This is a genomic window from Actinoplanes sp. GCM10030250 (genome assembly GCF_042666575.1).
Taxonomy (GTDB): Bacteria; Actinomycetota; Actinomycetes; order Mycobacteriales; family Micromonosporaceae; genus Actinoplanes.
Genome location: NZ_JBHTDO010000001.1, coordinates 353,850 through 411,520, shown reverse-complemented (window position 1 = coordinate 411,520; position 57,671 = coordinate 353,850). Strand labels below are relative to the sequence as shown.

44 protein-coding genes, 1 pseudogene and 1 riboswitch (1 of these 46 only partly in view) are annotated in these 57,671 nt (G+C 70.8%); of the genes and pseudogenes, 18 read left to right on the top strand and 27 right to left on the bottom strand.

Features of this window, described 5'->3' with window-relative positions; translation table 11 throughout:
* Positions 1–2,760 carry the 5' portion of a cobaltochelatase subunit CobN gene (gene cobN, locus ACFQV6_RS01875; RefSeq protein WP_378025502.1) on the bottom strand. 771 nt of this gene lie to the left of the window's left edge, so only the first 2,760 of its 3,531 coding nucleotides appear in the window; it begins with the start codon at positions 2,758–2,760; its stop codon lies off the left edge, out of view.
* Positions 2,761–2,791: 31 nt separating this feature from the next.
* Positions 2,792–2,914, bottom strand: a riboswitch (cobalamin riboswitch).
* A gap of 88 nt (positions 2,915–3,002) precedes the next feature.
* Between cobN and ACFQV6_RS01870 the strand changes: the two genes are divergently transcribed.
* From ACFQV6_RS01870 to ACFQV6_RS01855, 4 genes are all read left to right on the top strand, one after another.
* Positions 3,003–4,316 carry a precorrin-3B synthase gene (locus ACFQV6_RS01870; RefSeq protein ID WP_378025501.1) on the top strand — a complete coding sequence of 438 codons (1,314 nt, stop codon included), beginning with the start codon at positions 3,003–3,005 and terminating at the stop codon, positions 4,314–4,316.
* Positions 4,313–4,933 (top strand): precorrin-8X methylmutase, encoded by a 621-nt coding sequence (locus tag ACFQV6_RS01865; RefSeq protein WP_378025767.1) that lies wholly within the window; start codon positions 4,313–4,315, stop codon positions 4,931–4,933. Before ACFQV6_RS01870 ends, ACFQV6_RS01865 begins: the two co-directional genes overlap by 4 nt.
* Before the next feature lie 14 nt (positions 4,934–4,947).
* Complete coding sequence (locus tag ACFQV6_RS01860) at positions 4,948–6,576, top strand: precorrin-2 C(20)-methyltransferase (RefSeq protein ID WP_378025500.1); 1,629 nt, start codon at positions 4,948–4,950, stop codon at positions 6,574–6,576.
* A 155-nt stretch (positions 6,577–6,731) separates the two neighbouring features.
* The gene (locus tag ACFQV6_RS01855) at positions 6,732–8,315 is read left to right on the top strand and encodes a glycosyl hydrolase (protein WP_378025499.1); all 1,584 of its coding nucleotides are present in this window, start codon (positions 6,732–6,734) and stop codon (positions 8,313–8,315) included.
* Here ACFQV6_RS01855 and ACFQV6_RS01850 read toward each other — a convergent pair.
* The 11 genes from ACFQV6_RS01850 to ACFQV6_RS01800 all read right to left on the bottom strand — a co-directional run bounded on the left by ACFQV6_RS01850 (position 8,249) and on the right by ACFQV6_RS01800 (position 21,965).
* A complete protein-coding gene (locus tag ACFQV6_RS01850) occupies positions 8,249–9,463 on the bottom strand; it encodes a glycosyltransferase (protein WP_378025498.1) in 1,215 nt (404 codons plus the stop codon). The genes ACFQV6_RS01855 and ACFQV6_RS01850 overlap by 67 nt on opposite strands.
* Before the next feature lie 61 nt (positions 9,464–9,524).
* Positions 9,525–10,784, bottom strand: a complete 1,260-nt coding sequence (locus ACFQV6_RS01845; RefSeq protein WP_378025497.1) for a glycosyltransferase family 4 protein — start codon at positions 10,782–10,784, stop codon at positions 9,525–9,527.
* Positions 10,781–12,418, bottom strand: a complete 1,638-nt coding sequence (locus tag ACFQV6_RS01840) for a lipopolysaccharide biosynthesis protein (RefSeq protein ID WP_378025496.1) — start codon at positions 12,416–12,418, stop codon at positions 10,781–10,783. The genes ACFQV6_RS01845 and ACFQV6_RS01840 overlap by 4 nt, the downstream gene beginning before the upstream one ends.
* 20 nt (positions 12,419–12,438) lie before the next feature.
* Positions 12,439–13,350: a hypothetical protein gene (locus ACFQV6_RS01835; RefSeq protein ID WP_378025495.1), complete on the bottom strand. Its 912-nt coding sequence runs from the start codon at positions 13,348–13,350 to the stop codon at positions 12,439–12,441.
* Positions 13,347–15,302, bottom strand: coding sequence for a DUF6541 family protein (locus ACFQV6_RS01830; protein ID WP_378025494.1), 1,956 nt, complete (start codon positions 15,300–15,302; stop codon positions 13,347–13,349). Before ACFQV6_RS01830 ends, ACFQV6_RS01835 begins: the two co-directional genes overlap by 4 nt.
* Positions 15,299–16,393, bottom strand: coding sequence for a glycosyltransferase family 4 protein (locus ACFQV6_RS01825; RefSeq protein WP_378025493.1), 1,095 nt, complete (start codon positions 16,391–16,393; stop codon positions 15,299–15,301). The genes ACFQV6_RS01830 and ACFQV6_RS01825 overlap by 4 nt, the downstream gene beginning before the upstream one ends.
* Positions 16,390–17,283 carry a glycosyltransferase family 2 protein gene (locus ACFQV6_RS01820; protein ID WP_378025492.1) on the bottom strand — a complete coding sequence of 298 codons (894 nt, stop codon included), beginning with the start codon at positions 17,281–17,283 and terminating at the stop codon, positions 16,390–16,392. Before ACFQV6_RS01820 ends, ACFQV6_RS01825 begins: the two co-directional genes overlap by 4 nt.
* A gap of 137 nt (positions 17,284–17,420) precedes the next feature.
* The gene (locus ACFQV6_RS01815) at positions 17,421–18,188 is read right to left on the bottom strand and encodes an L-type lectin-domain containing protein (protein WP_378025491.1); all 768 of its coding nucleotides are present in this window, start codon (positions 18,186–18,188) and stop codon (positions 17,421–17,423) included.
* A 116-nt stretch (positions 18,189–18,304) separates the two neighbouring features.
* Positions 18,305–19,447 carry an N-methyl-L-tryptophan oxidase gene (gene solA, locus ACFQV6_RS01810; RefSeq protein ID WP_378025490.1) on the bottom strand — a complete coding sequence of 381 codons (1,143 nt, stop codon included), beginning with the start codon at positions 19,445–19,447 and terminating at the stop codon, positions 18,305–18,307.
* 11 nt (positions 19,448–19,458) lie between these two features.
* Positions 19,459–21,795, bottom strand: coding sequence for an FAD-dependent oxidoreductase (locus ACFQV6_RS01805; RefSeq protein ID WP_378025489.1), 2,337 nt, complete (start codon positions 21,793–21,795; stop codon positions 19,459–19,461).
* Positions 21,796–21,812: 17 nt separating this feature from the next.
* Positions 21,813–21,965 (bottom strand): hypothetical protein, encoded by a 153-nt coding sequence (locus ACFQV6_RS01800; protein ID WP_378025488.1) that lies wholly within the window; start codon positions 21,963–21,965, stop codon positions 21,813–21,815.
* Between the two features lie 115 nt (positions 21,966–22,080).
* Here ACFQV6_RS01800 and ACFQV6_RS01795 point away from each other — a divergent pair, with 115 nt between their 5' ends.
* The 5 genes and pseudogenes from ACFQV6_RS01795 to ACFQV6_RS01775 all read left to right on the top strand — a co-directional run bounded on the left by ACFQV6_RS01795 (position 22,081) and on the right by ACFQV6_RS01775 (position 28,066).
* Positions 22,081–22,842 carry a glycerophosphodiester phosphodiesterase gene (locus tag ACFQV6_RS01795; protein WP_378025487.1) on the top strand — a complete coding sequence of 254 codons (762 nt, stop codon included), beginning with the start codon at positions 22,081–22,083 and terminating at the stop codon, positions 22,840–22,842.
* Between the two features lie 411 nt (positions 22,843–23,253).
* A pseudogene (locus tag ACFQV6_RS01790) lies at positions 23,254–23,799 on the top strand (Pecanex-like protein 1); the annotation flags it as partial.
* Between the two features lie 1,094 nt (positions 23,800–24,893).
* Positions 24,894–25,733: a siderophore-interacting protein gene (locus ACFQV6_RS01785; protein WP_378025486.1), complete on the top strand. Its 840-nt coding sequence runs from the start codon at positions 24,894–24,896 to the stop codon at positions 25,731–25,733.
* Between the two features lie 71 nt (positions 25,734–25,804).
* On the top strand, positions 25,805–26,995 hold the full coding sequence (locus ACFQV6_RS01780; RefSeq protein WP_378025485.1) for a CynX/NimT family MFS transporter: 1,191 nt from the start codon (positions 25,805–25,807) through the stop codon (positions 26,993–26,995).
* 303 nt (positions 26,996–27,298) lie between these two features.
* Positions 27,299–28,066 (top strand): class I SAM-dependent methyltransferase, encoded by a 768-nt coding sequence (locus tag ACFQV6_RS01775; protein ID WP_378025484.1) that lies wholly within the window; start codon positions 27,299–27,301, stop codon positions 28,064–28,066.
* 79 nt (positions 28,067–28,145) lie between these two features.
* Here ACFQV6_RS01775 and ACFQV6_RS01770 read toward each other — a convergent pair whose 3' ends face one another.
* Genes ACFQV6_RS01770 through ACFQV6_RS01760 form a run of 3 tightly spaced genes read right to left on the bottom strand, consistent with a single transcriptional unit; the run spans position 28,146 to position 30,552 of the window.
* Positions 28,146–28,985, bottom strand: coding sequence for an LLM class flavin-dependent oxidoreductase (locus ACFQV6_RS01770; RefSeq protein WP_378025483.1), 840 nt, complete (start codon positions 28,983–28,985; stop codon positions 28,146–28,148).
* Between the two features lie 34 nt (positions 28,986–29,019).
* On the bottom strand, positions 29,020–29,718 hold the full coding sequence (locus ACFQV6_RS01765; RefSeq protein WP_378025482.1) for a 4'-phosphopantetheinyl transferase: 699 nt from the start codon (positions 29,716–29,718) through the stop codon (positions 29,020–29,022).
* Between the two features lie 18 nt (positions 29,719–29,736).
* Positions 29,737–30,552 (bottom strand): class I SAM-dependent methyltransferase, encoded by an 816-nt coding sequence (locus ACFQV6_RS01760; RefSeq protein ID WP_378025481.1) that lies wholly within the window; start codon positions 30,550–30,552, stop codon positions 29,737–29,739.
* Between the two features lie 96 nt (positions 30,553–30,648).
* Between ACFQV6_RS01760 and ACFQV6_RS01755 the strand changes: the two genes are divergently transcribed.
* Both ACFQV6_RS01755 and ACFQV6_RS01750 read left to right on the top strand, forming a co-directional pair.
* A complete protein-coding gene (locus ACFQV6_RS01755; protein ID WP_378025480.1) occupies positions 30,649–33,405 on the top strand; it encodes an ATP-binding protein in 2,757 nt (918 codons plus the stop codon).
* Between the two features lie 132 nt (positions 33,406–33,537).
* Positions 33,538–35,985 (top strand): glycogen/starch/alpha-glucan phosphorylase, encoded by a 2,448-nt coding sequence (locus tag ACFQV6_RS01750; protein WP_378025479.1) that lies wholly within the window; start codon positions 33,538–33,540, stop codon positions 35,983–35,985.
* Between the two features lie 436 nt (positions 35,986–36,421).
* On the opposite strand, the gene ACFQV6_RS01745 is transcribed toward ACFQV6_RS01750, so the two are convergent.
* Both ACFQV6_RS01745 and ACFQV6_RS01740 read right to left on the bottom strand, forming a co-directional pair.
* Complete coding sequence (locus ACFQV6_RS01745; RefSeq protein WP_378025478.1) at positions 36,422–37,204, bottom strand: TSUP family transporter; 783 nt, start codon at positions 37,202–37,204, stop codon at positions 36,422–36,424.
* Positions 37,205–37,214: 10 nt separating this feature from the next.
* Positions 37,215–38,447, bottom strand: coding sequence for a hypothetical protein (locus tag ACFQV6_RS01740; protein WP_378025477.1), 1,233 nt, complete (start codon positions 38,445–38,447; stop codon positions 37,215–37,217).
* 221 nt (positions 38,448–38,668) lie between these two features.
* Here ACFQV6_RS01740 and ACFQV6_RS01735 point away from each other — a divergent pair, with 221 nt between their 5' ends.
* Entirely contained in the window at positions 38,669–39,175 is a 507-nt protein-coding gene (locus ACFQV6_RS01735; protein ID WP_378025476.1) for a SigE family RNA polymerase sigma factor, read from the top strand.
* Positions 39,172–40,029 (top strand): hypothetical protein, encoded by an 858-nt coding sequence (locus ACFQV6_RS01730; RefSeq protein WP_378025475.1) that lies wholly within the window; start codon positions 39,172–39,174, stop codon positions 40,027–40,029. The genes ACFQV6_RS01735 and ACFQV6_RS01730 overlap by 4 nt, the downstream gene beginning before the upstream one ends.
* A gap of 137 nt (positions 40,030–40,166) precedes the next feature.
* Here ACFQV6_RS01730 and ACFQV6_RS01725 read toward each other — a convergent pair whose 3' ends face one another.
* From ACFQV6_RS01725 to ACFQV6_RS01705, 5 genes are all read right to left on the bottom strand, one after another.
* Positions 40,167–41,075: a DUF6282 family protein gene (locus tag ACFQV6_RS01725; RefSeq protein ID WP_378025474.1), complete on the bottom strand. Its 909-nt coding sequence runs from the start codon at positions 41,073–41,075 to the stop codon at positions 40,167–40,169.
* An 8-nt stretch (positions 41,076–41,083) separates the two neighbouring features.
* Entirely contained in the window at positions 41,084–42,688 is a 1,605-nt protein-coding gene (locus ACFQV6_RS01720) for a ricin-type beta-trefoil lectin domain protein (protein ID WP_378025473.1), read from the bottom strand.
* Positions 42,685–43,308, bottom strand: coding sequence for a prepilin-type N-terminal cleavage/methylation domain-containing protein (locus ACFQV6_RS01715; protein WP_378025472.1), 624 nt, complete (start codon positions 43,306–43,308; stop codon positions 42,685–42,687). The genes ACFQV6_RS01720 and ACFQV6_RS01715 overlap by 4 nt, the downstream gene beginning before the upstream one ends.
* A complete protein-coding gene (locus ACFQV6_RS01710) occupies positions 43,308–44,789 on the bottom strand; it encodes a putative Ig domain-containing protein (protein WP_378025471.1) in 1,482 nt (493 codons plus the stop codon). Before ACFQV6_RS01710 ends, ACFQV6_RS01715 begins: the two co-directional genes overlap by 1 nt.
* Positions 44,790–44,875: 86 nt before the next feature.
* Positions 44,876–45,685 (bottom strand): MEDS domain-containing protein, encoded by an 810-nt coding sequence (locus tag ACFQV6_RS01705; RefSeq protein ID WP_378025470.1) that lies wholly within the window; start codon positions 45,683–45,685, stop codon positions 44,876–44,878.
* A gap of 146 nt (positions 45,686–45,831) precedes the next feature.
* Between ACFQV6_RS01705 and ACFQV6_RS01700 the strand changes: the two genes are divergently transcribed.
* On the top strand, positions 45,832–46,998 hold the full coding sequence (locus ACFQV6_RS01700; RefSeq protein WP_378025469.1) for an acyl-CoA dehydrogenase family protein: 1,167 nt from the start codon (positions 45,832–45,834) through the stop codon (positions 46,996–46,998).
* Between the two features lie 11 nt (positions 46,999–47,009).
* On the opposite strand, the gene ACFQV6_RS01695 is transcribed toward ACFQV6_RS01700, so the two are convergent.
* The gene (locus tag ACFQV6_RS01695) at positions 47,010–47,678 is read right to left on the bottom strand and encodes a PilZ domain-containing protein (protein ID WP_378025468.1); all 669 of its coding nucleotides are present in this window, start codon (positions 47,676–47,678) and stop codon (positions 47,010–47,012) included.
* A 334-nt stretch (positions 47,679–48,012) separates the two neighbouring features.
* Between ACFQV6_RS01695 and ACFQV6_RS01690 the strand changes: the two genes are divergently transcribed.
* Complete coding sequence (locus tag ACFQV6_RS01690; RefSeq protein WP_378025467.1) at positions 48,013–49,293, top strand: VWA domain-containing protein; 1,281 nt, start codon at positions 48,013–48,015, stop codon at positions 49,291–49,293.
* A complete protein-coding gene (locus ACFQV6_RS01685) occupies positions 49,293–50,090 on the top strand; it encodes a peptidase (RefSeq protein WP_378025766.1) in 798 nt (265 codons plus the stop codon). Before ACFQV6_RS01690 ends, ACFQV6_RS01685 begins: the two co-directional genes overlap by 1 nt.
* Before the next feature lie 145 nt (positions 50,091–50,235).
* Here the strand turns inward: ACFQV6_RS01685 and ACFQV6_RS01680 are convergent, their stop codons facing one another.
* Positions 50,236–52,143: a DUF6596 domain-containing protein gene (locus tag ACFQV6_RS01680; RefSeq protein WP_378025466.1), complete on the bottom strand. Its 1,908-nt coding sequence runs from the start codon at positions 52,141–52,143 to the stop codon at positions 50,236–50,238.
* A 7-nt stretch (positions 52,144–52,150) separates the two neighbouring features.
* Positions 52,151–52,474 carry a YciI family protein gene (locus ACFQV6_RS01675; protein WP_378025465.1) on the bottom strand — a complete coding sequence of 108 codons (324 nt, stop codon included), beginning with the start codon at positions 52,472–52,474 and terminating at the stop codon, positions 52,151–52,153.
* A gap of 130 nt (positions 52,475–52,604) precedes the next feature.
* On the opposite strand from ACFQV6_RS01675, the gene ACFQV6_RS01670 reads away from it, so the two are divergent.
* The gene (locus ACFQV6_RS01670; protein WP_378025464.1) at positions 52,605–53,216 is read left to right on the top strand and encodes a DUF998 domain-containing protein; all 612 of its coding nucleotides are present in this window, start codon (positions 52,605–52,607) and stop codon (positions 53,214–53,216) included.
* Between the two features lie 43 nt (positions 53,217–53,259).
* Here ACFQV6_RS01670 and ACFQV6_RS01665 read toward each other — a convergent pair whose 3' ends face one another.
* Positions 53,260–54,663 (bottom strand): Nramp family divalent metal transporter, encoded by a 1,404-nt coding sequence (locus tag ACFQV6_RS01665; RefSeq protein WP_378025463.1) that lies wholly within the window; start codon positions 54,661–54,663, stop codon positions 53,260–53,262.
* Positions 54,664–54,691: 28 nt separating this feature from the next.
* The gene (locus ACFQV6_RS01660; protein ID WP_378025462.1) at positions 54,692–55,543 is read right to left on the bottom strand and encodes a shikimate dehydrogenase; all 852 of its coding nucleotides are present in this window, start codon (positions 55,541–55,543) and stop codon (positions 54,692–54,694) included.
* Between the two features lie 121 nt (positions 55,544–55,664).
* Between ACFQV6_RS01660 and ACFQV6_RS01655 the strand changes: the two genes are divergently transcribed.
* On the top strand, positions 55,665–57,494 hold the full coding sequence (locus ACFQV6_RS01655) for a bifunctional sugar phosphate isomerase/epimerase/4-hydroxyphenylpyruvate dioxygenase family protein (protein WP_378025461.1): 1,830 nt from the start codon (positions 55,665–55,667) through the stop codon (positions 57,492–57,494).
* Positions 57,495–57,671 lie beyond the last annotated feature (177 nt).

Genomic DNA, 57,671 nt, shown 5'->3' with positions numbered 1-57,671 from the left:
GTGCTCGCGCACGTAGTTCTCCGGTTCGTCGAGGGCGGCGACCAGCGTAAAAGCGTCGTCGAGCATCGCCACCACGTGCGGGAACGCGTCCCGGAAGAACCCGGAGATGCGAACCGTGACGTCGATACGCGGCCGGCCCAGCTCTTCCCGGGAGATGGGTTCCAGGCCGGTGACCCGGCGAGAGGCGGGGTCCCAGATCGGGCGTACGCCGATCAGCGCCAGAATCTCGGCGATGTCGTCACCGGCCGTGCGCATGGCACTGGTCCCCCACGCGGAGAGTCCCACCGAGCGCGGCCAGTCGCCGTAGTCGGCCCGGTAGCGGTTGAGCAGCGACTCGGCCATCGCCTGCCCGGTCTCCCAGGCGAGGGAGCTGGGGATGGCCTTCGGGTCGACCGAGTAGAAGTTGCGGCCGGTGGGGAGCACGTTGATCAGGCCACGCAGCGGGGAGCCGCTCGGCCCGGCCGGCACGTAACCGCCGTCCAGGGCGTGCAGGACGTTCGTCAGCTCGTCCGTGGTCCGGGCGAGGCGCGGCACCACCTCTGCGGCAGCGAATTCCAGCACACGCCGTACATCTGCATTGTCTGAAATATCCGGGACGGCAGTGGGCCATCCGCGTTCCTCCATCGCGGTGACGAGTGCCCGGGCCTCGGCTTCGATCTCGTCGACGCGGGTGAGCGGAGCGTCCTCGGCCAGGCCCAGCGCCTCACGCAGACCGGGCAGCGCGGCCACCTTCCCCGCCCACATCTGTCGCGCCCGCAGCATCGCCAGCACCAGGTTGATCCGCGCCTCACCCTCCGGCGCCGCACCGAGGACGTGCAGGCCGTCCCGGATCTGCACGTCCTTGACCTCACACAGCCATCCGTCGATGTGCATGATGAAGTCGTCGAACTCCTCGTCACCGGGGCGGTGCGCCAGGCCGAGGTCGTGGTCCATCTTGGCGGCCTGGATCAGGGTCCAGATCTGCGCCCGGATCGCCGGCAGCTTCGCCGGGTCGAGGGCGGCGATGTTCGCGTGCTCGTCGAGCAGCTGTTCCAGGCGGGCGATGTCACCGTACGACTCGGCGCGCGCCATCGGCGGGATCAGGTGGTCGACGAGTGTGGCGTGCGCGCGCCGCTTGGCCTGTGTCCCCTCGCCCGGGTCGTTCACCAGGAACGGGTAGATCAGCGGCAGGTCGCCGAGCGCCGCGTCGGTGCCGTCCGAGGCGGACATGCCGACGTTCTTGCCGGGCAGCCACTCCAGGTTTCCGTGCTTGCCGACGTGCACCACGGCGTGCGCGCCGAAGTCGTCGGCCAGCCACCGGTACGCGGCCAGGTAGTGGTGGCTCGGCGGCAGGTCCGGGTCGTGGTAGATCGCCACCGGGTTCGCCCCGAACCCGCGGGGCGGCTGCACCATCACCACGACGTTCTCGTCGCGCAGTGCCGCGAGCACGATGTCGCCGTCGTCCACGTACAGCGAGCCGGGCGCGGCGCCCCAGTGCTGCTCGACGCGTTCCCGGAAGTCGGCGGGCAGCGAGGAGAACCACTGGGCGTAACGGTCGCCGGGGATGCGTACCGGGTTGACGGCGAGTTGCTCCTCGGTCAGCCAGTCCGGGTCCTGGCCGCCCGCGGCGATGAGGGTGTGGATCAGGCCGTCGCCGTCGAACGAGCCGAAGTCGCCGATGCGATAGCCGCGGTCAGCGAGAGCGGCCAGCAGAGCAACGGTCGACGCCGGAGTGTCCAGCCCGACAGCGTTCCCGATCCGGGAGTGCTTGGTCGGGTAGGCCGACAGCATCAGGGCGACACGGCGGTCGGAAGGCGGCACGTGCCGGAGCCGGGCGTGCGCCATCGCGATACCGGCGACCCGCGAGGCCCGCTCCGGATCGGCCACGTAGACCGACAGCCCGTCCGGGTCGATCTCCTTGAACGAGAACGGCACCGTGATGATCCGGCCGTCGAACTCCGGGATCGCCACCTGCGTCGCGGCGTCCAGCGGCGACAGCCCGTCGTCGCTGGCCTCCCAGGCCGCCCGCGAACTGGTCAGGCACAGCCCCTGCAGGATCGGCACGTCCAGGTCGGCGAGCACCCCGACGTCCCACGCCTCGTCGTCACCGCCGGCCGAGGCCGTCGCCGGCTTCGTCCCGCCCGCCGCCAGCACGGTCACCACCAGGGCGTCCGCCTTGCGCAGTTCGGCGAGCAGGTCGGGCGGCGCGGTCCGCAGCGAAGCCGTGAAGATCGGCAGCGCCCGGCCGCCCTTGGCCTCGATCGCCTGGCAGAGCGCCTCGACGAACGCCGTGTTCCCGGCCATGTGGTGTGCGCGGTAGTACAGCACCGCGACCGAGATGCCGGAATCCACAGTGGCGCGGGGAAGCAACCCCCACTCCGGTGCGGCGACCGCCGGGGCGAACCCCTTGCCGGTCAGCAGCACGGTGTCGGAGAGGAAGTCGTGCAGCGAGGCCAGGTTGCCGGCCCCGCCCTGCGCCAGATAGACGTGCGCGTCGGCCGCCACACCGGCCGGGACCGTGGAGAGCTTCATCAGGTCGGCGTCCGGCGCCTGCTCGCCGCCGAGCACCACGACGGGGACATCACCGGCGAGCAGCGTGTCGAGACCCTCTTCCCAGGCCCGGCGCCCGCCGAGGATGCGCACCACGACCAGGGAGACCCCGTCGAGCAGGGCGGGTAGGTCGGCCACCGCGGTCCGGGCCGGGTTCGCCAGGCGCCAGGCCGAGCCGCCGGCCCGGGCGCTGAGCAGATCGGTGTCGGACGTCGACAGCAGCAGAAACACGCGTGCGCTCCCCCTCGGGGTCCGCGCCCCGGGTAGTAGAGATCACGGCGACCGGAGTTCCTGGCTCCCGGACCGAAAACGCCCGGTGACAGTGGCGGGACCGCGCCGGACTCGCACCGGCTTCCTCCGCGGCGTCGCCGCTATTTCCCCACCACGCTACAAGACATCCAAGGGAGCCGGTTCTGTGACGCTGCCGACCCGAGGCTGCGGCCGTGACGGTGACCGGCCGTAGTATCCGGGCGGTGATCCCCCGGTCCTCCGACACCGACGCCTGCCCCGGCGCGCTGCGGCTGCATGCCGCGGCCGACGGCTTGCTGGCGCGCGTCCGGCTGCCCGGGGGCATGCTGACCGGCGGCCGCCTGCGTGCCCTGCGTGCGCTCGCCGAGGAGTTCGGCGACGGCCACCTGGAACTCACCTCGCGTGCGAACCTGCAGATCAGAGCCTTGCAGGCGAGAGACGCCGAGACCTTGGCGACCCGCTTGCGCGACGCGGGCCTGCTGCCTTCGACAACCCATGATTCCGTACGGAACATCGCGTCGCCGCCGCTCGCGGGGCAACCGCTCCGGGAGCTGGTCTCCGACCTGGACAGAGCGATCATCAGCGATCCGGCCCTGTCCCGCCTGCCCGGAAAGTTCCTCTTCGCGATCGGTCACGTCCCGCTCGCCTCCGACGTCGCGGCGGTCCCGGCCGGTGACCTTTTCGCGATCCGGTTCGCCGGTCACGACACCGGCCTGCGGGTTCCCGCCGAGCGGGTGGTGACCGTGATGACCGCTACCGCCCACGCGTTCCTCGCCGAACGGGCGGCGCAGCGCGGGGACGGCCCGGCGGCCTGGCGCCTGCGTGAACTCACCGGCGGCCCGGCCCGGGTCTCCCGGCGGGTCGCCGAGGCGCTCAGCCTCACCGCGACCGGCGTGGAGACGGCGGCGCCGGTCGAGCCCGTGGAGACCGGCGACCTCCTCGGTGTCGTGGAGCAGCCCGACGGACTCCGCGCGGTGGGTGCCCTGGTTCCCCTGGGCCGGCTGAGTCCCGTACCGATGAAGGTGTTGGAATTGGCCGATCGGCTGCTGATCACGCCCTGGCGTGGGGTGATCGTGGCCGACCTGCCAGAAGACGCCGCGGCAGGCTGGACCGATCGCCTGATCGCGGCCGGGCTGCCGGTCGCGGCAGACTCCCGGTGGGTCGGTGTGACCTCGTGCGCGGGCCGCCCGGGCTGCGCGAAGTCCCTGGCCGATGTCCGCGCCGATGCCGCCGCGGCGTCCCGTCACGTCGACGGCCTGCCGGTGCACTGGGTGGGCTGCGACCGCGCCTGCGGCAGCCCGGCCGGCCGGCACGTCCTGGCCCGCGCCACCACCGGCGGTTACCTGGTCACCCGATTGAGCAATTTTCAACCTGGCATCGGGCCCGAAGCTGCCGGGCCGTTGTCCGGCGCTGGCGGCCGAGGCCCTCGCCACGTTGAAAAAGGCTCATCCCCCAGCCCCGACGATGTCTCCGCCGCATCCTCCCCCGTCGCGCCGGCCGCGCTGGGGGACGTGGTGGCGGCGGCGAGGAGACCCTGATGGATTACGTGCGCGACGGCGCGGAGATCTACCGGCGTTCGTTCGCCACGATCCGGGCGGAGGCCGACCTGTCCGGGCTGCCCGACGACGTCGCCCGGGTGGTGGTCCGGATGATCCACGCCTGCGGGATGGTCGACCTGGTGGACGACGTCCGGTTCAGCCCGGGTGTGGTCACGGCGGCCCGCAAGGCGCTGCTCGCCGGCGCACCGGTCCTCTGCGACGCGCAGATGGTCGCGTCCGGGGTGACCCGCAGCCGGCTGCCCGCGTCCAACCAGGTGATCTGCACCCTGCGCGACCCGGCCGTGCCCGCGCTGGCCCAGCGGATCGGCAACACCCGCAGCGCCGCCGCCCTCGACCTCTGGCGCAACCGCCTGGGCGGTGCCGTGGTGGCGATCGGCAACGCGCCGACGGCGCTGTTCCGGCTGCTGGAGATGGTCGAGGCGGGTGCGCCCCGGCCGGCCGCGGTGCTCGGCATCCCGGTCGGTTTCATCGGCGCGGCCGAGTCGAAGGAGGCCCTCGCCGAGTCCGGCCTGGAGTACCTGATCGTGCGTGGCCGCCGCGGTGGCAGCGCCATGACCGCGGCCGCGGTGAACGCCCTGGCCTCGGAAGCGGAATGAGGGAAAGCGGAGTCATGACGAACCAGACCCGGACCGGCAGGCTCTACGGCGTCGGGCTCGGCCCCGGCGACCCGGAGCTGGTCACGGTGAAGGCGGCCCGGCTGATCGCGGCGGCCGACGTGGTGGCCTACCACGCCGCGCGCCACGGCCGCAGCAACGCCCGGGCGATCGCCGCCGGCTATCTGCGGGACGGTCAGATCGAGGAACCGCTGATCTACCCGGTGACCACGGAGACGACCGATCACCCGGGCGGCTATCAGGGCGCGATCGACGAGTTCTACACCGTCTCCGCGGCCCGGCTCGCCGCCCACCTGGACGCCGGCCGCGACGTCGTCGTGCTGGCCGAGGGTGACCCGTTCTTCTACGGCTCCTACATGCACATGCACAAACGGCTCGCCGGCCGGTACGAGGCGACGGTCGTACCCGGTGTCACCTCGGTCAGCGCCGCGGCCGCCGTCCTCGGCCGGCCGTTGATGGAACGCGACGAGGTGCTCACCGTGCTGCCCGGCACGCTCACCACCGACGAGCTGACCCGCTGGCTGGAGCGGACCGACTCGGCCGCCGTGATGAAGCTGGGCCGCACCTTTACCGGTGTCCGCGAGGCCCTGGACCGGGCCGGGCGCCTCGACGACGCCTGGTACGTGGAACGCGCCACCACCGACCGGGAACGCTCCGTCCCGCTCAAGGACGTGGACCCGGACTCCGTGCCGTATTTCTCGCTCGCCCTGCTGCCCAGCCCCGCGGCCACGGCGTTCTCCGCCGGAACCGCCGAGGACCACAGCACCGAGTTCGTCAGCACGAAAGCGCTGCGCACCGAGCCCGCCGGACCGGCCGACCTGGTCAGCCTGGAGGGCGCGGACGCCGCCGCCCTGAGCGCCGCGCACCCGGTCAACGGGATCGGCAGCGTGACGGTGGTCGGGCTCGGCCCCGGTTCCCGCGACTGGCTGACCCCGGAGGCGCAGGCCGCCCTCGCCTCCGCCGACGACCTGGTCGGCTACGGCCCGTACGTGGACCGGGTCCCGCCGAACGCCCGGCAGCGCCGGCACTCGTCGGACAACCGGGTCGAGGCCGAGCGGGCCGCGTTCGCGCTGGACCTGGCGAAGAACGGACGGCGGGTGGCGGTCGTGTCATCCGGCGACCCCGGTGTCTTCGCGATGGCCGCTGCCGTGCTGGAGGTGGCCGAGGACCCGCAGTGGAAGGACGTCCCGGTCCGGATCGTGCCGGGCCTGACCGCGGCGCAGGCGGTGGCGAGCCGGGCCGGCGCACCGCTCGGTCACGACTTCTGCATCCTCTCGCTCTCCGACCGGCTCAAGCCGTGGCCGGTCATCGAGACGCGGCTGGCGGGTGCGGCCGCCGCCGACCTGGTTATCGCGATCTACAACCCGGCCTCGAAGAGCCGCAAGGAGCAGCTGGTCCGGGCCCTGGAGCTGCTGCGCGAGCACCGGGCCGGGCACACACCGGTGGTGGTCGGCCGGGACGTCGGCGGTGCGGGCGAGTCGGTACGGGTCACCACCCTCGCCGGCCTCGACCCGGCGACCGTCGACATGCGCACCCTGCTGATCATCGGTTCGTCGCAGACCCGGGCGGTCACCCGGGGCGACGGCACCACAGCGGTCTACACGCCCCGCCACTACCCGGGCTGACGCCCACCATCGGCCACCGCACCGGAAACGTAACGGGTGTCCCGGACCACACCCGCACCGCAACCTCACTGCCTCGAGGCGAACCCTGACGGCCAACCGCCGATCAACCGAATGGAGGGGCCACTGAAAAGCAACTTGTAAAGGGCTGAACACCCATGAATAGCTCACGCACCCGGGCCGCCATCCTGGCCTCCTCCTTACTTCTCGCCGTCGCGCTTCCGGCCACCGAGACCCTGGCCGCGCCGAAGCCGGCCCCCAAGCCGAAAGCCACCGCGCCGAAGACCCCCGCTCCCAAGAAGACCACTCCCGTGCCGAGGAAGACGACTGCGGCACCCGCGCCGGTCGCCACGGTGAACAATGAGGTCGTGGCGACGATGGAGAGCCGGTTGGACGCGGTCCTCCGGGCCAAGACGATCAACTACTACCCGTCGAACGCCGGGTGGTCGGCGATGTGGACCGGCTTCGACGCCACGAAGATCGACGCCGACATGGCGAAGGCCGCGGGAATCGGCGCCGACAACGTCCGCGTCATCGTGTTCCCCCAGGCGTTCGGCTTCCCGAAACCGAAGGCCGAGTACACCGAGCGGCTCCGCAAGTTCGTCAGCATCGCCGACGCGCACGGGATGACCGTCAAGCTGACCCTTTTCGACTGGTGGTCCGGCTACTCCGACGCCGCCGGCAGCGCCGCGTGGGCCAAGACGGTGCTCGCGCCGTACGCGGACGACCCGCGGGTGCTCTCGGTCGAGCTGAAGAACGAGTTCCAGCCGGGTGACACGGCCGCCGTCGCGTGGGTGCGCAAGCTGATCCCCGCGGTCCGCGAGGTCGTACCGGCCATGCCGCTGACCCTCTCGGTCGACGGCGGCAGCGGCGCCCCGGGCATGACCAGGATCAAGGCACAGCTGGCCGGCACCCCGCTCGACTACTACGACTACCACTTCTACGGCGCGTCGGAGCGGGCACTCGCCGAGATCCGCCGGGCGCAGGCCGCCGTCAGCCCGGACCCGATCGTGATCGGCGAGACCGGCCTGAGCACCGCCACCAGCAGCGAGGGCGAGCAGTCCGCGTTCCTGGCCCGGGTCTTCCAGGCGGCGCGGGCGGCCGGCGTGAGCTCGGTGGCGCCGTGGACGCTGTACGACTTCGCCAACGGCGCGATCCCCGGCAACTCCCAGGTCTCCAGGGTTCCCGCGCAGTACCGGTTCGGCCTGCACCGGGCGGACGGCACCGCCAAGCCCGGCGCGGCCGTGGTGCGTACGGCATGGGCCGGCGGAAAGCTGGAGAACAGCATCCTGGACTTCGGCTTCGAGTCCAGCGCGGGCAGTTCGCCGTGGCGGCCGTACCTGTCCGACGCGGGGATCGCGGTCCGCACCGACGACGCGGCGCACGGCGGCAACTGGTCGGTGCGGTTCTCCGGGACCGGGCGTACCAGCGGCGGCGTGCCGTCGGTGCGCACCTCGCCGATCGTGCCGGTGTCGGGCGGTCAGAGGTGGCACGCCGAGGCCTGGGCCAAGGGCGTGAAGGTGACGGGCACCAACGAGATCGCGCTGAGCTGGTTCGACATCAACGACAGGTGGCTCGGCCAGAACTCGTCCAAGGCGGTCGCCAAGGGCACCAGCGACTGGACCAAGCTCACCATCGACGCGGTCGCCCCGGCCGGTGCGACAAGCGTCCAGCTTCACCTCAAGTCGGGCGACAACAAGGGCTCGGTCTGGTACGACGACGTGACGCTCGCGCTGTCCTGACCACTGCCCCGAACCTTGATCCTGCTCAGCAGGCGGTCGTACGCAGCGACCGTACGATCCCAGGACGACGGATCAGCGTGCCGCCGGCCGGCGAGGCCGGCGGCACGCTCGATCGCGGCACCCAGCTCACCCGGCGCCCCCGCCTGCACGAACACCGCACCGGAGTACGCCTCCGCCGCCTCGACCAGCCCGCCGACCGCGGTGAGCACCACCGGCAGGCCGTGGCTCATCGCGATGTGCAGCGGCCCGCTCGCCGAACTGCGCCGGTACGGCAGCACCACCACGTCGGCGGCCGCGAAATACTCGTTGACCTCGGCATCGGCGACATAGCGGTTGACGAACGCGATCCGGTCCCGGACCGGTGATCCGGCGATCATCTCGCCCGGCAGCGTCCAGCCCTCCCAGGTCTCGCCCACCACCGTCAGGTGATAACCCGGCCCGAGCGCGGCGAACGCCTCGACCAGATCCTCGAGCCCCTTGTACGGCCGGATCGTCCCGAAGAACAGCAGCCGGCAGACCCCGTCGCCGCCCGCCCGCCGCACCGCCGGCTCGTGATGGTCGAACGGCCCGTGCAGCGCCACCTCGGCCGGCACGTCACCCAGCTCGTACGCCGCGGCCAGCGCCGCCCGGTCGAACCGCGAGTGCACGATCACCCCGTCGGTACGGCGCAGCAGCGGGCGGATGCACGACCGCACGTACTTCGCCGCCCACCGGTGCCGCAGCTCCGCGGTGTCCTGCACCTCGTGGAACTCGACCACCACCCGGATGCCCAGGGACCGCGCGGCCAGGCACAACACCAGGTACGAGTGGAGCACGGCGCCCGTCCACCACTGGAGGACGAGGACGTCCGGCTGGAACTCACGCAGGAACGCGACGGCCCGGGCGAGGCTCGGTACTCCCCACCAATCGATGCCGTCGAACACCCGTACCCCATCGTCGTAACGCAGATCGGCAAGAGAGTGACCGACCCGCGCACGCCCGGGATAGAGCCTGGCCGGTAGCAACCGGCGCATCAGGATCGTGCCCACCTCGAAGCGCTCGGAGAGCGCGTTGCTCAGCCGGCAGGTGTAATAGCTGATCCCGGAGAGGAACCGCCAGCCCGAACCCACCACCAGGATCCGGGTCTTGCTCCCATCGCCGGGCGGCACTGAGCCTTTTTCAACGTGGCGAGGGCCTCGGTCGCCGGCGCCGCACAACGGCCCGGCAGCTTCAGACCCGATGCCGGGTTGAAAATTGCTCACTGATGCAGGCACGGTAGACCTCCTCGATCTGCGGTACGACACGGGCGGCGGTGAAGTCGAGCCCGCGCTCGTGACCGGCCGCGCGCAGCCGCGCGGCCAGGTCCCGGTCGGTGAGAACGCGCAGCAGCGCGGAGTGCAGCCGATCCGGATCGCGGGGCGGCACCAGCAGCCCGTTCACCTCGTCCTGCACGACGTCGAGCAGCCCGCCCGAGGCGGAGGCCACCAGCGGGGCACCGGCCAGCATCGCCTCGACCGCCACCTGCCCCATCCCCTCCAGCAGCGACGGCACCACCCCCGCGGCGGCGCCTCGCCAGGCCGCCATCACCTGCGGGTGCGGCACGTCGTGCCGCACCACCACACCCGGCGGGATCGGCGGGGTGTCGTCGCGCTGAGCGCCGAGACAGACGAGCGCCGGCGGCTCACCCGGACCCGCCCACCCGGCCGACAACCGCCGGAACACGGTGAACAGCACGTCGATGCCCTTGTGCGGGCCGAGCTGCCCGACGAACAGCAGATAGGGCCGGTCCGGCAGCCACTCCGGCCGCGGCGTGACCCGGGCCAGCTCGTCCAGGCCGTCCGGCACCAGGCTGGAGAGGACCCGGACCGGCAGGTCACCGGGAAGCCGGGCCAGGTCGAGGGCGGAGGCGACCGACGACGAGATGGCGGTGAGAGAATCGATGCCGCGGTGCCGCTGGGCGCGCAGGCCGGCGGTGAGGACCGCCGCGCGCGGCCGGCCGTACTGCGAGGACGCGCAGGGCATGCAGCGGGTCAGGCTGGGACCCGCGCACCGGCGACCGTTCTGGGAGAAAGTCTTGCGTACGCAGGTGAGCCCGAAATCGTGTGCGGTGTGCACGTGCGGCAGGCCGACGGGACTCGAGTGCAGCGGGAGGTAGCTGTACATCAGCCAGTCGTGGCTGTGCACCAGATCGAAGCGGTTCGCGCGCAGCACCCGGGCGATGGCCAGGGTGGTCAGCGGGTCGGCGAGGGTCGGGTGGAACGGCTTCCGTGCGTCCCGGTTCAGGCCGGGGAGCAGGGTGTTGGCGACGCTGCGGACCCGGAGTACGCGTACGCCGTTGATGTCCTCGTCGTGGGGGGCGGCGGGGGTGGCCAGGGTGAGGACTGTTACGTCGTGTCCGCGGCGGACCATCTCCTCGCCGCTGGTGGCGATGCTGCGTTCGAGGCCGCCGATGACGGGCGCGTAGAGGTTGGACAGGTGCAGGATTCTCATCGGACCCTCCGGTTCCGGACTGTTCCGCCGGCCCCCCGCCCACCCAGGTCCCCCCAGCTGGCTCCCAGAGGGGTGTCGGCGGCGTTTTGTCCCCCCTCAGAGCCAGCCGCGGTTGTCTGGCTGGCTCCCAGCGCTGCCTCACGCTCGGCCGGCTTCGCCCGGCTGGCTCCCAGGGGGGTGTCGGCGGCGATTTGTCCCCTCCCAGAGCCAGCTGGGGTTGTCCGGCTGGCTTCCAGAGGCGCCTCACGCTCGGCTGGGGTTGTCCGGCTGGCTTCCAGGGGGGTGTCGGGGGCGATTTGTGCCCGCTCAGGGCCAGCTGGGGGTTTTAGGCCGCAGAGGCAGGGCGGGCGGCGGGCGGCGGGAGAGGCGGGTTCGAGGCAGCAGCGGGCGCCGGTTGAGGGGCGGTCCAGGAGAGCTACGAGGGCCACCAGCAGGGCACTCGCCGTTTGACCGGCCAGCCAGGCCACCCCGGCACCGGTCACCCCGGAGCCGGGCAGGAGAAGCCAGGTCAGGATCAGGCACGTCCCGGCCCGTACCGCGTTGAGCCGCCGGCACCGCCGGAACTCCCCCCGCGACCGCCAGTGCGCGACCGCCAGGTTGGTGATCGCGTCCGGAAGCGCGGCGACCACCAGGATCTTGAGGAGCGGACCACCGCCGTCGGCGTAACCCGCGCTGAACAGGCCGAGGATGCGGTCACCGGCGATCAGGAGTACGGCGGCCGGCAACCCGACGACCGCCGCCACCACGGCAGCGGCACGGCTCACGCTGACCCGGGCGGCGTTGGTGCGCTCGGCGTACAGGGCGGACGCGACCGCCGGCGAGACCATGAAGAGCATCGACGCGGTCATCCACGCCAGGTAGAAGTGCGCGTTGGCGTCCGGCCCGAGGCGGCCCGTGACCAGTACGGGAAGCAGCGCCGCCGGCCCCGCCTGAGTCAGGTTGATCAGGTGGTGACCGGTCAGCGCGGTACGAAGATGCGGCAGCTCGGTGGTGATCCCGCCCGGGCGCAGCCGTGCACCGGGCCGCAGCCGGCGCGGCGCGGTCACCATCGACACCGCGCTGACCAGCAGGATCGGCAGCGTCCAGGAGATCAGCACGGCCTCGGTCCCGAGCGATCCCCCGGGAGCCGTCCCGGCCGCGAGCACGGCGAGAGTGACGATCTTCCCGGCGGCGAGGGCGAGGTTGCGCAGCAGCATCCCCTGCCCGGCGCGGTGCGCGACGTAGACGTTGTCCAGCAGCGTCGTCAGGGTGATCGCCACCGCGGCGCAGATCAGCGCCGCCGCCCCGCCGAACCCGGCCAGGAATCCGAAGTTCTCCGCCACCGCGGGTGCCACCAGCGCCACGACGGTGGCCGCGGCTCCGGTGGCCGCGGCTCCGAGGATCAGCCCGCCGCTGACGATCCGCGCCCAGCTGCCGGTGTCGCTGCCCGGCAGCCGCTGGATGAACATGTGCCCGGCGCCGAGGTTCGCGATCATGCTGACCGCTGTCGCGGCCGAGATCAGCGCGGTCGCCATGCCCACCGCGGACTGCGGCACGGACCGGGCGGCCATCATCCAGTAGCCGTAGCCGAGACCGCCATTGATCACCGTGGTAGCCATGATCAGCAGGCTGTTGCGAGCGAGGGAGTCTCGCATCAGGCGACGGGCGGCGGTGATCAGCACGTCGTGCGCCCCCGAAATGCGCCAGCCACAGCAGCCGGACGCGCGGCAGCAGGGCGCACAGCAGCGGGGCGCACAGCAGCGGGGCGCACAGCAGCAGGGCGCGCGGCGACCGGCCCGCGGGCGTAGAAGCCGGTGCTCGTCGTACCAACGCTGATGCTGACGGCGTGCAGACACCCGTCCGCCGGCAGCGCGGGCACACGCACGGACATCGACTGGACGGTATCGGCGGCCACCGTCACCGGGCGCGTGGCCACCACCAGGCCCCCGATCCGCAGGCTCAGCCGGGTTCTGGTGGTGTCGATCCCCGCGCTGGTCACCCGCACCGGAACGATCAAGCCGCGAGCGGGCACGGTGACCGGCCGGTCGATCTGAGCCGCCCAGCCGTTGAGCGCCACGCTGAGATAGCCCGGCTCAGCGGGACGCGGCGACGCCAGGTAGGCACGAACCGCAACCCCACCGACAGCGAGCACCAGCACAGCGGGCACGGTCACCGCCACAGCGGTCCGGGCATGCCCGGAAAGCCCACCCGAATCGCCGTCATCCTGCGCGGGCAGACGAAGGCGGGCGCGGAAGAAGGCCGCCGCACCCAGCATCGTCACCGTGACCGCGCCACCAAGGGTGAGCGGGAGGAGGCGTACAGGTGCGCCGGCCGCATGCAATCCGAGGGCCACCAGAGGCAGCGTGGCCAGCCCGGCAACCGCGGCGAAGCCAAGCCGGGCGATCGGGATGCCGCGCTCAAGAAGTGGGCCAGGAAGGACGGGCGGGCCGGACAGGGCGCGCAGCCAGAGCTCGCCGACGGCGAGCAGCGCGATCATGCAGAAAGGCAGGGCGAGCCAGGCGCGTCCGTCGGCTGCCAGGACAACACCCAGGCAGGTGTACGCAGAAAGCACCACCCGGAGAGTCATCGCCGCTCCCCATGAACCCGCTGCCCGAGGCTGCCGAAATCGAACCGGTAGATCGCAATGTGCGGACCGTCGTACATTTTGATCAGCCAGGGCAGAGCGTCGAACTTGGTCAGCTGTGCCCGGCTGAAGGCCGGCCTGCCATCGTGCGGGATCGGCTCGTTCGTCTCGAAGTAGATCTTGATGTCGGGCACCTGCTCGGCCATCCGGCGGTCCACGACGAGAAACTCGAACCGCCACTCCCGGAGCTGGTTCAGCAGTGCCGCGGGCGCCGGACGGCCGGGCTGCGTCAGGTACAGCTCGTAGGCCGGGAACGTCGCGGATCCGGTGGTCGGTTCTTGTTCGCCGTACGAGCCGAAGATCAGGCCGGAGTAGCGGTCGGCGACCAGCCGGGTCTCCCGCCCCTGAGTCTCGCGCAGCCACCGCGCGGCGGCCATCACCTCGGGGGTGACCGCCCGGGTGTCCGAGCCGAACACCGGCGGGCCGGGGAACCGGTACGACGGGTTCATCCCGGCCGCGTTGTTACCGACCAGCAGAAGCGCGCACACCGCCAGCAGCAGCGCGCCGGCCGACACGGAGCGGATCCGCCCGGCGAGTCCGATCGGGCGGCTCGCGCGGTCCAGCAGGGCGACGATCAACGGGGCGACCACCACCGCGATGCCGAGGTAGCTGAACGCCCAGGAACGCCGGGCGCCCTCGGCACCGGCGGGCGTGAGGATCAGCAGCGTCGCCGGGAAGTAAAGCGCGCCGACCAGCAGCATCGCGGCCGAGGCGGCCCGGGTCAGCGGCTCGGTGCGGTTCCGGCGGCGCCACCAGAGCAGCGTGGCACCGGTCATGGCGAGGAACGCGACGCCCGGCGCCACGAACGCCGACTGCTGCTCCCACCACGGTGCGATCGACTGGCTGAACAGGGTCCGGCCGCCCGACTCGCCGCCCGCCAGACCGCTGAACTGGTCCAGGGCGCGGCCGAGGTAGGGGTCGAGGTAGCTGGTGGTGCGGGGTGCCACCGTACCCATCCAGATCATGACGACCACGCCGACGCCCGCCGTCAGGGTCCAGGCGACGCGGGCCGGGGTGACGAGTGTCCGGTCGCGCAGCGAGCGGACCGTGCAGGTGAGCGCCAGCAGGGCGAGGATGCCGATCAGCCAGAGGGCGGTGAGGTGGTGGGTGGCCGTGATCGCCACGGCGAGCACCAGGGTCAGCGCGACCCAGCCGACCCGGGCGCCGCGCGGAGCGGTACGGACCGCGCGGAGCCCCGCGACCAGGGCCCAGACCATCACGCTGATCGCGAGGGACTCGTAGCCGAGCTGGGTGTCGAAGAAGAGGAACGAGCTGTTCAGGCTGTAGACGACGGCAGCCGCCGCACCGATGCGGGGGTCCGGCCAGAGCTGTCCGGCGAGAGCCGCGACGCCGAGGGCCATGAGCACGTGGGCGAGGATCAGGATGAGCAGCGCGGCGTGCCAGACGGTGAGCCCGGTCAGCGCGGCGAACGAGGCGACGGTGGCGTGCAGCCCGGGGTAGTCACCGATCACCCGGACGATCGGGTTCTGCTCGAAGAGCCGGCCGTCGAGGAGGATGTCGTGGCTCTGGCCCCAGTGCGCGTACTCGTCGTGGTAGAGCGGGCCGGTCGGATTGCGGAGCAGCTTGGGCAGGTAGGTGAAGCAGGCGTATCCGACGAGCACCGCGAGGCGCAGCCGTACCGGGGTGGTCCGGCGTACCGCCCAGAAGGCCGCCGGAATCGTGCAGACCAGCATGCCCGCCCAGAACCAGCCGAACTGGCCGCCCTCGCCCCACTCGGCCCGCCGGTAGGCCACGACCAGCGCGGCGGCCCCGGCAGCCGCGGCGGCGGTGAGCGTGATCGCGCACCCCGCCGTCGCGACCCAGGCCCGGCCCGCCGGTTCGGTGCGCTCCTCGGAGAGCCGTCCGGTGGCGGGCCCGGCCGTCGTGGCTGTCATCGACCGACGGCCCCCGCGGGTACCGGCCGGCCGGCCACCGCGGCGTAGAGCTCCCGCGTGGCACCGACCACGTCGCCCCAGCTCGGCAGCGTCGCCGGGCAGGTCCGGGCGGTCGCCGCGGCCTCGCTCAGCGCGGCCGCCAGCGCGGTCTCGTCCTCGGGGTCGGTGAAGCGCAGCCAGATGCCGTCGCCGGCGAGCCGGGCCACCTCGCGGTGCGCCGGAATCGGTGCGGCGACGGTGGGCAGGCCGGCCGCCAGCGCGTCGGCCACCGTCATCCCGAAGGCCTCGTGCGCCGAGGCGGAGACGGCCGCGGAGGCCTGGGCGAGGCAGGCGGTGAAGGCGGCGTCGTCGAGGCGCCCGTGGAACACCACCTGGCCGGCGAGCCCGAGGCGGGCGGCGAGCTGGCGCAGCTGCGCGGCGGCCGGTCCGGTACCGACCACGTCGAGCCGGTGATCGGGCCCGAGGTGGGCCATCGCGCGGATCACCCGGTCGACGCGCTTGTAGTGCTCGAGCCGGCCGACGCAGAGGATGCGGCGCACCGGTGACGGCACGGGTGAGGCCGACGGCCGCGGGTCGGTCCCGTTGGGGATGACCACGGCGCGGTCGCCCACCATGGGGAAGTCCCGCAGGACCAGGTCGCGTTCGGCGCCGGTCACGCAGACGACAGCACCGGCCCGGGTCATGATGGTCCGCCCGAGCGGCCGGTAGAGCGGGTGCAGCGCGGCCCGGAACCGGCTGTGCCCGGTGCCGTGGTAGTGCGGGGTGAAGACCAGCGGGGCGCGGTTGCCCAGCGCGGCGCAGAGCGCGGCCAGCGCGTGGTAGCTGTGCGCGTGCAGGATGTCGTACTCCTCGGCGTGCGCGCTCAGCCATCGCCAGAGCGGCACCGAGAGCCGGAAGTTGCCCGCCGGTACGGTCAGCGGGAAGCGCCGGACCAGCACCCCGTCGACGGAGTCCACCGACCGGGTCGCGCCCTGGGTGATCACCTCGACGTCGTCGCCGGCCGCGGTCAGCCCGGCGCAGAGGCGGCGGACATGCGTCTCCACGCCACCGATGTCCGGGTGGTACGCGTTCGCGACGAGGGCGATCCTCACCGGACCTGCCGTTCCGCCGCCCGGTGCGCCTCGGCCCCGCGCGACCGCCACTCGCGGGCGATCGTCCGCAGCACCCGCATCCCGTCGGTGAGGGCGTTGAGGTTGCTCACGCCGTGGATGCGGGAGTGCTCGAAGCTGGGCACCTCGACGATCGTCAGCCGGGCACGCGCGGCACGCAGGTTCAGCAGGGTCTCGATCTCGAAGCCGTCGCCCCAGAGCCGCCCGTCGGGGGTCTCCGGCGCGGGTGAGGTGCTGTCCAGGTTGAAAACGTCCAGGTGCCGGGACCAGAAGGCGTTGTAGCCGTAGCAGAGGTCGCTGTATCGGGTGCCGAAGAGCACGTTCACCAGCACGCTCAGGCACTTGTTGCCGGCCCGGCGCAGGCGGGTGATGTCGGCGCTGCCGCCGGCCGGCCGGAACCGTGAGCCCTTCGCGAAGTCGGCGCCGGAGCGCAGCGTCTCGATGAAGCTCGGGATCTCCAGCGGGTCGGTCGACCCGTCAGCGTCGATCATAACGATGATGTCGCCGGTGGCCTCGGCGAAACCGCAGGCCAAGGCGTTGCCCTTACCGCGGCGGTTCTGGCGCACGACGCGGATGTCCGGGCGCAGGTGGAGGGCGACCGCCACGGTGTCGTCGGTGGACCCCCCGTCGACGAGCACGACCTCGTCCACCTTGGGCAGCCGCGAGAAGACGTGCGGCAGGTTCCGTGCCTCGTTCAGCGCCGGGACGATGACGCTGACGGTGGGTTCCGCTCCGGCGGGGCCCGGCGGCTCGGCGGTGGTCCGCTCGGCGCCGGTGCCGCCGGAAAGATCGCGGGTCTCGCTGGAAAGCGTGCCGGTGTCGCCGGGAAGCGTGCCGGTCTCGCCGGGAAGCACACGGTCGACCGTGGGCATGTCTCTCTCCGATCGGGCAGGGTGGAGCCGGCCCGGTCCGGGCCGAGGCATGGGTTCGGGATCTTTCGGTACGGGATCCGTCGCACGGACCCCACCGGAGGGGGTCGGCCGGTGCCTGGGCGGTGGCACCGGATCGCTCACGCCAGCGGCGCGTCGACCGTCCAGTCGTAGACGTCCTGGCGCGCGGTGACCTCGCCGGTGGACGCGGTGAAGCCGATCCAGCCGCTCTTGGTGCCGGCACCCTCGGCCAGGTCCGTGGTCTGGTTCAGCAGCAGCTGCTCGGTGGCGCCCGCCGACAGCGAGCGGACGTACACCTTGAGGTGGTGACCCTCGGCGTCGTAGCGCACGCGGGCCTGGAACGGCTTGCCGAACAGCGGGATCGACGACTCGGCGACCGCGGCGTGCTTGTCCGGGTTGCCACTGAGCACCACGGCGAGGTGGTTGCTGCTCGGGTCCGGCGTGTTCTGGTAGGTGTCGAACTCGACAGCGACGCTCTTGCGGATGCCGCGGTAGCCGAGGCCGCCGCCCCAGCCGCCGAGCGCGCGCGGCCCGGCACCCTGAGCGAGAAACGCGATGCCGTCGGCACCGGGCTTGCCGTGGTGCAGGTAGGCCGTGAAGGACGTCTCGAAGGACTCGGTGAGGTCGACCTTCGCCGTGGACCAGGCGGAGCCTGCCTGCTTGTAGCTGCCGCTGGTCAGCTCGATCTTGCGCTTGTCACCCCGGTCCGAGGTCACCGCGGCGGTGCCGTTGAGCGCGAGCGAGGTCGCGTAACCGGCGTCGATGGGCCGCAGCGTCTCGGTGTCACCGGGTGCGGCGGCGGCGCCACCGGCGGCTTGCACCGTGGCGAGTATGGAGAGCAGGGCGGAGGCCAGGAGGCCGCCCCGCGCCAGTCTGGAAGAACGCACGACATGCTCCGTTTCAGTGGGTTTGCCCGACTAAGACCTGGCCAAAGGTAGGGCAGACCGTGGAGCCGCGTGCGGGAGTCTCGGTTATTTACCCCCGACGGTTTTGTCTCCCGGCGTCACCGCGCGAACCGCCGGGGATGGAACAGGCCGATCTCGTGAGCCGTGGTTCCGGTGGTGGCCAGGTCCGCGAGGATCTCGCCCACGACGGGTACGAACTTGAACCCGTGCCCGGAGAAACCGCAGGCCACGGTCACCGACTCGTGCGCCGGGTGCCTGCTGATCACGAAGTGCTCGTCGGGCGACGTGCTGTAGAGGCAGGGCTCGCCACGCAGCCACTCACCGGGCAGGTCCGGCAGGATCCGCGCGGCGCCCCGGGCCATCTCCTCGATCTCCGCCGGATGCACGCCGGTGTCCAGCGACTCCGGGGCGGTCTCCGTACCGCGCCGGAAGAACGCGATCTTCGCGCCGCCGTCCGGCCCGTCGATCGCCGGGAAGCCGTACATCTGGGTGCTGCCGGCGGGCTCCCAGATGTAGATCGGGTGCCGGTCCGGCAGGAACGACCGCACACCGCCGCGCGGCGTGAACCAGTGCTGCACCTGCCGCTCGATCCGGATCGGTACGCCCAGGTCGGCCAGCAGCCGCGGCGCCCATGGGCCCGGCGTGATCACGAGTTGCCCGGCCGTGTACTCCCCCGCCGCGGTACGGACCCGCACGCCGCCGCCGGCGACCGGCTCCCAGGACTCCATCGGCTCGTGGAACCGCAGGTCGGCGCCGTGCCGAGTGGCCAGGTCGAGCTGCGCCAGCACGGTGCGCTCCGGCCGCACGAAGCCCGCGTTCCTCTCGTAGAGCGCGACCTCGTCCGGCTCGGGCGCCATCGTCGGGAACCGCCGGCGCAGCTCACCGGCGTCGAGAAGCTCGTGCTCCAGCCCCCACTGCCGTGCGCTCGCCAGGGCACCCGAGACGGTACGGCTCTCCGGCCGCCCCACCATCACGCCGCCGGTCCGCGTGATCACATCCCGGCCGGAATCCGCCGCCAGCCGGTCGAAAAGGTCGTAGGCCCGCAGGAGCAACGGCACGTACTCCGGGCCCTCGAAGTAGGACTGGCGGGTGATCCGGGAGCCGCCGTGGCTCGCCCCGCGGTCGTGGCCGGGGCCGAACCGCTCCAGCCCGAGCACCCGGTGCCCGCGGGCGGCGAGGTGATGGACGGTGGCACTACCCATGCCCCCGAGACCGACAACGATCACATCGAACGAGGGCACGGCTGTACTCCCTACCGCCGGAGGCGCTCCTGGGTCAGATCGGACAGCGGCTCGGCCGTCACGGTGGCGAGCAACCGGCGGTCGAAATATCCGATCTCCACCTGAGTGCCCGGGACGCTGAGGGCGGTGGGCAGCCACGCGTACGCGATCGGGGCGGCGACAGTGTGACCGTACCCCGCGCTGGTGACGTGACCCACCGCGAAGCCGCCGGCGTACACCGGCTCGTGTCCCATCGGAACGTCACCGGTCTCCGCCACCACCAGGCAGGTCAGCTGCCGCTCCGGCGGCGTGGCCGGCCGGGGCCGGTCGCCCGCCGCGAAGCCCAGCCCCGATTGGAACGGGTCGTCCTCGGTGGTCATGTCCGTGCCCGCGATCCGGAAGCCGCGCTCCAGGCGCAGGCTGTCGTACGCGATGCGCCCGGCCGCGATCAGGCCCGTCTCCGGACCGGCCTGCCAGAGCGTGTCCCACAACCGCGGGCCGTATTCGGCCGCTGTGCGGATCTCCCAGCCCGCCTCGCCGACACCGGGAACGCGCAGCATGGTGACCGGGACCATGCCGAGATAGCCCTGCCGGGCCTGAAGGGGCCCGAACACGTCGGCGGCGAGGTCGATGCCGGTGAGCGGGGCGACCAGTTCCGGCGCGCGCGGCCCCCAGACGCCGAGAGCGCAGGTGCCGCCGGTGACGTCGCGGACCGTGACACCGGCTGGGGCGTGGCGCAGCAGCCAGTCCAGATCGAGCGGGCCGTGCGCACCGATCTCGAACCGGTCCGCGCCGAGCCGCGCCATCGTGATGTCGCTGCGGACGCCGCCCGCCGGGTCGAGCAGCAGGGCGGGGACCACGGTGCCGACCGGAACGTCGGCGTCGCTGCCGGTCAGCGCGGTGAGGAAGGCGGCCGGGCCGATCACCTCGAGCCGGGTCAGCGAGGTGGTGTCGAAGAGCGCGACGCGGCGCCGGGTGAGCCGCGCCTCGGTCTCGGAGATCGGGGACCAGTGCCGCGACGACCACTCGTCGCGGGGCCGGAGCTCCTCGGGCGGCGGGTTCGACCCGTACCAGAGAGGTTTCTCCCAGCCACCCGCCTCGCCGAACACCGCACCCAGCTCGGCCTGACGCTGGTGAAAGGGGCTGAGCCGCAGGTTGCGCACCGCCGGCGGGTCCTGCGGGTGAACGATGCCGTACGCCTCGGCGAAGCCCCGCATCGCCCGCTTCCGCACGTAGGCCGGCGCCAGCTGGGCCCTGTCGAACCGGTTGAGATCACACTCGTGCAGGTCGATACCGGTGCGCCCGTCGATCAGCCACTCGGCGAGAGCCTTGGCCGCACCCGCCGCATGGGTCACCCGGACCGCCTCGGCGACCCAGAGCCCGCGCGGCTCCAAAGCCTCGCCGAGCAGCGGAAAACCGTCCGCGGTGACCGCGAGGACACCGTCGAAGGCGTCGTCGAACGCGGTACCGCGCAGCGCCGGAAGCAGCTCGGTGGCCGCCGACCAGGACTGCTTGAAGGCGGCCGGGGTGAACGGCAGCATCGCCGGGTGCGCGTCGCCGGGCAGGTCGGCCAGCTCCACCGGCATCGGATCGTGCGGGTGGGAGCCGACACCGAGGCGGTCGCCGTGCGCCCGGAAGGACAGGCCGCGGTCCGGGTGGCGCAGGATCGGCAGGTCGTCGGTGCCACCGGCTGGTGTGGTCCGGACGTACTGATGGGCCATCGGCAGGAGCGGAATTCCTACGCCGGCCAGCTCACCGATCGCCGGGCCCCAGAAGCCGGCACAGCTCACGACGACGTCCGCGGCGTAGTCGTCGTCGGCGGTGCTCACCCCGGTCACCCGGCCGTTCACGGTCGCGACCTTGACGACCCGCGAGTTACCCACGAACCGGGCGCCGCGGCTCTCCGCCCGCGCGGCCTGCACCTCGACCGCCCGGGTCGCCGAGATCAGCCCGTCGCCGGGAACATGCAGCCCGCCGAGCACGACCGAGGGGTCCAGCAGGGGAAAGAGCGAGACGCAGTCCGCCGGGTCCACGATCGACGACGGGACACCCCACGACTGGCCGAACCCGAACCGGCGGTGCAGCTCGGCGAGCCGCTCCGGAGTGGTCGCCACCTCGAGGCTGCCGACCGGGGAGAAACATCCGAGTTCCGCGTACTTCATGGTCGTGTACCGGGCGAGCCGGGTCATTGTCCGCGAAGGATCAGTCTGGAAGACCAGGCCGGGCGAGTGCGAACTGGAACCGCCGGTCACCGGGAGCGGGCCCTGGTCGAGCACCGTGACGTTGGTCCACCCGCGCCCGGTCAGCTCGTCGGCCAGGGCGCAGCCGACCACACCCGCACCGATGATCACGACTCTGGGTCCGGCCATCCGGCTGCCGCCTCCCGTTACGCGGTCGCCTGCCGTCGCCGGCTGGGGCACCTCGGCACGATCCGCAGCAGTGCGCTGCGGCGCGAACCGAACCGGCGGGTCGCCAGCCGCCGGTTGACCGTGTTGCGCCGCACCGAGCCGTGCAGCAATCCGATCGCCTGATCAGTCATCTCCGTGTCCCCGCCTCCGCCAAGCCGTGGGAACAGGATCTTCAGGTCGATGGCGAGGGTCAATGGGCCGTTCCGCCTTTTACCTCTGCGCAACAAACCCCGGCATACTGCTGGCGTGGATCACCCGTACCTGGACGCGCCGCAACCGCTGGCCTTCGCCCACCGGGGCGGCGCCGCGGCCGGCGACGAGAACACCGCCGCGGCCTTCGAGCGGGCGATCAAGCTGGGTTACCGGTACGTGGAGACCGATGTGCACGCCACGTCGGACGGCGTACCGGTCGTGATCCACGATCCCGCTCTGGACCGGGTGGCCGGGCGGCCGGGCCGGATCGCGTCGCTGACCTGGGCGGACCTGTCGACCGTACGGGTCGCGGGCGCGGCGGCGGTGCCACGGCTCGACGAGGTTCTCGACGCCTGGCCGGAGATCCGGTTCAACGTGGACGTGAAGGACGACCGGGTTGTCGATCCGGCTGTGGCGACGGTACGGCGTACCGGCTCCGAGGACCGGGTGCTGCTCGCCTCGTTCAGCGACACGCGGCTCAGCCGGGTCCGCGAGCTGGCCGGCCCGCGGGTCGCCACCTCGCTGGGCATGCGCGCGGTCACCCGGCTGTGGCTGGCCGCGCTCGCCGGGGTACCGCTGCGGCTGCCGCCGTCGGTGGTCGCGGCCCAGATTCCGGTCCGGCATGGCAGGCTCACCGTGCTAACTCCGCGATTCCTCGCCTATCTGCACCGGTTGGGTCTGGCGGTACACGTCTGGACGATAGACGATCCGAATGAAATGAATAGGCTTCTCGACACAGGCGTGGACGGCATAATGACGGACCGTGTCGAAATCCTTCGAGATGTTTATTCGGCACGCGGCCTCTGGCCGGCCTGAACACCTACCTCTGAGGTAGGTGTTCAGAAAAGTCCCTGGTCAGGGAAATTTGTGCCGGATCGCTTGAACTACGGACATCATCCGTTCGGATGATGCCGAGGGTTCAGTAAAGAACCCATATTTTTTCCTTAAGTTCGGCATAAGAATTCAACAAAACTCGTCCCGGAATTGCTTTCTGTGAGACGGCCTCTTAACGTCTGGGCGATCGGTGCGCCGACCGGCAACCGAAGTCCTGGAATTCGGGGAAAAGAAGGTCACGTCATGCGAAGCTCGGGTCACCGCCGAACCCGGCTCTTGGCCGCCGGCGCCGTCGTCACCGCGGTGGGCGCCGTCATCGGATTCACCCAGTTCGCTCAGGCCGCCGACACCAGCACCAAGGCCGCCACCGAGAGCGGAGCGGGCAAGGTCGTCGGCAACAACCTGACGATCCTCACGGACACCTGCATCGACAGCCAGCTCGAAGCGCACGACGGCTTCCAGAAGGGCAGCCGGTGCGTCTCCACAGAGTTCGGTGAAGTCGGCGTGGCCGCCAACAACCCGACGCTGCTGATCACGCAGGCCCCGCGCACCGTCACCGTCGGTACCCCGTTCACCCTCCAGGTCAGCACGCGCAACCTGATCCGGGACCGCTTCCTCGCGGCCGGGCAGGGCGGCTACTACGTGGAGAGCAGCGTTCTGCAGAACGGCCTGGTCCGCGGCCACTTCCACAGCGCGTGCCGGATGCTGACCAGCACGAACGAGGCGCCGGACCCCGCGCCCGTTCCGGCCTTCTTCGTGGCCACCGAGGACCGTCAGGGCAGCGCCACCCCGGACACGGTCGCCATCCAGGTGCCCGGCCTGCCGCAGGAGGGCACCGCGCAGTGCTCCTCGTGGGCCGGTGACGGCTCGCACCGGATCCCGATGATGGAGCGCGCCAACCAGACGCCGGCCATCGACTCCGTCCGCATCACCGTCAACGCCGCCGGGAACAACGGCGGCGGCAACAACGGTGGTGGGAACAACGGCGGCGGCAACAACGGCGGCAACAACGGCGGTGGCGGGAACAACAACGGCGGCGGCAACAACGGCGGCGGCGGCAACAACAACGGTGGGAACAACGGCGGCGGTAACAACAACGGCGGTGGCAACAACGCCGGCGGTGGAAACAACGGTGGGAACAACACCAACACCGGTGGTGTCAAGCCGACCAAGCCGGCCGCGACCAGCCCCGCGGCCCAGCCCTCCGCCACGACCAAGACGACCACCAAGGCAACGCCCCGGGCCACCACCGCGACCCCGCGGACCAACTCGACGACGACCGGATCCGGCACCTCGAACGAGGACGACGAGCAGGCCAACAGCAGCAACAACGGCAACTCGAACGGGTCCTCCAACGAGTCGGACGAGTCCACCAGCGAATCCTCGAACTCCTCGAACGGCAACGAATCGGCTGAGGAGCCCGAGGAGACGAAAGAGCCCGCCCCGGCCAAGACCAAGAAGGCCACCCAGCCCGAGGCTGACGAGACCGATGGTCCCGACCTGGCCGGCGGCACCGACAACGGCGCTCCCGACGACTACCAGTACGACAGCGGCGACAGCACCACCGGCAAGACCCTGGCCGAACCGCCCGCCGAGCAGAGCGGACCGCTCTCCCTGGTGAGCAACAACCTGGTCTGGGTCGGCGGCGGCGCCGTCTTCCTCCTGGTCATCCTGATCGCGGCCGCCTTCATGCGGAACCGCCCCCGCAACAACTGGCGCTGACCCGCCGGCGGAGCACCGAAACACCGCAGCACTGAAGCACGCAACGGGCAGGACCTCAGCGGAGGCCCTGCCCGTTCGCGTTGCGGCAAAGCCCGGCCGGCACCCCCGCGGACGCCCCGCACGTTCGCGCTGCGGCAAAGCCCGGCCGGGCACCCCCGCGGACGCCCCGCACGTTCGCGTTGCGCGCAAAGCCCGGCCGGGCACCTCAGCGAGTGGCACAATCTTGCGAGATTCGGGGTCCGAGGCGGTTGATCGCCGAAATGAAGGGTAGCCTTACCTGCCGATACGTCCCACGGCAGTGAGGTGCAGTCATGGCGAACCGCCCGGCGCGACCCGCCCACGAGGGCGTGGTCACCCGAGTCGAGCAGCTGACCCCGCACATGGTGCGCGTGGTGATCGGCGGGGAAGGCCTCAGCCGGATCGAGGCCGGGGAGTACACCGACCACTACATCAAGGTGCTCTTCACGCCGCCCGGCGTCGACTATCCGGTCCCGTTCGACATGGGCGTGATCCGGGAGACCATGCCCCGCGAGACGTGGCCCCTCGTGCGGACCTACACGGTGCGCAAATGGCTCCCCGAGCTAGCCGAGATGTGGGTCGACTTCGTGGTGCACGGCGACGCCGGCATCGCCGGGCCGTGGGCGGCCCACGCCAAGCCTGGTGACGTCTTCCGGTTCATGGGTCCCGGCGGTGGCTACACACCGGCCGCCGACGCCGACTGGCACCTGCTCGCCGGCGACGAGAGCTGCCTGCCGGCGATCGGGGCCGCGCTGGAGCGGATGCCCGAGGGCAAGCCGGTCCGGGTGTTCCTCGAGGTCTCGGGCCCCGAGGAGGAGCAGAAGCTGGAGTCACCCGCCGGCGCCGAGATCACCTGGCTGCACCGGGGCGCGCGACCTGTCGGCGAGCTGCTGGTCGAGGCGGTGCGCGGTACGCCGTTCCCGGCCGGCCGGGTGCAGGCCTTCGTGCACGGCGAGGCGACGTTCGTCCGCGACCTGCGCCGATACCTGCGACTCGACCGCGGCTGCTCGCTCGACCAGCTCTCCGTCTCCGGCTACTGGCGTCGCGGGATGAACGAGGACGGCTGGCAGTCCAGCAAGCGCGAGTGGAACGAGCAGATCGAGCGTGAGCAGGAGACCACCGCCGCGGTGTAAGTGGTGGTCGTCGCCTGTGACCGTACCCACCTCGGCGTGTGGGCGGCTCCCGGCAGGACCATGATGGTGCCGTGGCGATCCGGGAGAAACAGGCGGTCAGCCGCCGCCAGGGACAGCTCTTCACGCTTGTCGCGCTGCTCCTGGCCGCGGTGAACCTGCGGCTCGCCGTGACAAGCGTCGGGCCGGTCCTCACCGAGATCAGGGCCGGGCTCGGCATGAGCGCCGCGGCCGCCGGGTTGCTCACCTCCGTACCGGTGCTGTGCTTTGCCTCGATCGGTCTGGCCGCGCCCCGCCTGGCCCGGCGTTTCGGCGCCGCGCGAGTGATCGCCGGTGGGCTCGCGCTGCTCACCGCGGGTCTGGCGGTGCGGCCCTTCGCCGGCGGGACAGTTTCGTTCCTGCTGCTCAGCGCGGTCGCGCTGGCCGGAATCGCCCTGGTCAACGTGCTGCTGCCGTCGATCGTGAAGGACCGTTTCCCGGATCGGGTCGGCAGCGTCACCGGCCTCTACTCGATCGCGCTCAACATCGGCGCGACCACGGCCGCGGCGGCGACGGTGCCGCTGACCGGCACGTTCGGCGACGACTGGCGCCTCGGCCTGGCCTGCTGGGCGCTGGCCGCGATCATCGCGCTTCCACCGTGGTTCCTCATGGCGCGCGAGCGCGACGTCGCGGGTGGTCCCTCTTCCGACCAGGCTCCGGTACGGGTGAGCCGGCACCCGGTCGCGTGGGCGCTCGCCGTGTACTTCGGCATGCAGTCCACCTCGGCGTACGTGATCATCGGCTGGCTCCCCCAGATCTACCGCGACGCGGGCGTCTCCGCCGAGATGGCCGGCGTGCTCTTCGCCGTCACCTCGTTCCTCGGTGTCCCGCTGACGTTCCTGCTCTCCGCGCTGGTCGGCCGGTTCCGCAGCCAGAGCGCCATCGCCCTGGTCCTCGGCCTGTTCGGCATCGCCGGCTGGGCGGGCCTGTGGGCCTCTCCCGCCGCCGCTCCGCTGCTGTGGGCGATCCTGCTGGGCGTGGTCAACACAGCGTTCCCGCTGGTCCTGACGATGATCGCGCTCCGCGGCCGGAACCCGTCGACGGTCGTGCGGCTGTCGGCGTTCGCACAGGGCGTCGGGTACCTGATCGCCATCCCGGGACCGATCCTGATCGGCGTACTCCATGAGGCGACCGGTGGATGGCGCGTACCCCTGGCCCTGATGGCCCTCCTCATGATCCCCCAGATCCTCGCCGGCATGGCCGCCGGCCGCGACCGCCAAATCTGACCCCCGCTCCCGCTCCCGCTCCCGCCCAGCTGGCACTCAGCGGGGTGTTCGCGCGCGAAAGACACCCCTCACGCCCAGCCCAACCGCCCGGCTGGCCTCCAGCGGGGTGTTCGCCCACGAAAGACACCCCTCACGCCCAGCCCGACCGCCCGGCTGGCCTCCAGCGGGGTGTTCGCCCACGAAAGACACCCCTCACGGCCAGCCCGACCGCCCGGCTGGCGTCCAGCGGGGTGTTCAGGCGCCAAAGGCACCGCTCACGGCCAGCCGGGTCTGTTCGCCGAGGCGGAGACGTAAGGTACGTCGATGGGGCAGGTCGTGTGGCAGTCCGGCGAGGCTTACGAGGCGTATGTCGGCAGGTGGAGCCGCCGGGTGGCGGAGACCTTCGTGTCCTGGCTCGACGTCCCGGCGGGCCGCCGCTGGCTGGACGTCGGCTGCGGGACCGGAGCGCTGACCGCCCGGATCCGCACCACCGCCGCACCGCGCGAGGTCGTCGGCGTCGACCGCTCCACCGGTTTCCTGGCTTCCGCCCGCACCGAGGGCGTACCCCTCTGCGCGGGTGACGCCGCCGCCCTGCCCCTGGCGAACGACACGTTCGACGTCGTGGTCAGCGGTCTGGCCCTCAACTTCGTCGGCGATCCACCATCCGCGGTCCACGAGTTCGCCCGGGTCGCGGCTCCGGGCGGGACTGTCGCCGCCTACGTCTGGGACTACGCGGACGGCATGGAGATGATGCAGCACTTCTGGACCGCCGCCCTCGAACTCGATCCCGCCGTGATCCGCGGCGACAGCTTCCCGATCTGTCACGAGGACGCCCTGGCGAACGCCTGGACCGCCGCCGGCCTGCGCGACGTGACAACCCGGCGGATCGAGATACCCACCGTGTTCGCCGGCTTCGACGACTACTGGCAGCCGTTCCTCGGCGGACAGGGCCCGGCACCCAGCTACGTCGCCACCCGTCCGGAACCCGATCGCGAGGCCCTCCGCAGCCTGCTGCAATCCCGCCTCCCGATCGCCCCCGACGGCTCGATCCCCCTCACCGCCGCCGCCTGGGCCGTCCGCGGCACCCCCTGACTCAGCTGGCCGCAGTGCTGCTTCGCACGCCGCGAAACAGCACCCACAACCAGCCGCCCGCCGCCGGGCCGCCGCCGGCTCAGGTGGCGGTCGGGGTGAGGGCGCGCAGGCGCAGGAGGATCGGCTCGAACTGGTCCATGAAGAGGCTGTTGATGGCAACGAATGAAAAGCCGTCACCGCGCCGCCGCACCAGCTCCTCCGCGATCTCGTCCGGCGACCCGATCAGGAAACTCGCCCCACCAGCCGCGGCCATCGCCCGCGCATCGCCTCCGACCTGGCGTGACAGCCAGTACGGCAGTGCGTCCACGCTGGGCGCCACCGCCGCCGCGTTGAACTGCAACTCGACCTCCCCCGCCCGGTCACCAGCCATCTCACGGAACCGCACAGCCGTCCGGGCCAGCTCCGCATACGGCGTAGCCGGCGGCAACCCGAACGTCACGATGTCAGCCTGCGCCGCCGCCAGCCGCAGCATGCCCGGCTTGGACGCGGCGATCAGAATCGGCGGCGGCTCGGGCAGCTCGCGGACGGCCCCGATGGTGTCAGCCACCCGGCGCAGCCGCTCCCCCGGTGTCCCGAACGCACCCGCCAGCGCGATCGCGTCCCGCTCACCACCCGGCCGCCCGCCGCCGAGGCCGAGTTCCAGGCGGCCGTCGCTCAGCGTCTGCAGGCTCTTCGCCTCCCACGCCACCTGGGCCGGGGTCCGGTTGGGTGCGCTCAGCACGTAGGTGCCGAGGCGCAGGCGTGTGGTGATGGTGGCGGCCGCGGCGAGCGCCGCGAAGGGGGGCAGCGTGAACAGGGTGTCCGGTACGAGCAGCACGTCGTACCCGAGATCTTCGGCCCGCCGTGCGGTGCGGGCCCAGTCGGCGCCGGAGTGGGCCTGCCCGGCGACGACGCCGAATCGGAACGCACGCTCAGTCATTCCGCCAGCCTGGCGGCTGAGGGAGCGTTCCGCGTCAGCCCGGGGGCGGCATCTCTCGTACGCCCGATGTCGTATCCGCGGCCACCCAGACTGCCGTGACCACCAGGTCCCGCGAGATCAGACAGCGGCCGTGCAGGGTGGTGAGCGGCTCCCCACCGTCGATCCTGGTGCCGTCGATCCCCAGCTCAGCGGTGAAGGTGTGGGTGGCCGGGTCGATGGCCAACCGAGCGTCGGTGAAGCCCAGCCAGCGCCGGGTCAGCGGGAACCACGCCTTGTAGACGGCCTCTTTTGCGCTGAACAGCACCCGGTCCCAGTGCACGGAGGGATCGGCACGGGTGAGCTCGGCCAGGTGCTCGACGTCGCCGGGAGCGGTCACCGCGCCGATCACCCGGGGCGGCAGCGGTGCGTGCGGTTCGGCGTCGATGCCGAGGCTGACCACATCATCGGTACGGGCAATCGCCGCACCCCGATACCCGGAACAGTGCGTGATACTCCCCGCCACCCCGTCGGGCCACACCGGTTCGCGTCGCGGTCCGGACCTGATCGCCACCGGCGGGTGCCCCAGCGAAGCCAGTGCCTCACGGGCGCACCGCCGAGCGGTGACGAACTCGTTCCGCCGGCCCGGGGCCGCGGTCGCGACCAGGTCCTCCTCGCCCGGGAAGCACTGCTCACCGGCCTCGTCGGCGAACGCCTCAGCGGTGACGACCGACGACGGCAGCAGGGCTTCGAGCACCCGCCGAGTGTGCCATCCTCACCGTTCCCGCCGTTTGCGCACTCCGACCAGCAGCGGCCACATGGCGGTGGCGTCGCCGTCGTCGACGATGCTGCGCTCGACGTCGGACAACCACTGGTCCCGCTGCGACTCCGTGACGATGCCGAGGGAGACCGCGGCCGGCGCCACACTGCGATAGGTGGCGGCGAGCATCCCGCCGGAGGCCCGCATCGGCTCCATCCGCCCGGTCACCTCGATCCCGTCCGGCGCTCCGATGCCGGCCCGGGCGAACAGGGACGGCAGCCGGAACCCGAGCCGGACGTCCTTGCCGGCGGCGGTGAAGGTGCCGAGGAAGACCCGGCGCCATTCCTGCACGACGGGCAGCAACGGGTCGCAGTTCACCGTGTCCATGTCGTAGTCCTGCACCACGAGACAGCCGCCCGGCGCCGTCCACTCCCACAACCGGCGCAGCATCGCCACCGGGTCGGCCATGTGGATCAGCAGCAGCCGTGCGAACACCAGGTCGAACCGGCCCCGCACCTCGTGGGTGGAGGCGTCACCGGCCTGGAACGAACACTGCCGGTGCCCCGCCGCGTGCAGCATGTCGACTGCCGCCGCACCGATACCGGCGTCCACGTCCAGCCCGACCACGGCACCGTCCGGGCCGACCCGCTCGGCCATCAGCCGCATCGTCTCGCCCGGACCGCAGCCCACGTCCAGGCAGCGTGCGCCGGCACCGAGCCCGGCCTGGTCGAGCTGCACCACCGTCGCGGGTTCCCAGATCCTCGCCTGCAACCGCAGGCGCTCGTACTCCGCGCTGGTACGCCCCAGCACGTACCCCTCGGTGGTGGTCATCGTCGCCTCCCGGCTGTCGTGTTGTGTCGCCAGGCTGGCGCGCGGGGGCCGGTGGGCTCATCGTGGAACGACTACTGAGGTTTCACCGGAGCGACGATGACGCGGGGACACGAGACGGAACTGTCGCTGCTGGCCGAGGGCCTGGCAGCGGCGGCATCCGGCAACGGCCGACTGCTGGCCGTCGAGGGACCGGCCGGCATCGGCAAGACGACACTGCTCGACGCCGTTGCGACGGAGGCGGCCGGTCTCGGCATGACCGTGCTGCGTGCCCGCGGCAATCCCCTCGAGCAGGACTTCGCCTTCGGCATCGCCCGTCAGGTGTTCGCGCCGGTGCGCTCCACCGCCGCCTGGCCGGAGATCTGCCGGGGCGCCGCCGCGCCCGCCGACCGGGTGCTCACCGCGGATCCGCCACCGCCCGGCCACGGCGTCGAGACGATGTACGCCGCCGCGCACGGCCTGTTCTGGCTCACCGCACACCACGCCGGCCGTTCTCCGGCGGTGCTCTGCGTGGACGACGTGCACTGGGCCGACTCACCGTCGCTGCGCTGGCTGGTCGGCCTGGCCCGGCGCATCGACGAGCTGCCGATCACCATGGTCCTGGCGACCCGCACCGGTGAGCCGGTCGCCGATCCGCGCATCCTCGGTGAGCTGCTCGCGGGCGCGGCGCCGGTGCGGCCGGGCCCGCTGGATCCGGCCACGACAGCCGCGCTGGTCCGGGCGGGCCTGCCGGATGCGACGCCGGGCTTCGCCCGGGCATGCCACGAGACCACCGGCGGCAATCCGTTTCTGCTTTCAGTGCTGATTTCAGAGGTACGGGCTAAGCGCACCCCTCTCGACGAGAACTCGGTGCGGGCGGCACCCGATCGTGTCAACCGCTGGGTGGAGCAGAACCTGCGGCGGCTGCCCGCCGGCGCCGAGGACCTGGCCCGGGCGCTCGCCGTCCTCGGACCGGCCGCCACCGTCCGGCACGCGGCCGAGCTGGCCGGGGTCTCCCCGGAGCGGGCCGCCGCCCTGACCGACGCGATGCGCACCTCGGGCCTGCTGTCACCAGGGCCGGCCCCGGTCCTCGCGCACCCGATCGTCGCGGCCGCCCTCTACGACGGGACCGGCCCGGGCGTCCGCGGTCTCCTGCACGCCCGCGCCGCCCGCCTGCTGGCCACCGGCCGGGGTGATCCGGAGCGGGCCGCGCTGCACCTGCTGCACACCGAGCCGGGCAGCGTTTCCGAGGCGGCCGGGCAGCTGCGGGCGGCCGCCCGGCACGCCACCGCCCGCGGCGCCCCGGAGGTCGCCGCCACCTTCCTGCAGCGGGCTCTCATCGAGCCGCCGGATGATCCGGCTGCCGAGACCGCGATCCGGCTCGACCTGGCTCTCGCCCTCGCCGCCGGTCCGAAGGCCGGGGCGACCGAGCTGGGCCGTGCCGTGGTGGCCGGCATCGAGGCACCGGCGGACCGGGCGGACGCCGCTCTCCGTTGTGGCCGCGCCTTCGCCATCAACGGCGAGCAGCACGCCGCGATGGGGCTGTACCGGCTGGTTCTCGACCGGCCGGACGGCGTACCGGGAAGCACGCTCGCCCGGATCGAGGCCGAGTGGGCGGCGAACGCCTGCACCGACAGCCGCACCCGCCCGGCGACCGGCGCCGGGACCTATCGGGACCTTCCCCTGTGGCGGGTCAGTGCGGCCACCGAGGCGACCTTCGACGGCCACCCACCCGAGGAGTGTCTCGCCGCGCTCGCACCGCTGCTCGACACTGGAGCGCTGACGGCCGAGACGGACTCGCTGCTGTCCACCGCGTCCGCCGTCATGCTGACCGCGTGCGGATATCTCGATCACGCACGGGCGCTCGCCGAGGACATGATCGCCGACGGGCTGGCCCGGGGATGGCCGGGCCGGGCCGCACACGGCCGGTTCCTTCGTGCCATCGCCCTGCTCCCGTCCGGGGCGGTCAGTGAGGCCGCGGCCGAGGCCGGTGCCGCCCTGGACTTCAAGATCACGACGGGCACCATCCCGGGACCGGCCATTCTGTGGGCACTGACTCCGCTCGTCGAGGCAATGGTCGAGAGCGACCGCGCCGACGAGGCCGACGCCGTGATCACCGCCGCCGGGGTCGCCGACCCTCCGCCGTACGCGCTGACCGCCCCGATGTTCCTGCAGAGCCGGGCCCGGTTGCGGCTCGAACAGCATCGCCCGGCCGACGCGCTCGACGATCTCCTGAACGCTGCCGCACGCTGGGCCGAACTCCGTGTCACCCACCCGGTGATGGCGTCGTGGCGGGCCGGTGCGGTCCGGGCGTACCTCGCCGTGGGCCGGGCGGAGCAGGCCCGCCGGGTGGCCGCGGAGCATCTGGAGGCGGCGGTGCGCACCGGGGCACCCGAGGCCGTCGGCGCGGCCCTGCGAGCGTCCGCCCTGGTCACCACAGGGAGCCGGCGGATCGAGCTGCTCGAGGAGGCCGTACGGGCGACGGCCGGCACGGCGACCCGGCTGGCGTACGCGTACGCCCTGCACGACCTCGGCGCCGCCCTGCGCCGGGCCAACCGGCGCACCGAGGCCCGCGATCCGCTCCGCGCCGCCCTCGAGATCGCCGACGGCGGGGGCGCCATCCGGCTCGCGCGACGAACCCTCGAAGAGCTGCACGCGACCGGCGCCCGCCCCCGGCGCACCGCACAGCGCGGAATGGCCGCACTCACCGACGCGGAACGGCAGGTCGTCGACCTCGCCACCGAGGGGCTGACCAACCGGCAGATCTCCGACCGGCTGACGCTGAGCCGGCGCACCGTGGAGACCCATCTGGCACACGCCTATCAGAAGCTCGACATTCACTCCCGCAGCGAGTTGACGGGCGCCGCCGGGCGGTGAATCACCCCACCGTGGACCGACTTTCGAGGGACGTGGCATGGCCCGATCGATGCGTTAAACGGACTCTCTGTCGTAAACGGGACTTCAAGGAAGGAGAGCCGCTGGAAACCATGTCGCGGCAGAATGGGCCGCATGGATCTTCGCCAAGGCATCGGGCTGCGTCGACTGGGCAGGACCGCGGAAGAGTTCCAGCAGGATCTGTTGAGCAACCTCTTCTATCGGCGCGGCACCACAGTCGAGTCGGCGAGCGCGCGGGACGCGTACGAGACGCTCTCCCTCACCGTGCGGGACCGTCTCGCTGAACGCCGTGCCCGCACCGCGGCCGCGCACTACGCCAGCAATCCGCGCTGGGTCTACTACCTGTCCGCGGAATACCTGCTCGGCGCGCAGCTCGAACAGAACCTCCTCTACTCCGGTACCGGTGAACTGGCCAAGGAAGCGGTCAAGGCACTCGGTTTCACCCTCGAGGAGATCGACGACCTCGACGTCGAACCGGGCCTCGGCAACGGCGGCCTGGGACGTCTCGCCGCCTGCCTCGTCGACGCGATGGCCACCCGGGACATCCCGGCGGTGGGCTACGGCATCCGCTACGACTTCGGCATCTTCAAGCAGTCGCTCGCCGGCGGCGCCCAGGCCGAGGGGCCGGACGACTGGGCCTTCCAGGGCAACCCGTGGGAGTTCCCGGCACCCGACGACCGGCAGACCGTCGGCTTCTACGGCCACACCGAGCCGATCCCCGGCAGCCAGGCCCGCAAGCGCTGGGTGCCCGGCGAGGTCGTGCTCGGCGAGCCGAGCCACATGCTCGTCCCCGGGTACGGCACCGAGACCGTCAACATCGTCCGGCTCTGGCGGGCCCGTGGCAGCGAGGCCTCCTTCGACCTGAGCCGCTTCTCCGCCGGCCAGTACGCGGAAGCGGTCCAGGAGGCGGTCCGGGCCGAGAACATCAGCAAGGTGCTCTACCCCGACGACAGCACCGAGCTGGGCCGGGAGTTGCGCCTCAAGCAGCAGTACTTCCTGGTCTCCTGCTCGCTGCGGGACATCATCCGCCGGTTCCGGCTGCGCAACTCCGACTGGAACGACTTCGCCGACAAGACCGTCATCCAGCTCAACGACACCCACCCGACGATCGCGATCCCCGAGCTGATGCGGCTGCTCGTCGACGAGTACGAGCTCGAGTGGGACCGGGCCTGGTCGATCACTCGGCGGGTCTTCGCGTACACCTGCCACACCCTGCTTCCGGAAGCCCTCGAGACATGGCCGGTGCACCAGTTCGAGCGGCTGCTCCCCCGCCACATGGAGATCGTCTACCTGATCAACATGCACTTCCTGCGCGAGGTCGAGGCACGCTTCCCGGGCGAACCCGACCGGCTGCGGCGCATGTCGATCATCCAGGAGGAGCCGGAGCGCCGGGTCCGCATGGCGCACCTCGCGGTGGTCGGCACCGAGGCCGTCAACGGCGTCGCCGAGCTGCACTCCAAGCTGCTGCGCGAGACCGTCCTCAACGACTTCGCCGACCTGTGGCCGGCCAAGTTCCAGAACGTCACGAACGGCATCTCACCGCGCCGCTTCATCAAGATCGCGAACCCGCGCCTCTCCGACCTGATCACCGAGGGCCTCGGTGGCGACGCCTGGCTCACCGACCTGGAAGCCCTCGCCGGCCTGGAAGCCCTCGCCGACGACTCGTCGTTCCAGCAGCGCTGGCGTGAGATCAAGCGGGCCAACAAGGTCGCGCTGGCCGCCGGGCACCCCGACTCGCTGACCGACGTCATGATCAAGCGGTTCCACGAGTACAAGCGGCAGCAGCTCAAACTGCTGCACATCATCACGCTCTACCACCGGATCAGGCACGATCCCGGCGCCGACTGGGTGCCGCGCACCGTGCTCTTCGCCGGCAAGGCCGCACCGGCCTACCACGCGGCGAAGGACATCATCCGCCTGATCAACGCCGTCGGCTCGGCCATCGCCGCGGATCCGGTCGTCTCGCCGTACCTCAAAGTGGTCTTCTCGGAGAATTACAACGTCAGCCTCGCCGAGCGCATCGTCCCGGCCGCCGACCTCAGCGAGCAGATCTCGCTCGCCGGCAAGGAAGCCTCCGGCACCGGCAACATGAAACTCGCCCTCAACGGCGCCCTCACCATCGGCACCCTCGACGGCGCCAACATCGAGATCCGGGCCCGCGTCGGCGCCGAGAACTTCTTCCTCTTCGGCCTCGACGCCTTCCAGGCCGCCGAGATGCGCCTGCACGGCTACCGCCCGCGCGACTACTACGAGCACGACGCCGAGTTGCGCGCCGCCCTGGACGCCATCCAGGCGGGTGCCTTCGGCGGCGTCGGCCACGAGGTCGCCGGATCCCTCCTGGGCTGGGACGAATACCTCACCCTCGCCGACTACCGCTCCTACATGGAATGCCAGGACGAGGTCGAACGCGTCTGGCGCGACCAGACCCGGTGGACCAGGATGTCCGTGCTCAACACCGCACACAGCGGCTTCTTCTCCGCCGACCGCACCGTCGCCGACTACGCCGCACGCATCTGGCGGGTCGCGCCGGTCCCGGTCCCACCCGAGGATCAAACCCCTTAGACGTACGCCCAACGCCTCCGCCTCCGCCTCCGCCTCCACCTCCCCGCCAGCACCTCACCCGCTCTTCCGCTCCACCCGCGACCGCCGGCCTCCCCGGCGGTCGCGCCCGTTCCACCCCGGCCCGGCCCGCGCATTCCCTCGCCCGCCCAGCCGAGTGGCGGGTTGCGCCAGCTGGCCGCCAGCGGGGTGTTCTCCGCCGCCAGGCCCCGCTGCGCGCCAGCCGACCCACCCAGCTGGCCGCCAGCGGGGTGTTCTCCGCCGCCAGGCCCCCGGCTGGCGGTGAGACACCTAACGGCGCCTTGGTTACATGCGTGAGTGCCGGCCCGGTTCGCTCGGCTGGCGGTCACGCATCCCTCAAGGCGCGTGTTACATGCGTGAGTGCCGGCCGGGATCGCTCAGCCGTGGTCGAGCAACGTGAGCGGGAGAGCGGACGGGTCTAGGTCAGCGCTTGGAGGAGGTAGAGGAGGGCCAGGGCGGTGGCGAGGGCGCCGAGCAGGAAGCGCAGGGCGGCTTCCGGAAGGTGGGGCTGGAGGCGAGCGCCGAGGTAGCCGCCGATCAGGCCGCCGAGGCCGCAGAGCAGGCCGAGTGTCCAGTGTGGGGCGATGCTGCCGGTGGTGGTGAGGGCGAGCAGGCCGTAGGTGGCGGCGCCGGCCAGTGAGGTGACGAAAGTGGCGGCGAGGGCGGCGGGGGCGACGGTGGTCATCGGGATGCCTCGACCGGCGAGGATGGGGCCGAGCAGGGAGCCGCCGCCGATCCCGTAGATGCCGCCGATCGTGCCGGCAGCGGCGCCGAGTGCGATGACGGCGCGGGGCGTGAGGGCGGCGCGGGGAGGCTGGGAGCTGCGGGTGGGGCGGAGGGCGCGGGTGCAGAGCCAGAGGCCCAGGGGTAGGAGGACGGCTGCTACCACCAGGCGGAAGACTCGGGGGCCGGGTAGGGCGAAGACTCGCAGGAGGGCGCCGAGGATGACGCCGGGGAGGGTGCCGGCGATGAGTAGCCGGGTCAGCGTGACGTCGAAGCCGCCCTGCCGCACGTAGCGGAGTAGCGCGCCGGGGCCGGCGACCACGTTGTAGAGCAGGTTCGTCGGGGTGACCGCGGGGTTCGGCACGTGCAGGACGCTGAGCTGGACGGGTAACAGGAAGACCGCGCCGGAGACTCCCACCGGCGCGGTCACGATCGAGATCAGCAGGCCGGCGAAGAAGCCCGCAATCCCTAGTTCCATGGTCGATAAACTAGCCTATGGTCAGCGTTCCGTCGGTGTTGCGGGTGCAGCTCACCTGCCGGGCGGTGGTCGTCGCGGCGCCGGTGAGGCACTGGGCGAGGACGCCGTGCCCGGCCGCGTTCGGGTGCCACGACTCCTGGCAGGTCTGGTAGTAGGTGACGCAGGCGTTGGCGAAGCGCTGGATGGCGATCTTGTCGTATCCGGCCAGGTCGGTGATGGGAACGCCGGTCGTGCCGTCCTGCACCCGGATCGGTGTGGCGAGCGTGGTGGCCGGGTTCGTGCTCACCTCGCAGAGCCGGGCGCCGTCGAAGGCGCGCTGCACGTTGAGGCGGACGAGCTGGGGGAACTCGGCCTTCAGCGCGTTGTGGACCGAGCCGACCAGGGTGCCGAGCGAGGTGGAGAAGGAGTGCCCGGCCGGCAGGCTGGCCCGGTGGATCGGGCAGCCGGCCCGGTAGCGTTCGGCGCCGAGAGCCCGGAACTTGTCCCTGTCGTCCTGGCGGCTGTCCTCCTCGACGAGGCTCGGCAGCACGTCGGTCGCGAGCGGGTTGGTGTAGTCCTGCAGCACCACCCGGTGCTGCCCGTCGGCGTCGATCTGGTCGAGCACCGTCAGCAGCTCACGCACCGCCGCCGTGGTCTCCGCGGTGGCCGCCTGGAGCTGGGCCGCGGTGGCGAGATCGTCCGCCGAGCAAGGCTGCTGCGGCACCGGGCCGTTGATGTACGCCCAGAACTCCCACCACCCCGTCCAGGCATCCGCGATGAACTGGTTGGCACACTTGATCGCCACGTCCCCGAAGGTGAACGAGCTGTTGTTGGACCCGATCCCGAGCAGCACCAGGTCGATGTCGTGGGTCTGCGCCACCGCCCTCAGCTGCTGGATCTGGGAGGCCACCTGACGGCCGCCGGTGCGGGAGTTCGACGCCGACGCCAGGTCGTACGGCCGGCCGCCGGAGCAGGCCAGGTTGATCCGGGCCGCGATGCCGGGCAGGTCGGCCCGCTGGATCGAGGCGTTCGCCGAGCGGTGGCAGAAGTACGCGTTCGCGTTCGCCGCCGACCAGCCGGGGAAGCCCTGTGCGGCTCCGTTGACGTCGGTGACCGGCTGGTACGCCCCGGCACCCTCCCCGCTGATGAAACTGTCACCCAGCGCAACCGCAGCGGTCGGCAGCGCAGCCCGGGCCGGAACAGCCGGGGCGATCACGAGCAGGAAGGCCGTCAGGACATGGACAACCAGCGATTTCCGTGCCATTCGCCGATCTGATCATCCACGGCGAAGCTCGTCAATGTCGCAGGCACGTTCACCAGTCGTTTCGCCGGTAACGCGAAAGATATCCGCGTCTCATCCCTGCGGACGGCCCTTGCCGAACCGACGCCCGGATCTTTAACGTCGTGCGGTCCGGCGAAGACAGTCGTGCGGTCGGGAATGACGGTCGCGCGGTCCGGCGAAGACGCTAGCGAGGGGGTGTGGCAATGCGTGACGACGCCTTCCATACGTACTTCGAGCGCCATCACGCCTCGCTGTCGCGGCTCGCCTACCTGATGACCGGTGAGCCGGAGATCGCCGACGATCTGGCGGCGGACGCGCTGACCGAGGTATGGCGGCACTGGGACCGGGTCACCGCCGCCGACGACCCGGTCGCGTACGGCCACGGGATCGTGATGAACCTGGCCCGCAACTGGGTCCGGCGCCGCGGACGGGAGCGCCTGCTGACCCTCGAGACGCTGCGGCGCCGGGACAGCGACGTGCCCGCCGTGCTCGACGTCCGGGGTGCCCTGCGGAAGTTGCCGCACCGCCGTCGCGCCTGCGTGGTCCTGCGGTACGCGTTCGACCTGCCGGAGAAGGAGGTCGCCGGGATCCTCGGCATCTCGGTCGGCGCGGTGAAGAGCGCCACCTCGCGCGGCGCGAAACAGCTGGCCGAGCTCCTCGGCGACAGCCACGTGACCAGGTTCGACGACGGTTGGGAGGCGGCGCGATGAGGGACGACGAGCTCCGCGCGGCCCTGCGCGCCGAGGCGGACTCCCATCGGCCCGACCGGGAGGCCATGCTCGACCGGATCACGACGGCCGCGATGAGCACGGGCGGCGAACCGCAGCGGGCTGCCCGGCGCGGGCCCTCCGGCGGTGGGTCACGCGTGATGCCTGGTGGATCCCGGGTCCGGATGGCCGCCGCGGCTGCCGCGGTGGTCGCGGTGTTCGCCGGCGGTGGCGTCGCCAACTGGGCACTCGCCGGCAGCAACGACCACAAGGACGAGACCGCGCCGGCCCCGTCGCCGGCCGTCTCGGTCACCACCACGACGCCCAGCGCGAGCCCGGCCACACCTGCGAGCAGCGCCACAACGAAGCCGTCGGCCGGCAGCCCGGCGCCGAAGCCGGCCACGACAAAGCCGGCCCCGGCGAAGCCGGCAACGACGAAACCATCGCCGGCCGTTTCCAGGGGGAACACTCGGGTCGAGCAGGGGCCGCTCTGGTCCGACGGCTCGGTCGACGAGGGCGGCGACGCGAGCGTGGTCACCCTCAAGACCACGGAACGGCTCACGAGGCTCGAGGTGGTCATCCGGGTGGCGCGTACCGAGGGTCTGACCTCACGCGGTGGCACGAAGCAGACGCCCGGTGCCAGCGTGACGACCTCGGTCACCGAGGAGGCGGGCGCGTTGCTCTACCGGTTCGTGATGTCGTCGGCGGACACGCTCGGGCCGGGGACGTACACGTTCACGGCGAAGTACACGCACGGGCCGGGTGGCCGGGACGCCGGCGGGGACACCTATGAGGCGGTCGCGACCGCCGAGGGGGACGTCGCGCTCGACGTCTACGGGAACTTCTTCCAGGGCTGAGCATTCGGCCTGGACCACCACTTCAGCCCGGCGGGCGCGCTGCGGCCTCGACCGGGCGAACGGTCGCGGTGTAGCCCGTCCAGCCCCGTGGTCCGGTTTTGAGAGCCCCTTGTCTCGTACCGTTGCATCTGAATTCTTCAGGGTACGGCGACGAAGCGTGAGTTGATCACGGCCATGGTGTGTATCTCGTCCTCGGTGAAACCGGCGGTGAGCAGGCGGTCGGCGAAGAGGGCGAGTCCGTCCTCGACCGGCGGGTTGAAGGGCTGGCCGAGGTCGCTGGAGAGGATCGAGTGCTCGGGTCCGATCGCGCGGATGGTGGCAAACAGGTCGTCCCAGAGAACCTTGCCGGTGTGCGGGGTGGTGAAGCAGCGTTCCAGCAGAGCACCCATGCCGGCGAGGCGGCGCTGCTCGGCGACCGGAAGCCGCTGCGACGTGAACTCGGGGTGGGTGACGACGATGCGGCGGACGCCCTCCTCGCGCGCCGCGATGACCACCGCGACGATCTCCGCGGCCGCGAGATGGCCGGTGGCCAGAACCATGTCGTGCCGGGCGACGACGCGCAGCACCCGGCGCACCTGATCGAGCACCTCGCCGTCGTCGTTCACGACCTCGACCACGTCCGGCACGATGCCCTGAGCGTGCAGGTCGGCCTGGAGCGCGCCCCACATGGCCGGTTTCGCACCGGGAAGGTCGTTCGCGGTGCTGGTGCGCTGATTGCGGGAGTCCACGGTGGGCATCCAGACGATCCGGGCACCCAGCCGGCCGGCGATCTCGACGGCGGCGGGGTTCATCCCGCCCATCGAACCGTTCAGGGTGATCGCGCCGAGGACGTCGACGCCGGGCACCGCTTTGCGGACGACGGCGGCACGCTCGGCGGTGGGGACGTAGTGCGACTTCAGCACAAAACCGGAAAGGCCCACCGCTTTGCAGCGGTGGGCCAGATCCAGGTCGTCTATCCGCCGGTCCATGACGTCGGGCGCCACGTGGACGTGGGTGTCGTAGGCCCCGGTGACCAGGGAGCGGGCGGCAGCGGTCGGAACCGTCATGCCACTATCTAGTCCTCCTTGATGTCCTTCAGCGCAAGCGCCTCGATGACGTTCTTGTCAGCGTTCCACTTCTGCAGGGTGGAGCCGTCGCACGGCGCCACGTAGATCTTGCTGACGTTGTTCTCCGTCTTGAAGAGGTCCGCGGGGTTGGAATACTTCACGTCGCGCGGGGTGAGGCAGTAGTTCCCGGTGCCGTCGACGATCTGGTACGCGGTGGCGTACTGGTCGGTCTTGCCGTAGACGGTCCAGTTCTGGTTGGCGTTGCCGGTGCACGCACGCGTCTTGACGTACTGGGACACGTTGGGCGACATCGGACTGGTGAGGCAGTACGTACCGGTCGGCGAGGTGTTCTTGTAGGTGTAGATGGTTCCGTCGGCGAAGTTCTTGGCCAGGCCGTCGTTCTTCACGTCGAGGGCCGGCAGGGTGTATTTCTGGTTCCAGGACACGTTCGCCGGGGAAGGGTTCTGCTTACAGGGCCAGGCGATCATGTGCGTGTACCCGGGGTCCTGGTTGGTGGCGTCCAGGCAGCGGCCGAACTGGTAGTAGTTGACCAGCTGACCGACCTTCCTGCCTTGATCGGAGGCGGCCATGCCGGCGCCGAGCGCGGAGTCCGGCGCCCACCGCCGCGTGTTGTCGGTACCCGTGCTGCAGGTCTTGTTGGTCAGCAACAAGGGCATGCCCTGACCCTGGTGCGCCATGCAGAAGCTACCGGTGTTGGCGCCGTTGGTGAGGTTCGTGCTGAGCAGGTTCGAGTTGTCGTTGAAACTCCACTGCTGGCGCCAGAGCGACGGCGCGGTGGCCTGGCACGGTTCGAGGGTGAAGACCTTGCCATCGACATGAGTGGTCCCGGCCTCCAGACACAGCCCGCGGGGACGGCTCGGCGTCTGCGATACGACCAGGACGAACTGCAGGACGTCGTTGTACGCCCACGTCTGCCGGACACTGCCCGAGCTGCACTTCTGCATCGTCACCACCTGGCCGGGCAGCGGGTCGTTGCTGCCCGCGTCCACACAGAGGCTGGCGTAGGCGCCGGCGCTGCGCAGCAGACCGCCGTAGATGTTCGTGTTGGCGGTGTGCAGGATGTAGGTGCCGTCCAGTGTCCGCTTCGCCGTCTTGCCCTTGGTGATCCCGGTTCCGGTCGAGGTGAACATGGCGAACGCGGGCACATACTGCGGGCCATTGTTCCCCTGGCACGCTACGGCGTTGTTGTCGAGCCAGGTTGCCGACTGGCCTTGCGGGTCGGTGCGGTAATAGCGCACCCACACCTCGTAGGACGCGTCGTTGCCACCGCCCACCTTGCCTTCCAGGCCATTTCCCGGCTGCCTGTTCTCAGCCGGCGGGAGTCCGGTGCACGGCAGCTTGGCCCGGTCGCCCTTCAGCTCGCCCTCGGGGTTGGCGGTGACGGCCCCCCGCAACTGTGCCAGGCCCACGTCCAGACCGGCCTGCGCCGCATGCAGCGCCAGCGATTTCCGCTCGTTGTGACTGGTGTCGCTCATCCGGGACAGCACGATATTGGTCAGCATCGCGCTCAGGCTGACTCCGACCAGCACGACCAGCATGGCCATCGGCATGGAGCCACGGTCTTCGCCGCGGCGCTTGGTAGGTCGCTTCATGAGGTCACACCCCTGGCTTCGATACAGGTTGTCGCGTTGTTGGAGATGGCCGTGGCGTTGAGCGCGGTGAAGGTCACGTCGGTCACCCGCTGGGAGGCGGAGGCGTTCTTGCCGACGGTCGCCGTCAGCTTCAGGTTCAGCCGCTGGTACCGGAAGCCGGTGAGTGGGCTGGCATCCGGAGCCGTGACGTTGAACGGCTTGGCCGACTCCATGTGCGAGCCCAGGGTGGTCCAGGCGGTCGGGGCCAGCGGGGTGAGGTTCTGCTCCCACTGCCGACGCTGGAGCTCGCGCGAGACCGTGTTCAGCCGCAGCTCCACGCACGTATCCACCTCTTTGAGGTTGACCACGTACTCGACGTGCCAAGACCCGTCGACCAGCGCTGGGTCGCTGATGCTCCGGGCGTACCGGATCTCGCGGTCCAGCCGGAGAAAGGCCGAGGTGATCTGGGTCTGCGCCTCGGCCTCCGCGTCGATCTCGTTGACCGACCGGTAGATGTCCAGGATCGAGGTGGTGACGATCGCCATCACGATCATCATCACGGTGGTGGTGACCATGACCTCGATCAGCGTCACGCCGGAGTCGTCGCGGCCGGGCAACCGCTTCCGCAGCTCACGCATCATCAGTTCACGATCCACTTCCAGGTCTGGGAAACCGTCGCGTTGTTGCTGTCGGTCACCGTGAGCACCGGGTTCCAGGTCCCCTTCGTGGTGGGAGTGCCACTGACCGTGCCGGCCGCGCTGTCGACGACCAGCCCGGGCGGCAGGCCGGTGGCGGTCCACTTGGTATAAGGCTGGACACCACCGGTCGCGGTCGGCTTCACAACAGTGGCCACGTTGCCCTGCTTGGTCGTCTGGGTGTTGATCGTGTTCACGGCCAGGGCGGGCACGGTCCAGGTGAAGGATTTGGTGTCGAACCGCGACCAGAAGTCGGTGACGGTCAGCGCCACGCTGTAGACCCCGGGCGCCGTGGGCGTGCCGGAGACGACACCGGAAGCGGCGTCGACGGTGATGCCCGGTGGCAGACCGGTCGCGGTCCACGTGTAGGCGACGGTGCCGTTGGCGGCGACGTAGGTCTTCGTGTATGCCACCCCACCTGTAGAGGTGATGTTGGGAGCCGACGTGGAGATCGTCGGCAGCGCCTTGATGGTCCAGGTGAACGTGATGAAGTCTTCTTGGTCGTAGGCGTCCCGCGCGGTGATCCGGACACCGGCATAGGCCTTGGCTGTTGTCGGGGTGCCGGTGACGAGGCCGCTGGCGGAGTTCATCACCAGGCCGTCAGGCAGGCCGGTCGCCGTCCAGGTCCGCTTCTGGTCATCGGAGCCGCCGCTTGTCTGGAACTGGTAGGAGACCGGCGTGCTGATGTCATGGATCGGGGGGCTGCTCACCGGAGTCACCACCAGCGCCGAGGCCGCACCCTGCGAGTTGAACTCCGGCTCGTCCGTGTTGCTGCCGAGCAGCGACGAACTGACGTAGGCGCAGGTGTTGTCGTTCTTGACGTTGTTGTCCCCGGAGCTGTCACAGCGCGGGTTCCTCCAGGTCACCGCAATGACGACCCGGTAGAAGGGCACGGTCACGGTATTGCCGGTAACCGTCCTGACGCACTCCGAGTCCGTACCGACGGGCCGCACGCACCTGCCGATGAACCACCGCTGCCGGTACTCCATGCCATTGACCATCACCGAGTGGAAGGTCGTGGGCAGCGCGGCCGTCGCGGGCTTGTCCGCGACACCGGTCTCGTCCGCGTTCACGTTGGTGGCGTTGCTGTCGAACCCCATCTCGACGTCGGCGAGCAGGTCATTGACCGCGGGCGGCATGGTCCCCTCGGCCCACTGCCGCTCCGAGCTCTTCTCATCCCGGCCGAACAGGATCGCACCGGTCTTCATGGCACGGACCCGCTCCATGGCGTCGTCAGCGACCTGGACGGCGATCTGCGTGTCACCCTCGTTGTGGTTGATCCGCATGACGGTCACGAAGTACTGGGTCAGCGACATCATCACGACCATGATCACGGCGGTCGCGACCAGCGTTTCGATCATGGTGAAGCCGTCGTCGGCGGGACGGGGCGGGCGAACGGCGCCCCGGCCGCGGGGTCGGGTCAGCAACGCGCGCCTCCTTCAGGCCAGATTTGGTGCTCGAGCAGAGATCTGCCGTAGCAACCATCGGCACACCGGGGCGGGAGTGAAGATTTCTAGGCGTACTCCACGGCGGGGCCGGCGCCCTGGAGTTCGAACAACCGCCGCAGCGCGGGCGAACACCCCACCAGGCGCAGACGGTGCTTTCCGTCCGACGGGACCCGCATCAGGACGCTCACCGCGGCACCGTCTGCGAACCGCAGCCGGGACACGTCGACAGTGAGCACGGCGGTGTCGGCGATCAGGTGTTCCATCACCGCTTCCAGGGCGTCCCGGTTCGACAGGTCGGCCTCGCCCTCCAGCCGGATGCCCGCCGGTTCGGTGGTGCGCACCGCGCGCAGCAGCGGCACTGTTCTCGGCGCTGTCTCCGCGGAGAAGGTGGCCGGGTGCGACCGGCTCACCTGGCGCAGCTGGCCGGGGGTGAACAGGCTCGGGTCGTACAGGCACACACCCATCGCGAAACCTTCGGCGAAGAGGCGGTTGACCTGAGCCTCGTACCAGGGCAGGCGGTCGGTCCAGAACATGTCGCCGATCGACCGCAGACCCCGGTGACCGGCCGCCCGGGCCCGGTCGGCCTCCGCCCGCCAGCTGCACAGGGCCACCTCGGGATCGAAGCCGTCACCCCGCAGGCACGACGGGCCGGGACCGGCGATCCGCAACTGGTCACGTCTGCTGGCGGCGGCGACGTCCACCCCCTGTGCGACCAACTCCGCCTCGAGGAGTTCGGCGCCCCGGCCGTGGTAGATCACACGGTGCTGGTCGCGCAGGCCGGCCCGCACGTACGCGGCCACACTCCGGGTCCGCAGCGGCTCGTCGTTGACGACGACACAAACATGATCGCCGGGCCGGAGTCGATCGAGCGCCATCACGCCCCCTCGGTCGATGTGGGCTCACCGTACTTTCCCGGTGGTGGCGCGCGGTATCGCTGAAACGGGGGTCAGCAGTGTTGTCCCGCTTGTCTCGCTGTCCCGCTTGTCTCGCTCGGACGGCGCCGGGCGGGCAGAATCCCGTTATGGCTGAAAACGACCCGCTCGACCTGCTGGACATCACGACCCTGCTCAGCGACGAGGAACGGCAGATCCAGGAGACGGTGGGACGGTTCGTGGCGGACCGGGTCCGGCCGTACGTCGCCGAGTGGTTCGAAGCCGGCACGTTCCCCCGGGAGTTGGCACCGGAGCTGGGCAAACTCGGCGTGCTCGGCATGCACCTCGACGGATACGGCTGCGCGGGCACCAGCGCGGTCGCCTACGGGCTCGCCTGCCTCGAACTGGAGGCCGGCGACTCCGGCCTGCGCAGTTTCGTCTCGGTGCAGGGTTCCCTGGCGATGTTCTCGATCTGGAAGTACGGATCCGAGGAGCAGAAACAGGAGTGGCTGCCCCGGATGGCGGCCGGTGAGGCGATCGGCTGCTTCGGCCTGACCGAGCCCGACTTCGGCAGCGACCCGGCCAACATGCGCACCCGAGCCGTCCGCGACGGTGACGACTGGATCCTCACCGGCACCAAGATGTGGATCACGAACGGCAGCATCGCCGATGTCGCCACGGTGTGGGCGCAGACCGAGGACGGGATCCGCGGGTTCCTCGTACCGAAGGACACCCCCGGCTTCACCACCCGCACCATCAAGCAGAAACTCTCGCTGCGCGCCTCGATCACCGGCGAGCTGATCCTCGACGACGTACGCCTACCCGACTCCGCCCGCCTGCCCGAGGCCCGTGGCCTGGGCGCACCGCTGGGCTGCCTCAGCGAGGCCCGGTTCGGCATCGTCTTCGGCTCCACCGGCGCCGCCCGCGACAGCCTGCGCACCGCCCTCGACTACGCGAAGACCCGCATCCAGTTCGGCAAGCCGATCGCCGCCTTCCAGATGACCCAGGAGAAACTGGCGAACATGGCTGTCGACCTGAACGCCGCCACGCTGCTCGCCCTGCACCTCGGGCGCCTCAAGGACGCCGGCACGATCAAGCCGCACCAGATCAGCGTGGGCAAGCTGAACAACGTACGGAAGGCCCTCGCCATCGCCCGTGAGTGCCGCACCATCCTCGGCGGCAGCGGCATCACGCTGGAGTACTCGCCGCTGCGCCACGCCAACAACCTGGAGTCGGTGCTCACCTACGAGGGCACTTCCGAGATCCACACGCTGGTGATCGGCCAGACCCTCACGGGCCTGCCCGCCTACCGCTGAGCCGGGCCGGGTTACTCGCCGCGCTCGCGGGCGCGGCGACGCTCGGCCATCTCCCAGTTGATGATGTACTGCCGGATCATCTGGGCCACCACCTCCTGGGTACGGAAGATCAAGATCAGCTGCTGGCCGGTCCCGTCGTCCTCGGGCCGGACCGTGTGCACCTTGCCGGTGATCCGCACCTCGCCGCTGCCCAGCCACACCACCGCCTCCATGTCGTCACCGACACGCACCGGCAGGGTCTGACTGATCCGGCAGCGCAGGCCACCCTCGCTGATGTCGAGCAGCATGCCGTCCGCCTCGGACGCCCGCTCTTCCTCGGCCGCCGTGAGGCGCACCGCGGCACCGCCCCCACCGCGCACGAACTCCCGCCGGTTGCTGACCTGCGGCTCGCCGATCGGAGCCAGCCGCCACCGGAACGGCATGGTGTCGGTGATCTCCACAAGCCGGACCGGCAGCACGACGCGGGTCCGCGGCGGCGCCCAGAAGATCTGAAACTCATGCCCGGCCTTCATCGCCGCGGGACCAGCCGTCTCCAGCGGCGCGGCGACACAGAACGTCCCGTCCTCGACGGCCTCGAGCCGCGAGCGGAAGTTGGCACCCTCACCGAGCGCCAGGAACACCGGCGTACCGGCCTCAGGCAGACCCGCCACCGCGAACTGCTGCTCGACTGTCCCGTTCATCCTCACCACTCATCTCATACCGGTTTCCGGACGCGAGATGCTCCGGCCAGTGGTCAATGTCGGCCACGACCGCGCCAACGTAAGGTTTCCACCCAGCACGACTCGGCAGCTTTCAACCCCTTTTCTCGTACGCGAACCGACAGTTACCAGAACCAGCTACCCCGTTCCCTTCTGTGCGCGAGCGGCCAAGTGCCCACTCCAGGCCATAGCGCCCGCTGCGGACGTGGCGGGTGGCTGAGGTCCCGGACGTCCCGGAGATCCCGGACGTCCCGGAGGTCCACAACGCCGGAGCCCGTTACCGCGTACCCCTGCGGTGTGTTTATGATCTTGCCGCGTGATCCACAGTAAACTGTCCATAGTGGCAGCAAGCGGATTTTTCCTCGCCTCAACGCTTCTCGGCCCCACCCCCGCCCACGCGTCCGAAACTGATCCTCCCCAGGTCGAACTGGTACTCGACGTCAGCGGCTCCATGCGCGCCGACGACATCGACGGCGCCACCCGGATGGAAGTCGCCAAGCAGGCCTTCAACGACGTCGTCGACGCGCTGCCGGAAACCACCCAGCTCGGCATCCGGGTACTCGGCGCGACCTACGGCGGTAAGAGCAAGCGGGTCGGCTGCAAGGACACCCAGCAGATCGTCCCCGTAGGCCCGGTCAACCGGGTCGCCGCCAAGAACGCCATCGCCACCCTGAAGCCCACCGGTTTCACCCCCATCGGCCTGGCCCTGCGCGAGGCCGCAAACGACCTCGGCGACACCGGCTCGGCACGCCGCATCGTCCTGATCACCGACGGCGAGGACACCTGCACCCCGCCCGACCCGTGCGAGGTAGCCCGCGAACTGGCCGCCCAAGGCACCAGCCTGGTAATCGACACACTAGGCCTCACCCCCGACGAGAAAACCCGCAAGCAACTGGTCTGCATCTCCACCGCGACCGGAGGCACGTACGCCTCGGCCAAAAGCGAAGCCGAACTCACCGACCGCATCAAGCAACTGGTCGACCGCGCCGCCCAGCCACCACCGGTCACCCCCGCCGCAGTCACCGGAGCCTCCGACTGCCCCGGCGCACCACTGCTGTCAGCCGGCGTCTACACCGACCGCGAACTGATCGGCGAACACCGCTTCTACCGCGTCTCAGTACGCCCCGACCAGGAACTACGCGCCTCGATCAGCATCTCTCTGGACCGCCCCCTGAACCGCGATTACGGAGTCCTCCTGAAGGCCGCCGCCCTCGACGGCCGCGAACTGGTCCGCGGGGTAGACGCAGGCAGCGGACGCGCGGACGTCCTCTCCACCGGCCTACGCTGGTCCGCCTCCTCTTTCCCCTTCTCCTCGAACGACTCCTCTTCGGATTCCTCCTCCTCCAGCTCTGCCTCCACACCCGCCGACGTCTGCCTGATCGTCAGCAACTCCTTCGCGTCCGCCACCGCGGCCGGCGCCCCCGGCATGCCCGTAGAACTCACCATCGGCCTGACCGACGCCTCCGACACCCCTGACGCACCCGGCCTGGGCCGCGGCTGGCTGCTACTCCTCGTACTCGCCGCCGCGGGTCTCCTGGCCGGCGTACTCACCGGCTGGCTCACCCGCTGGTGGGTCGCCAAGTGGAGGGAAAACTGATCATGCGCCCCGCCAACGCTCGCTCCACGGCCGCTCTCATCGCCGCCGCCCTCTCACCCCTGTTCGCCACTCCCGCTCTCGCCAGTCCCGCCCCAGCCACTCCCGCCCCAGCCACTCCCGCGCCGGCCGAGATCAGCAGCGCCGGAACCTCGTTCCTCACCGCGGTACCGATCTCCCCGGACCAGCCGGTACAGGTCGGCGCGGTGACCGGCGACTACCTCTACTGGTCGTTCTCGGCCGAAGCCGGCCGGCGCCCCGAGCTCGCGATCAATGTGGCACTCCCCCCGGCCGCCGACCGATCCGGCGCGCAGTCGTGGACAGTCGAGGTCTTCGACGGGCTACGCCGGCGCCAAGCCTGTGTTTCCGGAGAGCAGAGCCCGGTAGCCGCACCCGCCGACAACGCCGTAACCCTCGGTTGCCGGCTCCGCCAGGTCCGCTCCTGGGCCGAACCGTGGGACGGTGACCCGCTGCCCGGCACGTATTACGTGCGGCTCTCCACTACCGAGATGCCTGAGAAGGACCTCGGCCTGCCGGTGGAGGTCGGCCTCACTCTCACCACCCCGACCGGCGACACCGGCGCCGACCAGGGAGTACTGGCCGCGCCGCTGGTTCCCGACAACCGTCCCGGAAAGGTGCTCACCACTCCCGAACCCTTCACACCGGAAGAGGAGAGCTCGTTCTCAGCAGACTGGCTGCCCGACTTCTCCTCCCGCTGGATCTGGACCGCGGGCGGCGGCGTCCTGGCCGCCCTCACCGGCCTCCTCGGCTTCTCCTGGACCCGCCGCCGCCCCACCTGACCCCCAGCTGGCTCCCAGAGGGGCCCGCCGGACCAAAACACCCCGCTCACGGCCAGCCGGACAGACCAGCTGGCGCCCAGAGGGGCCTGCCGGGCGAAAACACCCCGCTCACGGCCAGCCGGATTGAACAGGGCGGTGGGGCGGGTCACGGCTGGGAGCGGCGGAACCGGCCCAGCGTGTGGCCGGTGGCCTGCTTGCACAGGTATTCGGCTCGTTCGTAGGAGAGGCGCCGCCGGCCGGTGTCGGGGCACAGGTCGGCGGCGGGCGGGCGTCGGCTGGGACGCCGGTCAGAAAGGAAAAGCGGTCCTCGGGTGCGGTTGCCGATCAGCTCCGGAAGCAACCGGGCAGTCGCAGAGCGCCAGACTATGGAAGCGGATCGGGCGCTCCGGTCGTTCAGGTCCAGGTCCTCCACATTGAGCTGGAGGATGACCGCGATCGGCGCGGTGGACTCCTGCAGCAGGGACCACAGGGCCAGCTCACGCACGGGATATTCGCCACGCGGGCTGGGGGCGGGAGGAGGCGGGGCGGTGTGGGTGATGGGTCGGGAGTGGAGCGCCGCGGCGAGACCGGGAAGTTCCGCCCAGGTGCAGAAGGAGCGGAATGCCGCCACGTGCCTGTTCCAGCCGCGAGGAGCCACGTCCGGCCACGTCATGACGAAGATCTCGGCAACCCGCTCCGCAGTGAGCTCACCCAGCGGCGTCCGATCACCCGCGGACCGCGCGATCCGGGACAGAGTCTGACCGTACGCACGGGCGGTAGCCGGCCCGAACCGAGCCAGAAAATCGGAGATCGCGGCGCCGAACAGCGGACCCTCGTGGGCCGGCAACTCCAGCGCCACCGCGCGCTTCAGCAGAAAAGCCCGCTCAGCAGCGTTGCGGGCCAGCGTCGCGGCGCGTTCGAGTTCGAGGCGGGCCTCGGCGGGGCGGCCGAGGCGGGTCAGGAGATCACCGCGTACGCCGGGGAGCAGGTGGTAGCCGGCGAGTTTCGGGTCGGCGCGTAACCGGTCGAGGAGGTCGAGGCCGGCCTGCGGTCCCCGGGCGAAGCCGACCGCTACGGCACGGTTGAGCCGGACGACCGGAGTGGGCAGGAGGTGTTCCAGGGTTTCGTAGAGGGCGGCTATCCGTACCCAATCGGTTTTGTCCGCGGTGCTGGCCTGCGCGTGACAGACCGCGATGGCCGCCTGGAGCAGGTACGGCCCGGGAGCACCGCCCACCTCGCGGGCCCGCAGCATCGCCGCGAAGCCGCGGTTGATCAGCAGGCGGTCCCAGCGGCCGCGGTTCTGCTCGTGGAGGGGGATCGGTTCGCCGTCGGGGCCGGTACGCGCGGACGACCTCGACTGCTGGATCTCCAGGAGCGCCACGAGCCCGTGCACCTCGGCCTGGTCCGGTGCCAGGGCGGCGAGCAGGCGAGCCAGCCGGAGCGCCTCGAGGCAGAGGTCGGCGCGGATCAGATCGGCGCCCGCGGTGGCCGAGTATCCCTCGTTGAAGATCAGGTAGACGACCTCGAGGACGGAGGTCAGTCGTTCGCGGAGTTCGGCGCCGGCCGGCAGCTCGTACGCGACGCGCGCCTCCGCCAGGATCCGTTTGGCCGCCGCGATCCGCTGGGTGATCACGGACTCGCCGGTCAGGAAGGCGCGGCCGATCTCGGCCGGGGTCAGCCCGGCCACCACCCGCAGGGTCAGAGCGAGTCGGGCGTCCGCGGGCAGCACCGGGTGACACGAAATGAACAGCAGCCGCAGGACGTCGTCTCCGGAGCCCGGGTCCGAAAGGTCAGAAGGGACCGAAGAGTCGGAAACATCGGACGAGTCGAGGCTCTGGAGCCGGGCAGACCGCCGGAAATGGTCGACCGCCCGCCGCTTGGCGATGGTCGTCAACCAGGCGCCGGGATTGTCGGGAATCCCGGCGACCGGCCACTGCTCCAGGGCGGCCACCAGCGCGTCCTGCGCGAGCTCCTCCGCCAGGCCGACGTCGTGGACCAGCCGCAGGAGCCCGGCGACGATGCGCGCGGACTCCTGCTTCCAGACGGCGCCGACCGCCGCGGAGAGGTCGGCCATCAGGCTCTCACGGGCCGTAGACCTGCTGGATCATGCTCTCCCCGTCCCCGACGATTTTGCGGAAGCGGCGGCCCAGCTCGATCGCCTCCTCGCGGGAGCGGACCTCGATCAGGGCGAAGCCGGCGATGGCCTCCTTGGCCTCGGTGAACGGCCCGTCGGTCACGGTGATCTCGTCGCCGGACGAGCTCAGCTTGACGCCGGCCGGGTCCAGGCCGCCGGTGGCCAGCAGGACGCCCGAGGCGGTCAGTTCCTCGACGAAGGCGGCCATGTCGGCGTAGAGCTTCGCGTCGGGCTCGGTGTCCTGGGCCTTCTGCATCATGAGGTAGCGCATCGTGTTTCTCCGTTCGTCGGGATTGCTTCTGCACCAGCGTCGAACGAGGGGAAGTGACAGGTAATTCAAGCATTACCTGTCACTTCGCCAGTACGACGTCCAGGCAGACATCCAAGAACAAGGAGCTGACATGACTTCCGCTGCTATCCCCCGTACCGTCGCCCTCCCCAACGCCCGAGTGGCACTCGCCGCCGCCGGACCGCTCTGGGTGAGTGTCTCGCTCGTCCAGGTCTTCGCTCGCGAAGGATTCGATCTTCTGCGGCATCCGCTCAGCCTGCTCAGCACCGGCGGGCTCGGCTGGGTGCAGATCGCCAACTTCGTCGTGGCCGGGCTGCTGATGGTGATCGGCGCCGGGAGCCTGGGCGGGAAGTGGGCACCGCGCCTGACCCGCGTCGCCGGAGCCGGCATGATCGCCGCCGGTGTGCTGGTGATGGACCCGGGCAGCGGTTTCCCGGCCGGTACGCCCGACACCGTGCCGACGACGATGAGCTGGCACGCCGTCGGGCACATGGTGGCCGGATCGATCACCTTCCTCGCGCTGATCATCGGCTGCTACGTGCTGGCCCGCGGATATGCGACCTCGGGCTCGCGTGGCATGGCCGTGACCGGCGTGATCGCCGGGACCGCGCTGCTGGCAGGGGATCTGTGGGCGATGTCCGGTGGCGCGGCCGGAACGCTCACCCTGGCAATCGGAGCGAGCGCCGCGATGTGCTTCGTCTCGCTCGCGGCACTTCGCAGGTGACGAAGAAGGGGGATTCCGGCAGGCCGGAATCCCCCACCGAGAATCAGAGCTTGTCGAGCTGCGTGACCACCATCGCGATCGCGAAGAACCCGTAGAACGCGATCGCCACCAGCATCCCGCCGAGCCGCCAGCCCTTCAGCCGGACCGGCGCCGGCAGGTCCCGCGTGTTGAGCCGGACCAGCAGGATCGAGTACAGCAGCGTCACCACCGACGCCGCACAGGTCGACACGATCAGCAGCCCGATCGGCTGGGTGAACCCGGCCAGCAGGATCACCGAGCCGAGCACGATCTCGCCCCAGACCACCGCCAGATAGATGCGGGACTCGGTCCACCGGGCGGACCCGGCCAGGTAGTTGCGGCTCAGGAAGTCCGACACGACCCGGCCGATGATGTCGAGCAGGCCCATCGCCGCCGCCCAGAGGGAGACCGCCGCGACGGCCAGGAACAGCAGCTTCAGCCAGGTGCCCACCTCACCGGCGAAGATGTCACCCTGGATCAGCAGGAACGACGGGTCCGACTTGAGGTCGTCGCGGCCGAACAGGGTCTCGTAGGCGAGCAGGCTCATCACGCCGATCGTCACGAAGCAGACCGCCACGAAGGTGACCAGGTGCTCGGCGTTGGCCCGCTTCCACCAGACGTTCCACCGGCTCATCGAGGTCTCGTCGAGCGGGAACTGGTAACGGTCGGTACCGGCCGCCTCCTCCTGGCCGGTGATCGGTGAGATGAGCCGGGGCACGTGGGCGCCCATGCCGTACCGCTTGTCGCGGATCCAGTTGCTGAGCACCAGGTTGTGCACGCCGCCGGCTCCGGCCGCACCGATCGCGCTGAGGATCAGGGTGAACGTGATGCCGTCCGGGATCTGACCGAACTCGGTCACCGTGGCCTTGGCACCCTCGCCCCAGGTGCTCAGCGAGATCACGAAGACCACGACGACTGCCAGGAAGAACAAGGTCAGGGCGACCTTGACGGTCTCGACCCGCTCGACGGTCTTGTAGACCACCTTGGACAGCGACAGCAGCAGACCGACGATGACCAGGCTGGCCACCGTGATCCAGACCGGGTCACCACCACCGATCAGGTACGTGAAGACTGTCGAGCCGCTCGTCGCCCACCCCGGCCACACGTACTGGAAGGCACCCGCGAGGCAGACGATGATGCCCCACCCCTTCCACCACCGGGAGAAGCCGGCGACAACGGTCTGCCCGGTGGCCAGGGTGTAGCGCTCGATCTCCATGTTGATGACGAACTGCACGGCCAGGGTGGTGAAGGCCAGCCAGAGCAGGCCGAGGCCGCCGATCGCGGTCAGGTACGGCCACAGGATGATCTCGCCGGCCGCCATGCCGATGCCGACGGCGATGATGCCGGGGCCGATCATCCGGCGCAGCGAGAGTGGTTCGGGGAGTTCTCGGGTGACGACGCTCTCGTCGGGGGTGGTTTTCGCACGCATGTCGCGCTCCAGGAGTTTCGGGAGGGGATTACGCGGCGTGGATCTCGCCTCGTTCGGCCAGCAGGACGTCGAGGTGATCCAGCATTCGCGCGGTGTCGGGGGTGTGCCCGGTGAAGTGCTGAAACGCGGCGGCGGCTTGGTAGGCGCACATCGCCGTGCCGCCGACCGCCCGCAACCCGGCGGCACGGGCGGCACGCAGCAGCTCCGTCTCCACCGGCATGTAGACGATGTCGGCGACCCACAGGCCTTGGTGGAGCAGCTCTGCGGGCAGCGGTATCCCCGGGTGGGATCGCATGCCGATCGGACTGGTGTTGACCAGCCCGTCGGCGTCCGCGATCACCGATGGCAGCTCGGACGGCGCTGCCACGGCGACGCGGGGCTCGTTCAGGTGGGCGGCGAGCGACTCCCGTCGCCCGGCATCCGGGTCGACGATCGTCAACCGCTCGACGCCCATGCTCAGTTGTGCGTACGCGCAGGCGGCTCCGGCTCCGCCCGCACCCAGTTGCACGACGTGCCGGGTCAGCGCGCCGGGCAGGGTGGCCCGGAACGCCTCGGTGAACCCGTACGCGTCGGTGTTGTGGCCGTGCCGCTCCCCGTTGCGGAAGACCACGGTGTTGACCGCGCCGATCGCGCGCGCCTGGGGTGACAGGTGGTCGAGGAGCTCGATCACCTGTTGCTTGAAGGGATGGGTGATGTTCAGGCCGGCGAAACCGTCACGTTCGGCCTCGTCCAGCCGCCGGCCCAGAGAAGCCGGCTCGTCCACATCGAACAGGGCATAACTGAGGTCGAGCCCCTGACTGCGTCCCTCGGCCTCGTGCAGTGCCGGTGACAGCGACGTGCCGATCCCTGCTCCGATCAAGCCGCATCGGCAGACAGCCATGTCACGCCCCTGGAATAGCTAATGTACGAACTGGTACGTTAGTTATCGGCTGTGACGGCAGACACTGTCAAGCCCCACGGCGAACTTACTTCCAGGACGCGGGACGAAATCAGGAGGTCAGATGCGCCGCTCGATCGCGACAGTCTGTGTTTCCGGCACCCTCGGCGACAAGCTCACCGCGGCCGCCGCGGCAGGCTTCGACGGGATCGAGATCTTCGAGAACGATCTTGTGGTCTCGCCGTGGTCACCGAAGGAGATCCGGAGCCGCTGCGCCGACCTCGGCCTGAGCATCGACCTCTATCAGCCGTTCCGCGACTTCGAGGCGGTCCCGCCGGAGGTGCTCGCGCGGAACCTCGATCGCGCCGAGCGCAAGTTCGACGTGATGGCCGAGCTGGGCGTGGACACGATCCTGGTGTGCTCGTCGGTCTCCCCCGCCGCCGTCGACGATGACGAACTCGCGGCATCTCAGCTGCGTCAGCTGGCGGAGCGCGCTGGAACCCGAGACATCCGTATCGCGTATGAGGCTCTGGCCTGGGGCAAGCACGTCTCCACCTGGGACCACTCGTGGCGGATCGTCCAACAGGCCGATCATCCGAACCTCGGGCTCTGCCTCGACTCCTTCCACGTCCTGTCCCGCGAGGTCGACCCGGCCGGGATTGCGGGAATCACCCCCGGAAAGATCTTCTTCCTGCAGCTCGCCGACGCGCCGTACCTGCACATGGACGTGCTCCAGTGGAGCCGCCACCACCGCCTCTTTCCCGGCCAAGGCGCCTTCGACCTGCCCGGATTCGTCGGCCTGGTGCTCGCCGCCGGCTACGACGGACCGCTCTCGCTCGAGGTCTTCAACGACGTCTTCCGTCAGGCGGACCCCGCGCGCACCGCTGTCGACGCAATGCGCTCCCTGATCGCACTCGAGGACCGCATCGACGGCCCGGCACGGCGGCTCCCGGCCGCTCCGGAGCTGGCCGGGCTCGCGTTCACCGAGTTCGCTGTGGACGGTCAGTCCGGCCCCGAGCTGCGGACCGCCCTGCGCGGCCTCGGATTCACTCATACCGGTCAGCACCGCACCAAACCGGTCGAGCTGTGGGAGCAGGCCGCCTGCCGGATCGTGCTGAACAGCGCGGTCACCCGCCCGCAGGCGCCCGGCGCGGCGACCATCAGCGCCTTCGCGATCACCTCCGCTGATCCGCAACGGTCACTGCAGCGCGCGGAGGCGTTGTCCGCGCCGGCTCATCCCAACGTCCGCGAACCCGGCGAGGCAGAGCTGGCAGCGATCATCGCCCCCGACGGGACGAGCGTGTTCGTCACCCGGCCCGACGACGACTGGCGCTCCGACTTCCTGCCCACCGGTGTGCCGGCGGCCCCGGGCGCGGGCCTCCGCACCACCGACCACCTGGGACTAGCCCAGCCGTTCGACCACTTCGACGAGGCCGGTCTCTTCTACCACTCCGTGCTCGGCCTGGACCATCTCGCGACCGAGGAGTACGCGGCGCCCTTCGGACTGATGCGCTCCCGAGCCGTCGCCAACCCCGATCGCACCGTGCGCCTGGCCCTGACCGTCGCCCTGCTGCGCCGCGGCGAGTGGGCCCCAGCGGTCGCCGACCCCCAGCACGTGGCCTTCAGCACCGACGACATCATCGCCACCGCCGCCGCGCTCTCCCGTCCCGGCCTACCGGCGCCGCTGCCCAGCCTGCCGGTGCCCGACAACTACTACGCCGACCTGGCCGCCCGCTTCGCCCTGTCCGACGACTTCATCGCCACACTGTGTCGCTACGGCATCCTCTACGACCGCGACGCGTCCGGCGGCGAACTGCTCCACCTTTACACCCCGGTCCTCGGCGGCCGCGTCTTCTTCGAAATCGTCCAACGCCGCCACTACGACCGCTTCGGCGAAGCCAACGCCCCGGTCCGCATGGCCGCTCATCGCCACCGCAGGCTCAATAAAGGATAAAAACGCCTTTATCGTACGGTCGACGAACGGCTCTGCCATCCCACGCGATCTCCCTGCCCACTCCCGCCTCTGCCGCGCCCGCCGGGCGGAGATCGCCGGTCCAGCCTCACCCCACCACCCGCCCCCAGCCGCCCCAAACCAGCTGGCCCCCAGCGGGGCCTCCCAGCCCGCAAAACC

Coding starts and splice junctions, on each gene's coding strand:
- ACFQV6_RS01860 (WP_378025500.1), top strand. CDS start 4,948: ATGACGAACCAGACCCGGACCGGCAGGCTCTACGGCGTCGGGCTCGGC.
- ACFQV6_RS01855 (WP_378025499.1), top strand. CDS start 6,732: ATGAATAGCTCACGCACCCGGGCCGCCATCCTGGCCTCCTCCTTACTT.
- ACFQV6_RS01845 (WP_378025497.1), bottom strand. CDS start 10,784: ATGAGAATCCTGCACCTGTCCAACCTCTACGCGCCCGTCATCGGCGGC.
- ACFQV6_RS01840 (WP_378025496.1), bottom strand. CDS start 12,418: ATGCGAGACTCCCTCGCTCGCAACAGCCTGCTGATCATGGCTACCACG.
- ACFQV6_RS01835 (WP_378025495.1), bottom strand. CDS start 13,350: ATGACTCTCCGGGTGGTGCTTTCTGCGTACACCTGCCTGGGTGTTGTC.
- ACFQV6_RS01830 (WP_378025494.1), bottom strand. CDS start 15,302: ATGACAGCCACGACGGCCGGGCCCGCCACCGGACGGCTCTCCGAGGAG.
- ACFQV6_RS01820 (WP_378025492.1), bottom strand. CDS start 17,283: ATGCCCACGGTCGACCGTGTGCTTCCCGGCGAGACCGGCACGCTTCCC.
- ACFQV6_RS01805 (WP_378025489.1), bottom strand. CDS start 21,795: ATGGCCGGACCCAGAGTCGTGATCATCGGTGCGGGTGTGGTCGGCTGC.
- ACFQV6_RS01800 (WP_378025488.1), bottom strand. CDS start 21,965: ATGACTGATCAGGCGATCGGATTGCTGCACGGCTCGGTGCGGCGCAAC.
- ACFQV6_RS01785 (WP_378025486.1), top strand. CDS start 24,894: ATGGCGAACCGCCCGGCGCGACCCGCCCACGAGGGCGTGGTCACCCGA.
- ACFQV6_RS01775 (WP_378025484.1), top strand. CDS start 27,299: ATGGGGCAGGTCGTGTGGCAGTCCGGCGAGGCTTACGAGGCGTATGTC.
- ACFQV6_RS01770 (WP_378025483.1), bottom strand. CDS start 28,985: ATGACTGAGCGTGCGTTCCGATTCGGCGTCGTCGCCGGGCAGGCCCAC.
- ACFQV6_RS01760 (WP_378025481.1), bottom strand. CDS start 30,552: ATGACCACCACCGAGGGGTACGTGCTGGGGCGTACCAGCGCGGAGTAC.
- ACFQV6_RS01755 (WP_378025480.1), top strand. CDS start 30,649: ATGACGCGGGGACACGAGACGGAACTGTCGCTGCTGGCCGAGGGCCTG.
- ACFQV6_RS01750 (WP_378025479.1), top strand. CDS start 33,538: ATGGATCTTCGCCAAGGCATCGGGCTGCGTCGACTGGGCAGGACCGCG.
- ACFQV6_RS01745 (WP_378025478.1), bottom strand. CDS start 37,204: ATGGAACTAGGGATTGCGGGCTTCTTCGCCGGCCTGCTGATCTCGATC.
- ACFQV6_RS01740 (WP_378025477.1), bottom strand. CDS start 38,447: ATGGCACGGAAATCGCTGGTTGTCCATGTCCTGACGGCCTTCCTGCTC.
- ACFQV6_RS01735 (WP_378025476.1), top strand. CDS start 38,669: ATGCGTGACGACGCCTTCCATACGTACTTCGAGCGCCATCACGCCTCG.
- ACFQV6_RS01730 (WP_378025475.1), top strand. CDS start 39,172: ATGAGGGACGACGAGCTCCGCGCGGCCCTGCGCGCCGAGGCGGACTCC.
- ACFQV6_RS01725 (WP_378025474.1), bottom strand. CDS start 41,075: ATGACGGTTCCGACCGCTGCCGCCCGCTCCCTGGTCACCGGGGCCTAC.
- ACFQV6_RS01720 (WP_378025473.1), bottom strand. CDS start 42,688: ATGAAGCGACCTACCAAGCGCCGCGGCGAAGACCGTGGCTCCATGCCG.
- ACFQV6_RS01715 (WP_378025472.1), bottom strand. CDS start 43,308: ATGATGCGTGAGCTGCGGAAGCGGTTGCCCGGCCGCGACGACTCCGGC.
- ACFQV6_RS01705 (WP_378025470.1), bottom strand. CDS start 45,685: ATGGCGCTCGATCGACTCCGGCCCGGCGATCATGTTTGTGTCGTCGTC.
- ACFQV6_RS01700 (WP_378025469.1), top strand. CDS start 45,832: ATGGCTGAAAACGACCCGCTCGACCTGCTGGACATCACGACCCTGCTC.
- ACFQV6_RS01695 (WP_378025468.1), bottom strand. CDS start 47,678: ATGAACGGGACAGTCGAGCAGCAGTTCGCGGTGGCGGGTCTGCCTGAG.
- ACFQV6_RS01680 (WP_378025466.1), bottom strand. CDS start 52,143: ATGGCCGACCTCTCCGCGGCGGTCGGCGCCGTCTGGAAGCAGGAGTCC.
- ACFQV6_RS01675 (WP_378025465.1), bottom strand. CDS start 52,474: ATGCGCTACCTCATGATGCAGAAGGCCCAGGACACCGAGCCCGACGCG.
- ACFQV6_RS01670 (WP_378025464.1), top strand. CDS start 52,605: ATGACTTCCGCTGCTATCCCCCGTACCGTCGCCCTCCCCAACGCCCGA.
- ACFQV6_RS01665 (WP_378025463.1), bottom strand. CDS start 54,663: ATGCGTGCGAAAACCACCCCCGACGAGAGCGTCGTCACCCGAGAACTC.
- ACFQV6_RS01660 (WP_378025462.1), bottom strand. CDS start 55,543: ATGGCTGTCTGCCGATGCGGCTTGATCGGAGCAGGGATCGGCACGTCG.
- ACFQV6_RS01655 (WP_378025461.1), top strand. CDS start 55,665: ATGCGCCGCTCGATCGCGACAGTCTGTGTTTCCGGCACCCTCGGCGAC.